This window comes from Streptomyces sp. NPDC051183, assembly GCF_040682455.1.
GTDB lineage: Bacteria > Actinomycetota > Actinomycetes > Streptomycetales > Streptomycetaceae > Streptomyces.
In genome coordinates this window covers 1-51,748 of the sequence record NZ_JBFBBA010000048.1, presented here as the reverse complement: position 1 = coordinate 51,748, position 51,748 = coordinate 1, and the positions used below count along the sequence as shown (strand labels likewise).

The 51,748-nt window shown below is 73.1% G+C and carries 40 protein-coding genes; 15 read left to right on the top strand and 25 right to left on the bottom strand.

Annotated elements, in window-relative coordinates:
- Positions 1-186: 186 nt before the first annotated feature.
- Both AB0M99_RS31840 and AB0M99_RS31835 read left to right on the top strand, forming a co-directional pair.
- Entirely contained in the window at positions 187-387 is a 201-nt protein-coding gene (locus AB0M99_RS31840; protein WP_365926622.1) for a hypothetical protein, read from the top strand.
- A gap of 319 nt (positions 388-706) precedes the next feature.
- On the top strand, positions 707-1,678 hold the full coding sequence (locus tag AB0M99_RS31835) for a glycosyltransferase (RefSeq protein ID WP_365926620.1): 972 nt from the start codon (positions 707-709) through the stop codon (positions 1,676-1,678).
- 16 nt (positions 1,679-1,694) lie between these two features.
- Here the strand turns inward: AB0M99_RS31835 and AB0M99_RS31830 are convergent, their stop codons facing one another.
- The 10 genes from AB0M99_RS31830 to AB0M99_RS31785 all read right to left on the bottom strand — a co-directional run bounded on the left by AB0M99_RS31830 (position 1,695) and on the right by AB0M99_RS31785 (position 10,975).
- The gene (locus tag AB0M99_RS31830) at positions 1,695-2,675 is read right to left on the bottom strand and encodes an NAD(P)-dependent oxidoreductase (protein WP_365926618.1); all 981 of its coding nucleotides are present in this window, start codon (positions 2,673-2,675) and stop codon (positions 1,695-1,697) included.
- Positions 2,676-2,689: 14 nt separating this feature from the next.
- Positions 2,690-3,913: a beta-ketoacyl-[acyl-carrier-protein] synthase family protein gene (locus AB0M99_RS31825; RefSeq protein WP_365926616.1), complete on the bottom strand. Its 1,224-nt coding sequence runs from the start codon at positions 3,911-3,913 to the stop codon at positions 2,690-2,692.
- Between the two features lie 43 nt (positions 3,914-3,956).
- Positions 3,957-5,180: a beta-ketoacyl-[acyl-carrier-protein] synthase family protein gene (locus AB0M99_RS31820; RefSeq protein ID WP_365926614.1), complete on the bottom strand. Its 1,224-nt coding sequence runs from the start codon at positions 5,178-5,180 to the stop codon at positions 3,957-3,959.
- Entirely contained in the window at positions 5,177-5,443 is a 267-nt protein-coding gene (locus AB0M99_RS31815; protein ID WP_365926612.1) for an acyl carrier protein, read from the bottom strand. Before AB0M99_RS31815 ends, AB0M99_RS31820 begins: the two co-directional genes overlap by 4 nt.
- Positions 5,444-5,476: 33 nt before the next feature.
- On the bottom strand, positions 5,477-6,619 hold the full coding sequence (locus AB0M99_RS31810) for a GNAT family N-acetyltransferase (protein WP_365926610.1): 1,143 nt from the start codon (positions 6,617-6,619) through the stop codon (positions 5,477-5,479).
- A gap of 59 nt (positions 6,620-6,678) precedes the next feature.
- Positions 6,679-7,959 carry a pyridoxal phosphate-dependent aminotransferase family protein gene (locus tag AB0M99_RS31805; RefSeq protein WP_365926608.1) on the bottom strand — a complete coding sequence of 427 codons (1,281 nt, stop codon included), beginning with the start codon at positions 7,957-7,959 and terminating at the stop codon, positions 6,679-6,681.
- Positions 7,960-8,128: 169 nt separating this feature from the next.
- Positions 8,129-8,365: a phosphopantetheine-binding protein gene (locus AB0M99_RS31800; protein WP_365926606.1), complete on the bottom strand. Its 237-nt coding sequence runs from the start codon at positions 8,363-8,365 to the stop codon at positions 8,129-8,131.
- A 68-nt stretch (positions 8,366-8,433) separates the two neighbouring features.
- Positions 8,434-9,387 (bottom strand): acyl-ACP desaturase, encoded by a 954-nt coding sequence (locus tag AB0M99_RS31795; protein ID WP_365926626.1) that lies wholly within the window; start codon positions 9,385-9,387, stop codon positions 8,434-8,436.
- Positions 9,384-10,061, bottom strand: coding sequence for a sterol desaturase family protein (locus AB0M99_RS31790; protein WP_365926624.1), 678 nt, complete (start codon positions 10,059-10,061; stop codon positions 9,384-9,386). Before AB0M99_RS31790 ends, AB0M99_RS31795 begins: the two co-directional genes overlap by 4 nt.
- A 197-nt stretch (positions 10,062-10,258) precedes the next feature.
- Entirely contained in the window at positions 10,259-10,975 is a 717-nt protein-coding gene (locus AB0M99_RS31785; protein ID WP_365926604.1) for an SDR family oxidoreductase, read from the bottom strand.
- Positions 10,976-11,197: 222 nt separating this feature from the next.
- Between AB0M99_RS31785 and AB0M99_RS31780 the strand changes: the two genes are divergently transcribed.
- The 5 genes from AB0M99_RS31780 to AB0M99_RS31760 all read left to right on the top strand — a co-directional run bounded on the left by AB0M99_RS31780 (position 11,198) and on the right by AB0M99_RS31760 (position 19,324).
- Entirely contained in the window at positions 11,198-11,458 is a 261-nt protein-coding gene (locus tag AB0M99_RS31780; RefSeq protein WP_365926602.1) for a helix-turn-helix transcriptional regulator, read from the top strand.
- Between the two features lie 285 nt (positions 11,459-11,743).
- Positions 11,744-13,210, top strand: a complete 1,467-nt coding sequence (locus tag AB0M99_RS31775; RefSeq protein WP_365926600.1) for an ATP-binding protein — start codon at positions 11,744-11,746, stop codon at positions 13,208-13,210.
- A gap of 129 nt (positions 13,211-13,339) precedes the next feature.
- On the top strand, positions 13,340-16,312 hold the full coding sequence (locus AB0M99_RS31770; RefSeq protein WP_365926598.1) for a DEAD/DEAH box helicase: 2,973 nt from the start codon (positions 13,340-13,342) through the stop codon (positions 16,310-16,312).
- A complete protein-coding gene (locus tag AB0M99_RS31765) occupies positions 16,309-17,550 on the top strand; it encodes an SWIM zinc finger family protein (RefSeq protein ID WP_365926596.1) in 1,242 nt (413 codons plus the stop codon). Before AB0M99_RS31770 ends, AB0M99_RS31765 begins: the two co-directional genes overlap by 4 nt.
- Positions 17,551-17,677: 127 nt before the next feature.
- Positions 17,678-19,324, top strand: coding sequence for a hypothetical protein (locus AB0M99_RS31760; protein WP_365926594.1), 1,647 nt, complete (start codon positions 17,678-17,680; stop codon positions 19,322-19,324).
- On the opposite strand, the gene AB0M99_RS31755 is transcribed toward AB0M99_RS31760, so the two are convergent.
- Together AB0M99_RS31755 and AB0M99_RS31750 are read right to left on the bottom strand one after the other, a co-directional pair.
- The gene (locus AB0M99_RS31755) at positions 19,292-21,769 is read right to left on the bottom strand and encodes a helicase-associated domain-containing protein (protein ID WP_365926592.1); all 2,478 of its coding nucleotides are present in this window, start codon (positions 21,767-21,769) and stop codon (positions 19,292-19,294) included. The two genes, AB0M99_RS31760 and AB0M99_RS31755, sit on opposite strands and share 33 nt — an antisense overlap.
- A gap of 127 nt (positions 21,770-21,896) precedes the next feature.
- Positions 21,897-23,330 carry an ATP-binding protein gene (locus AB0M99_RS31750; RefSeq protein ID WP_365926590.1) on the bottom strand — a complete coding sequence of 478 codons (1,434 nt, stop codon included), beginning with the start codon at positions 23,328-23,330 and terminating at the stop codon, positions 21,897-21,899.
- A gap of 121 nt (positions 23,331-23,451) precedes the next feature.
- On the opposite strand from AB0M99_RS31750, the gene AB0M99_RS31745 reads away from it, so the two are divergent.
- Positions 23,452-23,910, top strand: coding sequence for a hypothetical protein (locus AB0M99_RS31745; protein WP_365926588.1), 459 nt, complete (start codon positions 23,452-23,454; stop codon positions 23,908-23,910).
- Positions 23,911-23,958: 48 nt separating this feature from the next.
- On the opposite strand, the gene AB0M99_RS31740 is transcribed toward AB0M99_RS31745, so the two are convergent.
- The gene (locus AB0M99_RS31740; protein WP_365926586.1) at positions 23,959-28,434 is read right to left on the bottom strand and encodes a tetratricopeptide repeat protein; all 4,476 of its coding nucleotides are present in this window, start codon (positions 28,432-28,434) and stop codon (positions 23,959-23,961) included.
- Between the two features lie 5 nt (positions 28,435-28,439).
- A complete protein-coding gene (locus AB0M99_RS31735) occupies positions 28,440-28,769 on the bottom strand; it encodes a CU044_2847 family protein (protein ID WP_365926584.1) in 330 nt (109 codons plus the stop codon).
- A 111-nt stretch (positions 28,770-28,880) separates the two neighbouring features.
- Here AB0M99_RS31735 and AB0M99_RS31730 point away from each other — a divergent pair, with 111 nt between their 5' ends.
- Positions 28,881-29,867, top strand: coding sequence for a hypothetical protein (locus tag AB0M99_RS31730; RefSeq protein ID WP_365926582.1), 987 nt, complete (start codon positions 28,881-28,883; stop codon positions 29,865-29,867).
- On the opposite strand, the gene AB0M99_RS31725 is transcribed toward AB0M99_RS31730, so the two are convergent.
- Genes AB0M99_RS31725 through AB0M99_RS31690 form a run of 8 tightly spaced genes read right to left on the bottom strand, consistent with a single transcriptional unit; the run spans position 29,842 to position 43,114 of the window.
- Entirely contained in the window at positions 29,842-32,538 is a 2,697-nt protein-coding gene (locus AB0M99_RS31725; protein WP_365926580.1) for an AAA family ATPase, read from the bottom strand. The genes AB0M99_RS31730 and AB0M99_RS31725 overlap by 26 nt on opposite strands.
- Positions 32,535-33,932: a hypothetical protein gene (locus tag AB0M99_RS31720; protein ID WP_365926578.1), complete on the bottom strand. Its 1,398-nt coding sequence runs from the start codon at positions 33,930-33,932 to the stop codon at positions 32,535-32,537. The genes AB0M99_RS31725 and AB0M99_RS31720 overlap by 4 nt, the downstream gene beginning before the upstream one ends.
- Positions 33,922-34,581 carry a 4Fe-4S single cluster domain-containing protein gene (locus AB0M99_RS31715; protein WP_365926576.1) on the bottom strand — a complete coding sequence of 220 codons (660 nt, stop codon included), beginning with the start codon at positions 34,579-34,581 and terminating at the stop codon, positions 33,922-33,924. Before AB0M99_RS31715 ends, AB0M99_RS31720 begins: the two co-directional genes overlap by 11 nt.
- On the bottom strand, positions 34,578-36,155 hold the full coding sequence (locus tag AB0M99_RS31710) for a vWA domain-containing protein (RefSeq protein ID WP_365926574.1): 1,578 nt from the start codon (positions 36,153-36,155) through the stop codon (positions 34,578-34,580). Before AB0M99_RS31710 ends, AB0M99_RS31715 begins: the two co-directional genes overlap by 4 nt.
- Complete coding sequence (locus AB0M99_RS31705; protein ID WP_365926572.1) at positions 36,152-37,498, bottom strand: hypothetical protein; 1,347 nt, start codon at positions 37,496-37,498, stop codon at positions 36,152-36,154. The genes AB0M99_RS31710 and AB0M99_RS31705 overlap by 4 nt, the downstream gene beginning before the upstream one ends.
- Positions 37,495-40,038, bottom strand: coding sequence for a hypothetical protein (locus AB0M99_RS31700; RefSeq protein WP_365926570.1), 2,544 nt, complete (start codon positions 40,036-40,038; stop codon positions 37,495-37,497). Before AB0M99_RS31700 ends, AB0M99_RS31705 begins: the two co-directional genes overlap by 4 nt.
- The gene (locus tag AB0M99_RS31695) at positions 40,035-41,210 is read right to left on the bottom strand and encodes a hypothetical protein (protein ID WP_365926568.1); all 1,176 of its coding nucleotides are present in this window, start codon (positions 41,208-41,210) and stop codon (positions 40,035-40,037) included. The genes AB0M99_RS31700 and AB0M99_RS31695 overlap by 4 nt, the downstream gene beginning before the upstream one ends.
- Before the next feature lie 29 nt (positions 41,211-41,239).
- Positions 41,240-43,114, bottom strand: a complete 1,875-nt coding sequence (locus tag AB0M99_RS31690; RefSeq protein ID WP_365926566.1) for a hypothetical protein — start codon at positions 43,112-43,114, stop codon at positions 41,240-41,242.
- A gap of 422 nt (positions 43,115-43,536) precedes the next feature.
- Here AB0M99_RS31690 and AB0M99_RS31685 point away from each other — a divergent pair, with 422 nt between their 5' ends.
- The gene (locus AB0M99_RS31685; protein ID WP_365926564.1) at positions 43,537-44,520 is read left to right on the top strand and encodes an XdhC family protein; all 984 of its coding nucleotides are present in this window, start codon (positions 43,537-43,539) and stop codon (positions 44,518-44,520) included.
- Between the two features lie 70 nt (positions 44,521-44,590).
- Positions 44,591-44,965 carry a DUF6479 family protein gene (locus tag AB0M99_RS31680; protein ID WP_365926562.1) on the top strand — a complete coding sequence of 125 codons (375 nt, stop codon included), beginning with the start codon at positions 44,591-44,593 and terminating at the stop codon, positions 44,963-44,965.
- Between the two features lie 72 nt (positions 44,966-45,037).
- Here AB0M99_RS31680 and AB0M99_RS31675 read toward each other — a convergent pair whose 3' ends face one another.
- Complete coding sequence (locus AB0M99_RS31675; protein WP_365926560.1) at positions 45,038-45,937, bottom strand: ATP-dependent DNA ligase; 900 nt, start codon at positions 45,935-45,937, stop codon at positions 45,038-45,040.
- Positions 45,934-46,842 carry a non-homologous end-joining DNA ligase gene (ligD, locus tag AB0M99_RS31670; RefSeq protein WP_365926558.1) on the bottom strand — a complete coding sequence of 303 codons (909 nt, stop codon included), beginning with the start codon at positions 46,840-46,842 and terminating at the stop codon, positions 45,934-45,936. The genes AB0M99_RS31675 and ligD overlap by 4 nt, the downstream gene beginning before the upstream one ends.
- Before the next feature lie 31 nt (positions 46,843-46,873).
- Between ligD and AB0M99_RS31665 the strand changes: the two genes are divergently transcribed.
- Positions 46,874-47,938: a Ku protein gene (locus AB0M99_RS31665; RefSeq protein ID WP_365926556.1), complete on the top strand. Its 1,065-nt coding sequence runs from the start codon at positions 46,874-46,876 to the stop codon at positions 47,936-47,938.
- A 16-nt stretch (positions 47,939-47,954) separates the two neighbouring features.
- Here the strand turns inward: AB0M99_RS31665 and AB0M99_RS31660 are convergent, their stop codons facing one another.
- Positions 47,955-48,767: a nuclease-related domain-containing protein gene (locus AB0M99_RS31660; RefSeq protein WP_365926554.1), complete on the bottom strand. Its 813-nt coding sequence runs from the start codon at positions 48,765-48,767 to the stop codon at positions 47,955-47,957.
- 184 nt (positions 48,768-48,951) lie between these two features.
- Here AB0M99_RS31660 and AB0M99_RS31655 point away from each other — a divergent pair, with 184 nt between their 5' ends.
- From AB0M99_RS31655 to AB0M99_RS31645, 3 genes are all read left to right on the top strand, one after another.
- Positions 48,952-49,554 carry a hypothetical protein gene (locus AB0M99_RS31655; RefSeq protein ID WP_365926552.1) on the top strand — a complete coding sequence of 201 codons (603 nt, stop codon included), beginning with the start codon at positions 48,952-48,954 and terminating at the stop codon, positions 49,552-49,554.
- Positions 49,555-49,672: 118 nt separating this feature from the next.
- Positions 49,673-50,368 (top strand): hypothetical protein, encoded by a 696-nt coding sequence (locus AB0M99_RS31650; RefSeq protein ID WP_365926550.1) that lies wholly within the window; start codon positions 49,673-49,675, stop codon positions 50,366-50,368.
- Positions 50,365-51,600 (top strand): HAMP domain-containing sensor histidine kinase, encoded by a 1,236-nt coding sequence (locus tag AB0M99_RS31645; protein WP_365926548.1) that lies wholly within the window; start codon positions 50,365-50,367, stop codon positions 51,598-51,600. Before AB0M99_RS31650 ends, AB0M99_RS31645 begins: the two co-directional genes overlap by 4 nt.
- Positions 51,601-51,748: the final 148 nt, after the last annotated feature.

Below are 51,748 nucleotides of genomic sequence, written 5' to 3'. Positions count from 1 at the left end.
CTGGACCCTCGACAAGTCCTATCGTTGCAGGTCAGGAGCACTTCTCGCGTTTTCGATCACGCTTCGGACAGCCCACCTCGTGAAAGCCCGAGGCTAGGGGGACCCAGAAGATGGGAACTCGGGTCAGTGGTTGTCTGATGGGAGGCGCGGGCCTTCGTTACCTCCGGCGCATCCGCCTTGTTGCGCATGGAGGTACCGAAGCACTTCGAGGATCGCCGCGGCTTGTCGGCGCCCCAACTCCTCTCCCTCGGGGCCGTCTACCACGACGTACTTGCGTCTGACCGTCAGGTCGCCCTGCCGGCAGAGCTGGTGCGCAAGATGCGCGAGAAGACGCGTGCGGCCAAGGGCAGCACCGGGCAGACCGGCGAAGACACGGAACAGAGCTGACGCACCGGCGCCGCATTACGCCGGACAGGTGGCTGACCGGTTCGGACACCGGGCGAGCTGCTGCCGAGCCGGTAGAACTGGCGCCATGACAGCGCACGGCATCGCCGCTTCCGCACCCGGACACAGCGGGCGCCGACCCCGTGTCCTCGTACTCACCGCCGAGGTGGGGGCAGGTCACAACGGGGCCGCCGCAGAGTTGGCATGCCGACTGCGCCCGCACGGCGTGGACGCAGCGTGCCGCGACTACCTGGGCGCCCTGCCGGCCGCGAGCCGTTGGCAGCTGCAACGCTATGGGTTCACCGTGGCGTACTTTCCCTGGATGTACGACTGGTTGTGGCGGGCGTCCGATGCCGCTGCACCGGTCTTCTCGATCGCCCGGCGGCCCTGCCGGAAGGCGATGCCCGAAGTCGCCCGCTGGGCGGAGGGCTTCGACACGGTCGTCACGACGTACCCTCAGGCCTGCCAGACGGTGGGGATGCTCCGGGCGACAGGGCAGCTGGCGGTCCCGGCGGTCGGGTACCTGACGGATCCGTACGCCCACCGCATGTGGGTCCACGACGGCATGGACTTGCACCTGACGGTGACGGAGGCGACGGCAGCGCAGGGCCGTGCCCGGTTCGGGATTCCCATGCAGGTCGGCGGGCCGTTGGCCTCCCCCGACTTCGCGGCCCCGGTCGAGGCCGCGGCACGGGCCGCGGTGCGTGCGGAGCTGGGTGTCCGCACCGACCAGGTGATGGCGCTCGTGGTGTCGGGCTCGCTGGGGTTGGGCGACGTGGCGTCCACCGCTCGGGCGCTGAGCTCGGCCCGCGACGTGGTGCCCGTCGTGCTGTGCGGCCGCAGTCGCCGCCTGCACCGGCGGTGCTCCGCGCTTCCGGGTGTTGTGGCACTCGGCTGGCGCAGCGACATGGCGGTCTTGACCGCGGCAGCGGACGTACTCGTGCAGAACGCTGGTGGAATGGCCCTGACCGAGGCCCTGGCCGCCGGCCTGCCCGCCGTGACCTACGCTCCCATCGCTGGGCAGGGCCGGCCGAATGCCGCTGTCCTGGCCCGCAGCGGGTTGGTCCCGTGGCCGCGCAATCCGCAGGAGCTGGTCGCTGCCGTGCGGCAGCAGGCCGCACGTGGGCGGGTGGACCGGCTCGATCCGGACGGGCCACAGCACGTGGTGGCCGTGGTCGCCGAGTTGGCGTACCGGACGTGGGAAGCGCGGACCGCACCGAGCGCCGCGCCGTCGTCGCCCGCCTCCTGCGCATCCGGGGCATCCGGGGCTCAGGGCGGGTCAAACACCGACTGATCCGTCGGAGTCGGGCCTACTGGAACAGCGCACGCATGCCGTCCTCGAAGGACACGTGCGGGTGGAACTGCAAGTCGCGCCGCGCTCGCTCGGGCGAGGAAGTCCAACTCAGGCACGCTTCCCGGGCCTTGTCGCGGTTGAAGGTCGGAAGGTGCCCGAACGGCTGCGAGGCGCCTTCCGCCACCCATCCCGCCAGCTGTACGAGCGGACCAGGGACGGGCAGCACCTTCGGAGCCCTCCTGCCCATGGCCGCGGCGGCGCATCCGGTCAGCTCGGCAAGGGTGTAGTGCCGCCCCTCCGCCAGGTGGTACAGCCCGCTGTCGTTGCTCCGTGGCACCGCGGGCACCCCCCGAACGGCTGCGGCGAGGAGGCCGTCGCACAGGTCGTCGACGTGCAGCGGGGCGTACAGCCCGGTCCGGCCCGCCGGCTGGAGCGCCACTCCCGAACGCACTGCGGAGACCAGCCAGGGCACGAACGCGCGGTCGTTCGGCCCGTACACGATGGACGGCCGGACCAGGACCACGGGCACGCGCCCGCAGAAGTCCCGCGCGACACGCTCGGCGGCCAATTTGCTGTGCCCGTACCAGGAAACCGGAGCGGGCGGATGTTCTTCGGTGCGCGCGACGCCCGGCGCCGGGGCCGGCCCGCCGGCTGCCAACGACGAGCACACGACCAGCCGCGGGGGCGAGGGGGTGTCCGCGAGGACCTCGACGACAGCACGTGTCACGGCCACGTTCCCGTGATGGAACTCTGCCCGCGTGCGTGCCCGCAACGTGCCTGCCAGATGTACGACGATGTCGGCGCCGGCCACCACGGAGGTCAGGCGGGAGGCGTCGTGGGGCAAGTCCACGTCGACCCATCGCACGCCAACGCCCGTCCGGCCGTTGCGTGCCGGCCTCTTGCGCGCCAGAGCGATGGCGTCCCCGCCGAGTTCCACGATCCGGCGGCACAGGTGGCCGCCGATGAACCCGGCGGCCCCGGTCACCGCTACCGTCATGCCGCCGAGGTCCGTCAGCAACGGGCGAATGCCAGGACGGCGTTGTACCCGCCGAACCCGAAGGAGTTGCTGAGGGCGGCCTCGATCCGGGTGACACGCGGGCTGTGGGTGACGATGTCGATCTCTCGGCCGGGGTCCTGCAGGGTGAGGTTGGCCGTGGGCGGGATCAGCTGGTGCTCCAGGGTGAGAACGGTGAGTGCGGCTTCGATGGCGCCGGCGGCACCGAGGGAGTGGCCCAGGATGCTCTTGGGTGCGGTGACCGGGGGTGGGGCCTGTCCGAACACTCGCAGGATGGCATTGGCCTCGGCGGCGTCTCCGACCGGGGTGGAGGTGCCCTGGGCATTGATGTGGCCGATGTCGCCCGGGCGCATCCCGGCTGCGCTCAGGGCGCCGCGCAGGGCCTGTTCGGCCCCGTTGCCATCGGGATGCGGTGCGACGGGGTGGTGGGCGTCATTGCTCATGGCGTGTCCGCGCAGAACGGCCCGGGAGTGCGATCCGCGGCGCAGGGCGTTCCGGGGGCTTTCGAGCACGAGGACGGCGGCGCCCTCGCCGAGGACCAGGCCGTCGCGGTCGATGTCGAAGGGCCGTGAAGCGTGTTCGGGATCGTCGGTGCGTCGGGAGAGGGAGCGCATCTGGTGGAAGCAGGTGGCGGTCATGCGCGACAGGCCGGATTCGGCGCCTCCGGCCAGTGCGATGTCACAGGCGCCCGAGGTGACCAGGTCGGCGGCGACGGCGATGGCAGTCGCACCGGAGGCGCATGCGGAGGCGACCGTGAAGCTGGGGCCCCGAGCGCCGAGGAGGAGGGCGACCTCGCCGGCGGCTGCGCTCGGCACGCTTCGGGGCAGCGCGACCGGTGAGACGCTGCCCGGCCGGTCCCGGCCGAGCAAGGTGAACTCGCGCACATAGGTGTGCAGGCTGTTGCTGCCGACGCCCAGGATGACCGCGATCCGGGAGTTCGCCCATGTCGTGGGGTCGAGCTTCGCGTCGGTGACGGCCTGCTGTGCGGCCGCGAGGGCCAAGTGGGTGAAACGGTCCAGGCGCCGGGCCAGCCGTCGGCCGTAAAGGGTGTCGGCGTCGAAGTCCTCGACGCCGCACGAGATGTCGACGGGCAGCCCGGCCAGGGCGCGGTCGGTGCGGGCCAGGCTCCGTCCGCGGCATACGGAATCCCAGGTGGCGTCGGTCGTGGACCCACCCGGCGTGATCATCCCGATGCCGGTGACGGCGACTTCGCAAGGCATGCTGGTGCTTTCCGATCGTGGGCAGCGGCGCCTGCGCTCCGGCTCATGGCGTCTGGAAGATCAGGGCGGTATTGGCGCCTCCGAAGCCGGCGGCGTTGCACAGGACCGTGCGCAATGCGGCAGAGCGGGGAGCCTTGGTCACGATGTCCAGGTCGATCTCGGGGTCGGGGTTGTCGAGGTTCGCGGTGGGCGGGACGGCTTGGTGGCACAGGCTGAGCACGGCGCACGCGGCCTGGATCGCGGCCGCCGCGCCCAGGGCGTGGCCGATGGTGCTCTTCAAGGCGGTGACCGGCGGGGGTGCGGAGGCGAACACGTGCCGCAGGACCAGGGCCTCGACCGGATCGCCGAGCGGGGTGGCGGTACCGTGGGCGCTGACGTGGTCGATGTCGGCGGGGTCGAGGCGGGCGTCGGCGAGGGCCGCGGTGATGGCTTGGCGCAGTCCACGCCCGTCGGGGTGCGGGTCGGTCGGATGGTGGGCGTCGGCGGCAGCGCCGTAGCCCACGAGCATGGCCCTACTGGCAGCCTTACGGGCGCGGGCGTGTTCGGTGCGTTCAAGAACGAGGACCGCCGCCCCTTCGCCGAGAACGAACCCGTCGCGGTCCCGGTCGAACGGACGCGACGCCCCCGCCGGATCGTGCAGGCGGGTGGAGAGGGCACCGGTGCGGGCGAAGGCGACGGCGGCGAGCAGCGAACGGCCGCTCTCGGCTCCCCCGGCGAGCACGATGTCGCACGTTCCCGACCGGATCAGGTCCCGGGCCACGCCGATCGCGTTGCCGCCGGACGCGCAGGCGCTGGACACGGTGAAGTTCGGGCCCCGGAAGTCGAGGTACGTGGCGACTTCACCGGCGGCCATGCTCGGGACGCTGCGGGAGACCGTCAACGGCGATACGTGCGCGAACTTGCCTGCGGCCATGCGGCTGTGCTGGGCGCCGTAGGTGAGGAGGCTGTTGCCGCCGACGCCGAGGACCACCCCGATCCGTGAGGGATCGGCTGTTCCGGGTACCAGGTGCGCGTCGGTGACGGCCTGCTCGGCTGCCGCGACGGCCATGTGGATGAACGGGTCCGTGCGGCGCGCGAGCCGGTGCTCGATGTACTCGGTCGCCGTGAAACCGGGAAGGGCGCAGGAGATGTCGACGGGCAGCCCTGCCAGGAGCGGGTCGGTGGCCGCGAAGGAGCGGCCTGAGGTCAGGCCGTCCCAAGTGGCATCGACGCCGAGGCCGGCCGGCGTCAGCAGGCCGATGCCGGTGACCGCGATCTGGCCCGTCACGCGGCACCGGAGCCGACGGTGCTCTGCCCGGCGGAGTCGCGCTGGAACGACGTCAGGAGTTCCCTGACGGTGGTCGTGTCGGTGATGTCGAGGTCGTCGGACACCGCGACGTCGTGGTCGTCGGCGAGGATGGTGACGAACTCGGCGATGAGGAGCGAGTCCATCTCCAAGGATGAAATCAAGGTGTCCGGGGTGACTCCCTCCGCACTCGTGCCGGTCAAGTCGGCGAGTACGGCGGCGATCTGATCGTGGGTCAGCTTCATGGTCGGCTTCCTTCAGGACGAGCCCGCGGTGCTTCATGCCTCGCGGTCAGGGGCGAGGCAGGCGCAATCCCCGTTGTGTACTAGGCACCTGCCGTAGAGGCGGTGGCGTTTGTGGACCACGCCGCCGGCGGTGGCGATGCCGCGGTTGGCGGGTTCGTTGTCCGCGAGGATCCACGACACGTCGAGGTCGTCCCATCCGCTCTGACGCGCCTGGGCCAGGGCATCGGCGACGAGGACAGATCCCGCGCCGCGGCGGCGGAGGGCATCGGGGACCCCCAGGGCCATGAGTCGCCCTCGATTGACGGCACGCTGGGCGCGCCAGACACGCCAGGCGCCGCTCGGCCAGCCTGCCCGCGTCAGCCGCCCCCGGGCCGGGGCGAGAGCCTGGTTGAGGTCGGGAAGCAGGACGCTGAATCCCGCCGCCCGCCCGTCCGCTTCGAGGATGCGGACACCGTCCGGTGCGACCTTGCGCACGGTGCGGGCCAGTTGGACGAACTCGGCTTCGGTCATGGGTGCGAAGCCCCAGTTCTCTCGCCAGCATTCGTTGTACAGGTCGCGGACGAGAGCGGATTCGGCCGCGAAGCGCCGGAAGTCCGCCGGCCGTACCCTCAGCCCGTTTCGGCCGCTCACGGCGTCGGCGTATCGGATGACCTGCGTGGCGCGGGTGCTGCCGGTGGGCACTCGCCAGGACAGCAGGTCCTTGACGGGCACGAAATGGTTGCTGGTGAACAACTCCTCGTAGTACGGGGGGTTGTAGGGGATCCCGATGAGGGGGGCGTCGTCGAACCCTTCGACGAGCAGGCCGCATTCGTGGTGCGCGTTGGGGCTCATCGGTCCGATGACCGTGCGCACCGCCTGGGTGCGCAGCCAGTCGGTTCCGCTGTCGAACAGAGCCTGGGCCGCCGAGGGGTCGTCGGCGCACTCGAAGAAGCCGAGATGGCCCTCCCGCCGGTCCTCGGGACCGTCCGGGTCGACGAGCGCCACGACGCGGCCGACGGTCTCACTGCCGCGCTGGGCGAGGAAGTATGCGGCGTTACCGCGCCGAAGGTAGGGATTGCTTCGTGGGTCCAGGAACCGGCGGCGCTCCGCTTCCAGGGGAGCGACCCACCGCGGGTACTCCCGGTAGACGGCATAGGGCTGCCTCAGGAACGCGGTCAGGTGCGCTCGCGATCGCACACGCACGATGACGCACGGCGCGGCCCGCACGCCCGCGCCTCCCCCGGACGGAGCGCGCGTCAGGGAGTGGGACACGGCGCCTCCTCCTGCGCCATGCCGCTGTCCGACCCGTGCCAGCCGTTTCGGGCACCTGGCAGTGTCTCGTGGGCAGCGTCGACGTCGGTGTCGGTGGGGAGCGGAAGATGACGTGCGATCACGTCGAGGATGCGGTCGACCTGGTCGGCGGTGTGTGACGCGGTCACCGAGACGCGCACGACCGCCTGGTCTCCCGGCACGGCCGGTGGCCGGAAGACGGCGGCGAACACGCCCGCGTCCAGCAGCGCCCGCCACGTTGCGGATCCCCGGTCCGGTTCTCCGGCTGGGAGGGCGACGACCGGCCCCGCCCATGCGGGCACACCGTGCCCGAGCTCGGCAAGACCACGGTGCAGGTGATCGGCGGCGCGACGCAGTGCCGCACGGCGTTTGGGGTCGGCGCGCACGATCCGTACGGCTGCCAGCGCCGCCGCCGCAGCGGGCGGCGGCATCGACGCCGAGTACACCGCCGCACGTCCGAAGTGCCGCAACTCCCGCACGGCCACGTCCGGACCGGCGACGAATCCCCCGACGGAGCCGAACGCCTTGGAGAACGTTCCGGTGACGATGTCCACTGCGGCCTCGACACCGAAGTGCTCGGCCGCTCCTCGGCCGTTCGCGCCGAGCACTCCGATGTCGTGCGCGCCGTCCACGATGAGGCCCGCACCGTAGCGCCCGGCCAGCTCCGCGAGTTGTGGCAGCGCGCACAGGTCCCCGCCGAGGGAGAACGCTCCCTCGGTCAGGATGACCGGGGCTCTTCCCTTGTCGACGGCAGTGCGCAGCAGTCGTTCCGCGTGCGCCGTGTCGTTGTGGCCGAACCTGCGGTGCTCCGCCCGGCTCAAGCTGGCCGCGTCCACCAGCGAGGCGTGGTTGTGCTGGTCGGCGACTACGGTGTGGTCGACACCGAGCAGGTGCGCCAGAGCGAGGTTGGCCTGGAAGCCGGTCGGAGCCAGCATGACTGCCGGGCGCTGGAGGAAGTCGGCCAGTTCCTCCTCCAGTTCGCGGTGCAGTGCGATCGTTCCGTTGGTGATCGCGGAGCCCGAGCATGACGTTCCCAGATCGCCGGCGGCCAGTGCCGCTGCGGCACGGACCTGCGGATCGAAGGCGAGTCCGAGGTAATCGGTCGACGCGGCATTGACGGCTCGGACACCGTCGACGACGATCTCTCCCGGCGCCGGCCGCCCCTCGATCACCCGGTAGTAGGGGTAGGCGTCGCCCTGGGCGATAAGGGCGTCGAGCGCCGGGGATGAGGCAATCCAGCTGGACATCGTCTTCCCGTCGAGATCGAAATGGCTGCACACGGAAATCTGGGATCCCGGCCCGCCCGCCGATGCGTGTACGGCGTGATGATTCGCAACCCTACGCACGGTCCACGGGGCGGTTCCATTTCTCACGGACAAACCACCCGAACGGTTCAATGACGTGGTCTGCCGGGAATCACGAACGCAGACGGAAGACCTCGGGAAGGAAGCAGCGGGCCACGCTCTCCAAGGTGCTGTCGTAGGTGACCGACGCTTCGTCGAACCACAGCCCCGTCCGGTCGGTGATCATGGTCGAGATCTCCAACAAAGCCAGGGAATCCAGTTGGATGTCCCGGACCCTGGCCTGTGGATGAACCGCCTCCGGCGCGATTCCGAACTCGCGGACCAATAGGTCGGCCAGCAATGCGTACATGCAACACATCCCGCGTGCAGGGTCGTTCTCACGGACAGATAAGAGGATGACTGGCCCCGGCGCCGCTATCACTGATGTGCGGTCGCCCGCTCGGTGGATCGATTCATGCGCGCGTAAAGGCGTTGGGCGCGGGCGCTCGCTGCCTGCAATTCCTCCACGTGACGCCCGATGCGGTCTTGTGCTTCCTCTCCGACGGACCCCACTGCGGTTCGTTCCATGACGGACAGAGTACGAAGGAGCGGCATGAGCACGTGTTCGCGATGCACGTCCAGGTCGTAGATGCCCGCGGCGGCGATGCGCAGGGCCCGCCGCTGGAATCCCGGAATGGTGGTGCCGGGCATCTGGAATCCGCACACGACATCGGCCAACGCGGCCAGCGCCGGCGCCGGCGCGGCATCGAGGGCCGCGGCGTACAGGTCGCGGTAGAACAGCATGTGCAGGTTCTCGTCGGCGGCGATCCGGGCCATCAGCCGCTCGCCCAGGGGATCACCGCACGCCTGCCCGGCGTTGCGGTGGGCTTCGCGTGTCGCCAACTCCTGGACCGCGACGTATGCCAGGGCGTGCAGGATCGTAGGCTGCCCGCTGGTGAACCCGGTTGTGACCGCGCGCATGCGCTGGCCCTCCAGAGCCACCGGGTCCACCGCCCTGCGCGCATGCAGGTACATCCGCAGAGCGTCGCCGTGGCGGCCCTCCTCGGCTGTCCAGCGGTGCACCCAGGTCCCCCATGCGCCGTCGCGGCCGAGTCGGCTCGCCAGCTCGAAATGGTAGCTCGGCAGGTTGTCCTCCGTCAGGAGGTTGACGACCAAGGCGTCTTGGACCGCATCGGGGATCGGCGACTGGTCCGCCGACCAGGGCAGGCCACCCAGCGGCCCGTCGAAGTCATGGGCGTCCGACCACGGGACGTATGTATGGGGCAGCCAATCCCGCACCGTCTCCAAGTGCCGGTCCAGCAAGCGAGCCATCGTCGGCTCCAACTGCACCAACAAGTCGGCCCATCGGGCGGCTTCCGTTACACCGGTCATCTCTCGGTCTCTCTCGGTGAAGCTGGCCTGGTCCTCGGCGGCCATCCCTGACGGCCGACGACCAGAGGACGAATGTGCTGAACGCCGCGGCCGCGGCCCGTGGTGCCGAACACGTAGTCCCAGTAGGGACAGGTGACCCCGAACCAGGTACGTTCATCCCGGAAGTGATGTCGCATGTGGCATCGGCGCAGATACCGTCCCAGCCGCGTGGTGGGTCTGCGGCGGTGCAGGTGGTGGTGCACGAGCTCATGCGAGAGGTATCCGAGCGTGAAGCCACCTGCGACCGCAGGCCCGGTCCCGCTTCCCAAGGTGGAGCAGAGGAGCCAAATCACGGCAACGAGAGGCGGAAGGGACACCAGCGGCGGCGTCATCGGCCGGCCTTCGTCGCTTGGGTGGTCGTGATGGACGCCATGGATCATCCACTGCACACGCGGCCCGAAACGGATCGGGGCAACGCAGTGGTACGCAATGCGGTGGATCCAATATTCGGCAAGCGTCCATGCCACGTATCCGGCAACGACCAGGGCCGCGGCCCTCCCCCAGCCGAGGGCGCCGCCGCCGACGACGGCAAGTCCGAGTCCGAGCGGACCGAACAGCAGCGTGGGAGTCGCCGCATGGGTCCGCGTGAAACGGTCCAATGAGGGCCACGGCAATACGGACGGCGACGCCCCCATGGCTCGCCTGCGCCCGCTGACCTCTCCCGCATGCAGAGCTTCAGGCACGGAGCTGCAACCCTTCGCGTGACGACGGTCTTGGATCGGCGGGTATCAGAAGCCCTGCCTCAGTGCGCTACCATCCGGAACGATACAACTACACACCGCAACAATCGATTTTCCTCACCCGCATGGCCGCACGTGAGCGCTCGCCCATGTCACACCAGCGCCGCGCCGCCGTCTATCGCGAGCGTGGTGCCGGTGACATAGGCGTTGGACAGGGCGAAGAGATAGGCCGCCGCGGCTTCCTCGGCAGTGCCGACGCGCCGCGTGAGGAGCTCGGACCCGGCGTCCTGGAGGAAAGCCTCCGGGTCCGGGACACTGCCGTCCCACAGCTCGGTGCGGACCACACCGGGCTGGATCACGTTGACGCGCAGGGGGGCGAGTTCGACGGCGAGCGCCCGGGACAAGGCCTCGATGCCGCCGGTGATGCCTGCCGTGAGCGCGGTTCCGGCCAGGGGGCGGATCGCGAGGACGCCGGAGCTGAAAGTGATCGAGCCGCCGTCGCGCAGTCGCGGTGCGGCGTACTTGGCGGAGAGGAACGCGCCCCAGAACCGGCGCTCGAAGACGGCCCTGGCCTCCTGCGGGGTGGTGTCGACCAACGGCTTGATCAGCAGGGATTCGCCCGCGGTGTAGACGAGGTGGTCGAACTCCCCGACCTGCTCGAAGAACGCGGCGATGGCGTTGCCGTCGGCGACGTCCAGGCGGCGGCCTTCGGCCGGCGCGCCCAACCGCTTAGCCGCGGCGTCCACGCGGTCCTGATTGCTGGAGGCGACCACGACGTCCGCGCCGGCCGCCGCGGCCTGTTGGGCCACCGCGAAGCCGATGCCGGAGGTTCCACCGATGATCACGATCTTCTTGCCGGCCAGAGACATGGAATCCATTCCTTTGTAGATGCAGTGCCGGGGTTCGGCAACCGCCACGGCAAGAACGTACGCCTCCGAATCGAGACGGTTAATAGCCGTAGATCTTGATTCCCTGTCATATCGTCTCGCCAAGCAGGCACTAGCCTCGCCGTTTCACTTGGTGCGGGCCGGTTTCTGTGTGGTAACGCAAAAGTGCCTTCTGAGCTGGGACGATGAACCTAACTGAGCGGGGTGCACCGCCTGCGGTTCGCGGAGCCCGCGGAGGAAACGGGCGTCGTCCGGCTCACTCCCCGCGAGTCCGAGGTGCTGGCCCTGTGGCAGTCCGGACTCACCGGGCACGCCATCGCCCGCCGCCTCGGCATCACCCCTCGGACCGTCGACAAGCACGCCGAGAACCTGCGCCACAAGCTCGGCACTCCGGACCGCACCAGCACAGTCCTGCGCGCCCAGGCCCTCGGCCTGCTCACCGCCGGCGTAAGCCCGGGGCTGTGAGCCCCCGGGACCGATCCCGGCGATCCGCTGCCACAGTCCAGCCGCCTGCGCGAGGATCACCCTCTGCTGACATCAGCCGCAAGGTCAGCGCACGGGTCGGCTACACCAGAATCTCCCCCTCCTCGGCGGTGAGCTCGGCCATGTACGCCAGCCGCAGACCGCCGCGGTGACGCCCGTCACGGACGGGCAGCACTGGTTCACGCGACCGGGTGATTCTCACCGCCACACACCAGCAGAATGAATAACCCGAGTTATAATAGTTCTCCTTATATAAAGGGGGCGCTCATGGACAAGCCCGCCGAGATGTTCGACCGCCACTTCGAGTGGGCCGAGCTGACCCGGTTCGCCGGCCTGCCCGGGCCGCGGGCCATGCTCGGGGTGGTCTCGGGGCGCCGGCGCCAGGGCAAGACATTCCTGCTCGACGCGGTCACCCGCGCCGGCGGGGGCTTCATGTTCACCGCGACCGAGACGACCGAGGCCGACGCGCTGCGCCAGTTCGGCGAGGCCCTGGCCCGCTACCGCGGCCAGGCCACGCCGTTCCGCTTCGCACACTGGGACGAGGCCGTCACCGAACTCCTGCGGCTCGCCGACCGCGGCCCGACCACCGTGGTGATCGACGAGTTTCCCTTCCTGGCCAAGGCGTCACCCGCCCTGCCCTCGGTCATCCAGCGGGCTCTCGACCCGGCCGCCCAGCACACCAACACGCCCGTACGGCTCCTGCTCTGCGGATCCGCCCTGTCGTTCATGGGAAAGCTGCTGTCCGGCAACGCCCCGCTACGGGGCCGCGCCGGCCTCGAACTCGTCGTCCCCACCCTCGACTTCCGGCTCGCCGCCGAGTTCTGGGAGATCTCCGACCCCCGCACCGCCCTCATGACCAACGCCATCGTGGGCGGCACCCCCGCCTACCGCCGCGAATTCACACAGGGCGACACCCCTGAAGGACCGGACGACTTCGACGACTGGGTTGCCCGCGCCGTCCTCAACCCCGCCCGCCCCCTCTTCCGCGAAGCCCGCTACCTCCTGGCGGAAGAACCCGAACTCCACGACGTCGCGCTCTACCACTCCGTGCTCGCCGCGATCGCGAACGGCAATGCCTCGCGCGGCGGCATCGCCGACTACCTCGGCCGCAAATCCACCGACCTCGCCCACCCGCTCAGCGTCCTCCAGGACGTCGGGATGATCACCCACGAAACCGACGCCTTCCGCCGCAACCGCTCCGCATACCGCATCGCCGAACCGCTGGTGACCTTCTACCACTCGGTCATGCGCCCGGTCTGGGGAGATCTGGAACGTCCGGGACGCGCCCCCGCCGTATGGCGCCGCGCCCAGTCCACGTTCCGCAGCAAGGTCATCGGCCCCCACTTCGAACAGGTCTGCCGCGAATGGGCCCGCTGGCACGCGGCCCCCGAAACCCACGGCGGCCAGGTCTCCCGCGTCGCCAGCGGCACCGTCAACGACCCCGCGGCCCGTACCAGCCACGAAGTTGACGCCGCTGTCTACGGCGACACCGGGTCCGGCCGCGAAACACTCCTCGCCATCGGCGAAGCCAAGTGGAACGACATCATGGGAATGAGCCACCTGGAGCGACTTCAGCACATCCGTAGTCTCCTCACCGCACGCGGCACCGCCACCGACGACACCCGACTGCAGTGCTTCAGCGGCGCAGGCTTCACCGACGAAATGCGCCACCTCGCCGAGAACGACCCCACGATCCAGCTGATCGACATCGACCGCCTCTATCACGGCGCATGAACACTCCTCGTGGACGGCGTGTCCCAGCTCTGGGCAGAGTTTGTCCGCCATCCGCGTGCTGTGCTGCAATCGTTTCGTAGTGTCGGTGACGGTCGGCGGCGGCCGTCGGTAGGGGGACGGAACCTTCGTATGGCTCGCATCGTCGTTCCGGTCGGGCCCTCTCATGCCCCCGCGTCCGAGCCACTGGTGTCCGCGGAATGCGCGGCCTGGGTGCGGGGGCTGCTCAGCGCGGGCTGGGCCGCGGTGTTCGTGGCGGGGGAGCCGGACCGGCTCGGGCGGCTGCATCTGTGGCATCCCGCCGGCTCGCCGGAGGCGTGGACGCCGCATCCCGTCGGCGTCGAGGTGGAGCAGGTCGAACTGGTCCTGCCGCACGGCCGCTCCGTACGCCGCCGCACGGTCGGCTCGTACGCCGTGCCGCCCGCGACGGCCGCGATCGCGCTGCTGGACGCCGTCCCGCCGTCGCACCCCGGGGAACCCTCGAGCGCCGCCGCAATCCCGCACCAGGGCGCCGCCGACGCGCCCCCACACCCGCGGCTGCCGCCGTACGCCACCGCGCTCCACCCCTCAGCCGCCGCCTGGGCGGCGGCCGCCCGTCTCGCGCTGCGCATGCTCGCCGAGGGGCGGCTGTATCCGGCGCTCACCGCGCAGGGGTACGACGCCTGGCGCATCGGCCCGTACGACACCGCGGCCCGGCAGGCCGTCGATGAACTTGCGGCCGCCTTTCCGCCGTACGCCCACTGCCTCCCGCTACCGGGTACCTCCCCGGTACGTATCGTCGAACCCGCCCCGCTCGTCCGGGACTTCGCCGACGCTGTCACCGACGCGCTGGCCCGCACCCCCGCCGCCGCGCTCGCCCTGGGTCGGCTCCCCTACGCGTGGCTCGACGTACGCCCGGTGCCGGCCCTCCGCGAGTGGGCCGAGGAGACCGACGCGGGACTGTCCGCGAAGGTCACGGTCAGCCTGCGCGCCGAGCCGCCCACCGCACGACGCATGCAGTTCCGCGCGGTCGTACAGCTGCACACCGCCGACGACCCGGCCCTGGTCGTTGAGGCCGACCGGCTGTGGGCCGATCCCACCGCCGTGCAGCGGCAGTTGGGGCCGCGGGCGGAGACCGAGACGCTGCTCGCGCTGCGCCGCGGCGCCCGCGTCTGGCCACCGCTGGGCCGGCTGCTCCGGGAGACCGCCCCCGACCAGCTGCACCTGAGCGACGACGAGGCTCTCGACCTGCTCGGAGACGCCACCGACACCCTGCGCGGCGCGGGCATCGACGTGCACTGGCCCCGCGAACTGGTCAAGGCGCTCACCGCGCAGGCCGAGGTGGGGCAGCCCGGAGCCCCCGGCTCCGCCGCACCCTCGCTGCTGGGCGCCGATGCCTTGCTCGATTTCCGCTGGCAGATCTCACTCGGCGGCCAGGCGCTCACCGAGGCCGAGATGGACGCGCTCGCCGAAGCCCGCCGCCCGCTGATCCGGCTGCGCGACCGGTGGGTGGTCGCGGATCCGAAGCTGGTGGCCCGCGCCAAGCGCCGCCGCGGGAAACCCCTCTCCCCCATGGAGGCGCTGAGCGTGGCGCTGACCGGCGAGGTGAAGGCGGACGGCGAGACCGTACCCGTCGCCGCGACCGGAGCGTTCGCCGCGCTCGTCGACCGTATCCGCGACCCTCAGGCCCGCGAGCCCGTCCCGCAGCCCGCCGCACTGAAGGCGTCCCTGCGCGAGTACCAGATGCGCGCTCTGGCCTGGCTCGCCGACATGTGCGAACTCGGCCTGGGCGGCTGCCTCGCCGACGACATGGGCCTGGGCAAGACCATCACCCTGCTCGCCCTGCATCTGCACCGCATGCAGGACCCGGCGACCGCGGGGCCCACCTTGGTGGTCTGCCCGACCTCGCTGCTGGGCAACTGGCAGCGCGAGGCCGAGAAGTTCGCGCCCGGCGTCCCGGTGCGCCGCTTCCACGGCGGCGACCGGCACCTGGACGACCTGGCCGCCGGCGAGATCGTCCTGGTGACGTACGGAGTGCTGCGGCGCGACCGCGAGCGGCTCGCCGAAGTGACGTGGGGACTGGTCGCCGCCGATGAGGCCCAGCACGCCAAGAACCCGTACAGCACCACCGCCCGCGAACTGCGCGCCCTGCCCGGCAAGGCGCGAGTGGCGCTGACCGGCACCCCCGTCGAGAACAACCTCTCCGAACTGTGGGCCTTGCTGGACTGGACCACGCCCGGCCTGCTCGGCACGCTTCCCGCCTTCCGGGAGCGGTACTCCCGCGCCATCGAAGCCGGTGAGGACCCCGAGGCGGCCGAGCACCTGGGCCGCCTGGTCCGGCCCTTCCTGCTGCGCCGCAAGAAGTCCGATCCCGGGATCGCGCCCGAACTGCCGCCGAAGACCGAGACCGACCGGATCGTGCCGCTGTCGACGGAGCAGACCAGCCTGTACGAGGCGGTGGTCCGCGAGACCATGGACCGTATCCGCGGGAGCGAGGGCATCGCCCGTCGCGGCCTTGTCCTGGGGCTCCTCACCGCGCTCAAGCAGATCTGTAACCATCCCGCCCAGTACCTGCGCCAGTCCGGGCCGCTGGACGGGCGCTCCGGCAAGCTCGAACTCCTCGACGAGCTGCTGGAGACCATCAACGCGGAGGGCGAGTCGGTGCTGGTCTTCACCCAATACACGGGCATGGCGAAGCTCCTCGAAAAGCACCTGGCTGAGCGGGGGCCCGCGCCGCTCTTCCTGCACGGCGGCACCCCGGTGGCCCGTCGCGAGGAGATGGTCGCGGAGTTCCAGGCCGGGAAGGCGCCCGTCTTCCTGCTGTCACTCAAGGCCGCGGGCACCGGACTGAATCTGACCCGCGCCACCCATGTCGTGCACTACGACCGCTGGTGGAACCCCGCCGTCGAGGACCAGGCCACCGACCGTGCCTACCGTATCGGCCAGGACCGGCCCGTGCAGGTGCACCGGATCGTCACCGAGGGGACCGTGGAGGACAAGGTCGCCAGGCTCCTGGAAGCCAAGCGGGCGCTGGCCGAGTCGGTGATCGGCTCCGGCGAGGGGGCGCTCACCGAGCTCGGTGACGCCGAACTCGCCGAACTCGTCGCCCTGAGCAGGCAGTCATGAGCCCGGCGGCGCGGCGCGCGCCCGCCCGCGGCAGGCGCGCCTTCGCCGACACCTGGTGGGGGCGGGCCTGGGTCGCCGCCCTGGAGGACTCCACCCTGGACGCGGGGCGCCTCTCGCGCGGCCGTACGTACGCCCGCCAGGGCAAGGTCGGCGAGGTCACCGTCTCCTCTGGCGTGGTCAAGGCACCCGTGCAGGGCAGCGACTACTACCCGTACCGCACCTCCGTACGCGTCCCCGCCCTGACCGACGATCAGTGGGACACGCTGCTGAACACGATCGCTACCAGGGCCGGGCACACCGCCGCGCTGCTGGACGGGGAGATGCCCGAGGACCTCGTCGAGGACGCCCGCGCCGCGGGGGTACCGCTGCTGCCGCTTCCCACCGAACTCGACCCCGGCTGCTCCTGCCCCGACTGGGGCTACCCCTGCAAGCACGCCGCCGCCCTGTGCTACGCGATCGCCTCCGGCATCGACGCGGACCCCTTCGTCCTGTTCGCGCTGCGCGGCCGCACGAAGGAGAGGGTCTTCGCCGAGCTGCGCCGCCGCCGCATCCCCGCGCCCACATCCGCGCCCGCCGCCCCGGCCGGTGTCCCAGCGGCGGCGGCCTACGCCCGCTGGGCCGCCGAGCAACCCGTGCTGCCCGAGCCGCCCGCCCCCGCCCCATACCGGGCACCCGCCCTGGCCACGGACCCGCCCCCGGACTCCGGCTTGACCGCCGACGGACTGCGGGACCTCGCCGCGGACACCGCCGCCCGCGCCGCCCGCATCCTGGCCGGCGACACCGCTTCCGCGCACCTCACCCGGCGCGCCGACGCCCTGCGGCTGGCCGCCGACCATCGGAGCCCGGAGTGGTTCCACGCTCTACAGGCCGGTACGGGACTGCGCCCGCTGGAGTTCGCCCGCCTGGTGCGCGCGTGGCGGTACGGCGGCGACACCGGTGTGACGACCGCCCTGGAGCCCCTGACGCCCGAGCCCGCGCTCATGGCGGCGGCCCGGGGCGCGCTCGACCGGGCCTTGGCCGAGATGGACGACGCGGCCGCCCCGCCCCGCCTGCGGGCCTGGCGGAACCGTCTCACCCTCGACGATGACGGGCTCCAGCTCCGCCTCGGCCCGGACGCCCACTGGTACCCGTACGCACGCGAGGACGGCGAGTGGTGGCCGTGCGCGGCTTCTGCCCCTGACCCGGTCACCGCGCTCACGGCCGCATGGGACAGGCGCCGGCCACCCGGCGTCTCGTAGGCCTCCCACCGGCGCCCCTCGATACGGTGGCGCCACAACCGCCCGTGCCGTGCTCAACTCGGCGGAACGGCAGAACTGCATCAGGACCCGGTCCAGCGCTGGGTTGGTTCGACCGCGAAGGACAGGTATGACGCAGACGGGCGACACGGGCGACGTGCGAGACCAACTGCTCGGCTGGCTACTGCCGGACGGCGGTCCGGTCAGCTCACTCGCCCAAGAGAACGTGGAGCGATTCTGCTGGTACGAGCTTCCGGTCAAGTGGATGGCCGAGCCCGCCGAGTACCCGCGCATCCTCGCCACTCTGGCCGGGCTCCTCGACGACGCCGGTCGGCCCCGGGCCGCGGCGGTCTGCATGTCTGAGGCCACCCACGAGGCCCTTTCCGCGTGGCAGCGCGCACCCGAGCAGGGGCGGGCCGCCCTTCAGCGGGCGGTGGACGCCTCCCCGGTTACCCCGCCGGACACCGCGATGCTCAGATGGGGGCCGGTGATGGGCATCGACGAGGCCGTCGCCCGCGGCAACGCATCCCGGCTGCTGGAGCAGGCGCTCGACGACGGTGTGCTGGTGCCAGGCTCACGGGGATACGCCGCCGCACGCGTCACGCACCTCGAACGCTGGCTCACCACCCCGCACCCCGCGTACGACGGCCGTACCCCACTGGACGCGATCCACGTCGAGCGCCGCCACACCTGGGCCGAGGCCCCGCCCGCCGCCCGGCGCCGCGTGCGGGGCCCTCTGGCAGACCTGCTGGCCGTGGCGCCCGAGGTGCCCGACGACACGGCCGAACCCCTGCGCTGGCTGCTGGAGTCGGTCGGAGACGGCGTGACGCTGACCCAGGCCGGCTACCTGCCACGCGCCCTCGTCATCGAGGCCGCAGAACGCTACGACTGGTACCTGCCCGGCATGGTGCCGCGCACCGAACACGATGTCTTCCGCCTCGCCGAGCTGCACGAACTGGCCCGCGAAGCCCGGCTGCTCACCAAACGGCACCGCAAGCTCACCCTCACCGCCCGCGGTCGGCAGCACCTCGCCGACCCGGCGCTGCTACAGACCACCGCAGCCCAAGCGTGGTTCGGCGACGGCGTCGCCGCTGATCTCGCCGAAGCCGCCGCTGCTGCCCTGCTCGGCGGGGAACGCACCCTCGACGAGCTCACCACCGCCGCGCACACCCTGGCCGCCGAGGCGTTCACCCTCGCAGACGCAGCGCCCCCAGGCCGGATGACATCCGCCACTTTCTGTGGAAGTGGCTGCGCCCCGGCGAGGCCCTCGGCTTCCTGGCGTACCGCGACCGCCGCCGCTCCACCATCACCCTCACCGCCCCGGGCCGCGCCGCCGCCCTCACCGCGCTGCGGCTGCGCGCCCACGCCCCCAGGAGCACACCCTGGGCATGAACCCCATGCGGCCGCCGCCCTTTCACTCGAGCCGGACGACCTCGCAGATCACCAACTCACCTCCGCTGACCAGCGGCTCTCGCCGTTCCCATGTTCCGAGTGCCCCGCCGGGGGCACTTCGCAGGAAGTGCCCAAGACCCCGCCATCAGCGAGAACGCTGAGACGGGGTCTTCGCGTATGCGCAGCCAACTGCCGTGCTGTGCAGGCGTATGACCGCCTCTGCGGCCTATTCGTGGACGTCTTCCGGGGGCCGGTTCTTCAGCCCGCGGTCGTTATGGCTCTCTCCGGAATCGGTCCACTGCTTGCCGACGCTCGGCCTGCCGGTGTACGCGGCGCCGTCGTCGAGGCGTCGCTAGCCGCCCGAGGTGAGGGTGGCGGCCAGTAGGCGGGCGCTCGCGGGGACGCCTCGGGTCCGTGCAGCATGGCCGGCGTGGGCCCGGTCCAGGGTGGGCATGAGGTTCGGGGCGCGGTCGGTGGGGGCGCGGTCGAGGAGTGTGGTGCCGGTCTCGGCTTCCTGGGTGGGGGCGTAGCCGGCGGCGCGCAGGGCGGTGAGGGTCTCCTCCGGGGGCGCTGTGGAGATCAGGACGGTGGGGGCGATCCGGCGCAGGCGGAGTCTGGTCAGGCCGCGGGCCTGGGCCACCTCGGCGATCAGTCCGGTGTCGTCCGAGCGGATGCAGCAGGCGGAGCGGACGACCTTGAGCTGTCCGTGGGTGCGGGCCGTGTCCTTGATCGTGTAGGTGAGCGGTTGCGGCAATGGGGTGCCGCGCTCGCTCGCGGCGGCGAGGCGGTCGAGCAGTTCGTCCGCACTCCAGCCGGCGTCCAGGGCCCGGCGTAGGGAGGTCGCGGTGATGCGCCAGACCACGGCGTGCCCTTCGGACTCGATGTCGCCGACCGCGGAGAGCAGGTCCGCGAGGACGGGTGCGGGGGCACCGGTGACGGTGGCGGTCAGGTCGCTCTGGAACCGGGCCGTGTCGCTCGGCTCGGGCAGCGCCGCGTACAGCTCTTCGCGGAGGGTGGTCACCGCCTGAGTCAGGGCGGGGCGCGGGGACAGGTCTTCGCCGAGGCCGTCGGAGCCGCGCCCGGCCGGGTCGGCGCCCGCGCCGGGCACTGCCGGGTAGTGGTGTGCGGCTCCCGCCTCCAGCAGCCTGCACAGAGCCCGTCCGACTGGGGTGAGCGCGCCGTGGGCGACCACGCCGAGCAGGGCCGCCTCGGTCAGGGTGGCCGCCAGGCGGTCCAGCACTTCGTCCAGGCCGGTCAGCTCCCCCGTGGCGTCTGCGGCCAGGTGAGCGCGCAAGGCGGGCTGGAACCACGAGGCCAGGGCGAGGAGTTCGGTGAGGCCCCGCGCGTCCCCGGTCAGCCCGTGCCCGTCGGGGAGGACGGCGAGCGCTCGCAGGACGCCGGTGCGCAGGGTCACGGCGTCCTCGTCCTGCGGGCTGATGAGCGCGACCGGGGTCTCGTCCGGGTCGGGCCAGTGGCTGAGAACTGCGGGGACCACAGCCCATGCGGCCAGCAGCGGCAGCAGTTTGCCCGCGGCGGGTGCGGCCGCCCAGGCGTCATAGCGGTCGCTCGGCAGCAGCCGGGCGGCGGGCTTGGGGGCCTTGGAGTTGCGGCGGCCGCGGGGGGCGGGGGCCGGTTCGTCGTCCTGGGGTGCGGCCAGGCCGGCGTTCACCGCGAGGTCCAGCCACAGCCGGGTATCGGCCTCGTCGGCCCCGGCGGCCTTGGCCAGCCGCCGCGTGTCCCGTACGGCGATCCCGCCCGCCTTGCGGATCGCGACCGGCTCGGCGGCCAGCGCCCGCAGTACCAGTTCGGCCCGCCAGGCGGCCGCCGCCGCGGCCGTGCCGCCCTCGCCCTCCCAGCCGGACGGCAGCGGCGCGGTGGCGGTGAACGACTCCGGTTCCAGCCGGGGGCGGGGGACCGCGCCCCCGTCGCGGAGCGCGCGGGCGACCTCGTAGGGAAGCTCCACCAGGTCGAGGCCGACGGGGACCAGCAGCCCCCGCGCGGCCAGCCAGTCGGTGCCCTCGTCGCCGCTGCCGCCCTCCCGGAAGACGTACTTGGAGTCCGGGCCCGCGTACTGCGCCCCGTACCGGCCGACGAAGCAGTGGGTCCGCAGGAGCGGCGGGCCGGGCACCAGGTGGTCCAGCAGCTCCCGCGCCCGGACCGGGGCGTCCGCCACCAGTGCCCGCACCCGGGCGGGATCGGCGAGCAGAGCGGTGATCAGCTCCTGGGCCTGGTCGCGGGTACGGGCCGGGCCCTCGCCGAAGAGGTTCGCGGCGATCCGCTTGACCTCCGGGGCGTTGTAGGCGCAGGTCAGCAGCCGGGTGGCGGTGCGCCCGTAGCCGTCGAACCCGGCGGCCCGGACGTGCAGCAGCGGCGGCAGGGCCAGCTTCCCCTTCGCCGAGGGGAGCAACAGCGCGCGCTCCCGCAGTCGGACGAGCGCCTGCTCCGCCCGCCGCCGCTCCTCCCCCGGCTCGAACCAGGCCAGTACGTCCCGCTCGGGCACGAGGCGGTCCGCGGGCTCCACCGCGGCGACGGGCCTGCGCTGCTGCCAGGGATACCGGGGGCCGTCCTCGGCCTCGCCACCGGCTACGGGGCCGTGCCGCTCCAGGGCGAGGGCGGCGATGGAAGCGAGCAGCTCCAGTTCTCCGGTGGTGCCCGCCATCAGGCCCTGGCCCACCGACTCGTCGGTGAGCAGGTGCTCGGCGAGCTCGCGGAGGGTGGTGATCCGTTTGTACTCGGCGGCGAGCGGCAGATCCCGCTCCTCCAGCAATGCTGTCAACCGCTCGGCATCCAGGGTGCCCAGCCATTTCACGAGGGCGGTACGCGCGTTCACCCAGCCAGGCTAGCGCCGTCGGGTCACCCCTCGGGGGTGAACCGGGCCCGTCACCTCGCCGCCGGGCAATGGGGCTTCGATGTCCGGGAGAGGTACATCACCATGACCACCCTCGCGGTTTCCCTGACTACCGCCAGGCTCGGACGAGGTCTTCCGGACCCCAGTGCGCCGCAAGGGGCATATCGTCCTCGACACCACAACGGGACACCGCCACCAGCGCCGTGCCCGGCCCGGTGCCGGGCACGGCGAGCATGTCCCGCACCAGGGCGTCGTACTCGCGTCGGCCGAACGGCTGCGACTCCAACCACTTCACCGAGCCGATGAAGTGAACCTGCCCTGCTACGGGTTCGCGGTCGGCTCCGATCAGGTCGATCTCCGGGTTGTTCTGCCGGTTCCACCAGCCCCCGACCGCCTCCGTCTGCGGCCACCTCTCATCGGGCAGCATCCGCAGCAGCGACTCGCGGATGACCGGCTCGACGGCCCGGCTCCGCCAGGTCGTCCACGACCGCTCGATGCGCTCCAGCGCCAGATCACCGCGACCGCGCTCGATGAGCGGGATCCCGCGCTGCAGGAAGGCCAGCCAGAACCGGAGGTACGGATCGGCGATGCGATAGCGCTTGTTCTTGCTGTCCACCTTGACCGAGAGCGGCAGGTCAGCGGCCAGGACGCGCTTGGCCAGCAGCGTGTTCAGCAGCGGAGACAGCGTGCCCGAGGGCAGCGCGCCGGCGCCACCGGCTCGTGCGGCAATGTTGGAGAACGTCCGCTCGCCACTGCCGACCGCTTCCAGGACCGCGCGCGAGTGGGACGCCTCGGGAAACTCCCCCAGCAGCGACAGCTCGCCCGCCACCAACAGCGGGGCGAGCGGGTTGGCCACGGTCTCGCGCAGGAAATCTCTGCGGCCCATCCCCGGCCGCCAGGACTGAACGATCTCCGGGAACCCGCCGGTGATCAGCAGCGCGTCCACCGCTTCCGCCGCGTCGAGACCCGTCATCGCCTGCACATCGGCCAGATGCAGCGGCTGTACGGTCATCTTGGCCGCCCGGCCGAAGAAGGGGCGGCCATAGGACGGCAGCGCCTCCATCACCGACATGTCACTGCCGACCAGGATCAACAGGACGGGCTTGGCCGACAGGTGCCGGTCCCAGACCGTCTGCAGCGCCCCCTCGAACTCCCCGTCCTGCTCCACCAGCCAAGGCACCTCGTCGAGCACCGCGATGCTCGGGGTGTCATCCGGAATCGCGACTGCCAGGGAACGCAGTGCCTGGTTCCAGTCGGCGGCCTGCAACCCGGCCACGAGCTCAGCTCCGGATAGAGCGGAATGCCCCAGCGTCGCGGCGAAGTCCGCCCGCTCGGCCACCGCGTTGCGCCCCCGGGTCGCCTGGAAGACCACGTACGGAAGCCCGGAACGGTCGCAGAACTCCTGGACCAGACGAGACTTGCCCACCCGGCGCCGACCCGTCACGGTCACGGCCTGACCACGCGTGGCGCCCGTACCACCGGCCACCAGGCTCAGCTGCCGAGCCAGCTGGTCCAGGTCAGAAGTCCTGCCCTTGAACTCCATCAGCACCCCATTCCCAGCACCTGAAACATAGATTCGATATTACGTAGATTGAATCTTACTTAGATGGTAGCTCGCTTCCGATGCTCAGCGGCGATAGTTGGGGGGAGGAGTGAGGTGGCTGGTGACGGTTTTCGGGTGTCGTGGGTGTGGGCGGGTCGTTACGGCGGAGGTTGCCGAGCGGGGGCTGCCGGATCCGGATGCGGATGCGGAGTGGTACCGGCCCGTTGCCGGGGCTGCGGATGAGAAGGGGCATACCGACGCGCCCATCGTGCGGATGGCGCCGGGGGCGTTCGCGGTGGATACCGAGCCGTCCGGACCGCCGTACGTACTGGACGACTCGTCCGGGCTGCTGGTGGAGTCCGGGCCGAGGCGGACCGTCGTGCTCCACCCCGGCGACGGCATCGGGCTGGAGGGACACCCGGACCTTGCGATGCGCCGCGGCTACTGCTGCGGGATGGACGGTGAGTGGGGGCCCAACCTGGTGTGCGCGTGCGGCGCGGTCGTCGCCACACTGTATTCGGACTGCTATCAGGTGCAGGAGCTGCGGTTGCAGCCCGACGCCGTCGAGCGCCGCGATTGATCCCCTGCTGATCCCCTGCTGATCCATCGGCCGCTACGGGCCCGGGCGTCAGCGGGCGCGGGCGCGGGTGTACCAGTAGCGGGCTTCCTCCGGGTCTCCCTCGGCCGAGGCCACGTCGCCCAGGAGTTTGAGCACTTCCGGCGGCAGACCGTGCGAGGGCGGGGGTGGGAGTGCGGGTGGTGGGGACTGGGGCTCGGGGGGTGGTGGGGCGTCCTGGGGGGCGAGTACGGCGCCGGCCTGTTCCAGGAGGCCCGCGCTCACCAGCAGTTCGCAGTACAGGCGCCGGGCCTGGGATTCCGTGTCCGGGTCGCCGCAGGCGATGGCCTCCTCGAACCACGGGTACGCCTCCACCGGCCGCTCGCCCACCGCCAGGACCTGCGCGAGCAGCAGCAGCGCCTGCGGCCGGTGCTGGGCGTCGTCGGACCGGGCCAGGGGGAGCAGGGTCCGTTCCGCGTCGGCGTACAGCCCCAGGCGGAACTGGGTGCTGCCGAGGTAGCGCCGGGCCAGGGGTTCGACCGTCGGGTCGTCGGCCGCGGAGGCCAGGGCGGCGGTCAGCAGGCTCCGGGCCTGCTCCAGGAGCCCCCGCGCCTCCGCCGAGCCGCCGTCGGCCATGGAGCGCCGTACGACCCCGAGCAGGGCTCCGGCGCGCGGGGCCGTCTCGGGGTCGCCGATGCCCAGTGCGGTTTCGAGCAGGTCGCCGGCGGCGCTGACCTCCCCCACGTCCAGCAGGAACTCGCCCATGCCGAGGTAGGCCAGGGCGATGGCCCCGGGGTCGCCCGAGTCCTCCACGCCCATCAGGAGTTCCTCGGCCGCCTCGCGGTCGTCCTGGCGCAGCAGCAGTACGCACAGCGAGGCCCTGGCGGCCTCGGTGACGTCCGAGGGTTCGTCCTGGAGCACCGCCCGCAGGAGTTCGGCGGCGCCGTCGTCGTCGCCGTCCTCGATCAGGCACTTGGCGAGCTGGAAACGGGCCATCGGCGAGGCGGGGTGCACGCCCGCGTCACCCGCGGCGCGCAGGTGCGCGATGCCCTCGGACCGGCGTCCGCTGCCGATGATCACCATGCCGAGCAGGGCCCTGCCCCAGGTCGCCGCGGTCACGTCGTCGTCGTCGGCCAGCTCCCGCAGCAGGTTCTCGGCGCGTTCGTAGTCCTCCCGGTCGGCGAGCATGACGGCCAGGTCGTACCGGGCGATCAGGGACCAGTGCGGGTGCCGGGAGTCGATCGCGATGCGGTACGCGTCCTCGGCCTCCTCCAGGAGGCCCTCCCGTACGAGCAGGTCCCCGAGGAGGTCCGCGGCGCGCGGCCCCTGGTGCGGGTGCCCTGAGTCGATCACCCCGGTCAGCAGCTCGCGCGCCCGCGCCGCGCCGCCCTCCTGGCCGGACAGCAGCACGCCGAGGGCGATGCGGGCCGGCGGCGACCAGTGCCAGTGCCCGGAGTCGATCGCGATGCGGTACGCGTCCTCGGCCTCCGCCGGGAGTTCCTCCCGTACGAGCAGGTCCCCGAGCACGGCGGCGGCGCGCGGGCCCTGGTGCGGGTGCCCGGAACCGATCACGTCCACCAGCAGCTCACGGGCCCGCGCCACCCCGTCGGCCGCCCCCTCCTGCCCTCCGTCCGACTCGTCCGACTCGTCCGACTCATCCGACTCGTCCGGCTCCTGGCGGGCCAGCAGCACCGCGAGGGCGATGCGGGCCGGCGGCGACCAGTCGGGGTGGTCGGTGGTGGTCACCAGCTCCAGCCACTCCTCGGCGAGGTCGGGGTCGCCCAGTTCCGTGTGCCATTCACCGAGGGCGCAGGCCGCCCGGAGCCCCTGGCTGGGGTGTCCGGCGGCGACCGCCTCCTCCAGTACGGCCAGGCCCTGCTCCTCGTCTCCCAGGCCCAGCAGCACGATGGCCAGGGTGACCTGGGCGGTCGGGAAGACCAGCGGGTGTCCGGAGTCGATCGCGGCTTCGAGCAGCTCCCGGGCCTCCTCGTACCTCTCCTGCTCGCTCAGCAGTGCGCCGAGGTCCGACTGGGCCCACGGCACGATGTGGGTCATGCCGCTGTCGATGACCGAGCGCAGCAGGGCCTCGGCGCGCTCCAGCTTGCCCTGGTGGACCAGCACCCCGCCGAGGTTCGCGCGGGCCAGGGAGGTGATCTGGGCGGCGACGTCCTCGCCCACCATGCGGGTCAGCGCCCACGGCCGCTCCACGGGCGGCGCGGAGCCGAGCCCCCGGGAGATGCCCATGCCGGCGCCGGGCTTGCCGAGCTCGGTGCCGGGCTCGCGGCCGGTCCGTACGCCGGCCCGGTCGCCCTCGGTCAGCGACCTGACCAGCTGGGCGGTGGCCAGGGGCTCGGCTTCCATGTCCCCGGACGCGATGACGGCTTCGAGCAGCTGTTCGGCCTGTTCGGTGTCGCCCTCCATGACGAGTACGCGCGCGAGGCCCACCTGCGCGAGCTGTGAGACCTGCGGATCGGCGGAGCCGAGGGCGCGCTCCAGGAGTCCCCTGGCGCGGCTCCGGTCGCCGGTCATCACCAGCGCGCTGGCCAGTTCGACCTGGGCCAGCGGGGCCACATCCTCCGACCCGGAGGAGGCTGCGGCGTCCAGCAGCTCCACCGCCGCGTCGAAGTCGCCCAGTACCAGGCTGATCTGACCGAGCATCAGCGACGCCCACGCCGAGCCGTCCCGGTCCTCCGGCGACCCGGCGATCCGCCGCAGCAGCAGCTCGGCGACGTCGGCCTCCTCGCGGACCAGCGCCGTGTACGCGATCGGCAGGAGCTCGGTGGCCGTCCGGCAGTCGGCGAGGTAGTCCCAGGCGAAGCGGGGCACGGGAGCGGACGGATCGTCGGCGCGGGTGTCCAGGTACTCCGAGGTGTAGGGGAAGCCGGTGTACGCGGGCACGTCGTCCGGCCCCGGCACCTGGTAGACCAGGGCGACCGCTCCGACCACCGGCTCCCTGGCCCAGGCCAGGCCGGTCCGGTACAGCGCCTCGTCGGGGACGAACTGCGGGTGGTGCTCGGACATGTAGGCGCGGAAGAGGTCCAGCAGGACGGGCTCGGGGACCGGGCCGGTCATGCCCATCCGGTGCCAGTCGGTCACCGCCTTCACCAGCGCCCACCCCTCGGGGCAGCTGTCGGCTCCGTCCTCGTAGCGCTGTTCCACTCCGGGGGCGGCGACCATGTGCTCCCCGATGCCCCGCCCGGCGAAGTCCTCGCGGGGATACAGCTCCCGGGCGACGGCGGCGTCCTCCGGCCCGAGGAGCGGCGGCAGCTCGACGGTGTACGCCTTGCCGAGCACGGTGCGGGCGACGCGGCCGAGGTCGTTCTCCATGGCGGTCAGGGCGGCGCGCTGTTTGGCCGGGATGGTGGCGACGACCGTGACGGCGGGGTGCCTGCGGGCCAGCCGGTCGAGGGTCTGGAGGTCCAGTCCGCCGGGGCGCAGGTAGCGGTGCAGGTCGTCCAGCCAGAGCACGACCCGGTCCTGGCCTGACGGCAGGCCGAGCCGGCTGAGGTCGTCGAGGATCCGGCGGTCCGTGCCGTCGGGGCGCGGCACGACCAGCCGGGCGCCGGGCATCGTGCGCAGCAGCGCCTCGTACAGGGTGCGGGACTTGCCGGCCTTGGAGCGTCCGGCCAGCAGCACGAAGCGCGATTCCGCCAGGGCGGCGTCGAGCAGGCCGTCCTGCGGGCGGCGGGGTACGTAGGGAGAGTGCTCGGGGTGGTCGCTGTACTTGGAGCGGGAGACTCCGATGTCGTGCGGGTCGACCTGGTCGACGCGCGGGATCTCCCCGTCCTCGGTGAGCGGGAGCCACAGCAGGCTCTCCAGCCGCTCCCGCAGCTCCCGCGTCGTGGCTCCGCGTACGTACGCTCCGAGCTCGGGCCAGTAGCGGACCAGGGTCTCGACCCTGATCGCGTACGCCGTGCGCCGGTCGATCTTGGCGACGGAATCGCGGGCGACCAGCATGCCGACGACGCCCCCGCTGTTCACGTCCCAGACCGGGGAGCCGGAGAAGCCCTGTTCGAGCGACCAGCCGCTGTGGGGGCTCGCCTCGACCTGGAGCCACTCGCTGCCGGCGTGGCCGATGATCTCGCCCCGCACCGGGACCCCTTGGCGCGGGTGCTCCCGGGGGTAGCCGTACGCGCGGAACTGGTGGCCCCAGGTGCCGGAGTCGGTGGTCCGCAGCGGGGCGGGTACCGCTTCGGGGGGCGCGGGCGCGCCGAGTTCGAGGACCGCGACGTCGCCCGTCTCGGCGCCGGCGGCGGGGTGCCAGCCGCCGGGGACGACCGTGGCGGGCAGCGGGTCGTGCGCCTCGGCGTACTGGAACTCGACGAACACCGGTTCCTCCGGCACGCCGAGCGCCGTGCCCGCCCGTACGACGTGGGCGCAGGTCAGGACGTGCCGCGGGGTGACCAGCAGCCCGGCCCCGACGGGGAGTTCGCTGCGGGAGCGGCGGATGCTCACCAGCCAGGGCGGGCGCTCGCGCGCCGCGGCCGCGGACGCGGGGCCGGAGGGGGCGGGAGCCGGGGGCGGGGCTGCCGAGGAGTCTTCGGACAAGGGGGTCAGCCCGTTGTGTCCGCGGCGGTCCGGCTCCAGTGGATCTTGACGTTGAAGTGTCCCTCGATCGCCGTCTTGGCGATCACGACTCCGGACTCCGCGTTGAGCTTCATCCCGAATTCGACCTCGTACTCGTCCGGGCCCAGGGACCTGACCGAGTCGATCACCGACCGGATGGCGGGCCGGACCTCGTTCAGCGCGTCCTGGAGCCGGCGGCCGGCCTGCACCACGCCGTCGTCGTCGCGGGAGATCCGCTGGAGCCCCGGCGCGTCGTCCTCGGCCTCGATCAGCAGTGAGGTCCCGTCAGGACCCTCGAAACGTACCAACTCGGCCATGGATCCCCCGGATTCATCGCTGCGGCCGCTTTCGAGGGCGGCCGGGTCTCCATGAAGAGTAGTGGCGCAACCACCGGATGCGGGCGGCTTCGCGACGATACGGTGACCGCTGTGGACGATGCCAGACGAGAGATGGCCGCGACGCTGGGTGCCACCGACCTGAACGACGCGGAAGCCGCCCTGCGCGCACTGGGCTGCGCCTTCCGGTGGGCCGCGGCCGCGGTGCGCCGGATGGACGGCGACGGTGACAGCGCCCGGGCCCTCGGCGCCCTGTACGACCTCGACGACGCACTGGAGGAGGGCCGCGAACTGGTGGGCGCGGTACCGGCGTTGCTGGCCGCCGCGATGCCCGGGGAGAGCGTGGGCGGCGGTACGGACGAACTGGTGCGGCAACTCGCCGAGGCGGCCGAGCGCGTCGCGGCCGAGCGGGTGGAGCTGAAGAAGCGCGCGGCGGCCGAGGAGGAGCTGCGCACCCGGCTGGAGCAGCACGAGGAGCTGCGCAGACAGGTGGACGAGCTGCGCCGGCTGGAGCGGCTGGTCGACGCGCTGGACGCGCTGCGGGAGCAGCAGCGGGTCATCGCGGACCGGCTCGCCGCGCTGCGCGGCAAGGACGCCGGGGTGGATGTCACCCTGCGGACGAGCAGCGACGCCCTGATCCGGCTCTCGGACGACCGGCTCGCCGCGCTGGGGCCGCAGACCCGGCAGGTGCTGGAGCGGGCCGCGGCCGTGCAGAGCGAACTGGCCGCCGAGGAGCGCACCTACGACGAGGGCGCCGCCGCGCTCCATGCCGACAGGCAGCGGCTGGAGCAGATCCAGACCGAACGGGCCGGGCAGCTGGCCTCGTTGCGGCTGTACGCCCTGGCCGACCGCGACCTCGCGCGGGCGCTCACCGCCCCGGCGGGCCCCGGGGCGGCGGGGGCCGCCCCGGCAGGTGCCGCGGCGGCCGAGTCGGTGTCGCTGGAGCAGGTGGAGGCGGCCACCGCGGACATCGAGCGGCGGCTGCGCGATGCGGACGCGGCGCTGGGCCGCGTCCTGGAGGCGCGCGACTCCCGCGACGTCGAGGGGCGGACCGTCATCCGGCGGACGGGCGGCGGCTGACCGGCACCTCCGGGACGTCGGCGGGCAGAAACTCCAGTGGGGCGGCGGTTCCTCGGCCGTCCGGCCAGCCCTCCCGGGCGAGCCGGGCGGCCATCCTGCCCTCCATCTCCCCCAGCAGCCCGCGCACCGTCCGGGCGTTGCCGAAGCCCACCGGATCCATCGCGCGTCTCCACTCCAGCCAGCGCACGGCCCGGTCGGCCGTGCCCGCGCCCAGGGTGTAGCCCTCGTCGGCGGCCATCCGGCGCAGGATCTCCGCCAGGTCGGCGCCGGAGTAGGGCGGGAACACCACCGGGTCCGCGAACCGTGACGCCATCCCGGAGTTGGCTTCCAGGAACTGCGCCATCTCCCTCGGGTAGCCCGCGACGATCACGACGAGGCGGCCCCGCCGGTGCTCCATCTCCCGGATCAGCGTGTCGACGGCCTCCTGGCCGAAGTCCCTGCCGGACGAGGTGTCGCGGGTCAGGCTGTAGGCCTCGTCGATGAACAGGACGCCGTCCAGCGCGTCCCGTACGGCCTTCTGCACCCTCGTCGCGGTCTGCCCGATGAAGTTGGCCACCAGCTCGGCGCGGGTGACCTCGACGACGTGCCCCTTGCGCAGCAGGCCGAGATCCCGGAACATCCGCCCGACCACCCGGGCCACGGTGGTCTTGCCCGTCCCCGGCGGCCCGGTGAACACCAGGTGCGGCGCGACGAATCCGCCCTTCCCCGCGGCCTGGCGCAACCGGAGCCGGTTGCCCAGGGTCGTGAAGTGCGCCCGGACCTCGTCGAGCCCGACGTAGCGGTCGAGTTCCGCCAGCTGGGCGACCGGGTCGGGGATCGGCCGGCCCAGCCGGGGCCGGTGGGCCTCGGGGATGTCCTCGGGCGTGATCGGCAGGTCGGCCCGGCCCCGGACCCGGGCGGCCCACAGCCGCAGGATGTCGTCGGCCAGGGTCCGCATGTCCCGCGCGTTGCCGAACGACTCGTCCCTGGTCCGGTACATCTCGGCGACGACCTCCCCCAACTGCTCCTCGGTGGCGGCGTCCAGGGTCTCGCCCCGCTGGGTGAGCCGTCCCAGCAGGATCGCGAGGAGGGTCTCGACCGGATAGTCGGGGAAGTCCAGAACGGTCGGGAACCGGCTGCTCAGGCCGACGTCGGAAGCCAGGAACTCCCGCATCTTGCCCGGATATCCGGCCGCCACGACGACCAGTCGGCCGCGGTCGTTCTCCATGCGGCTGAGCAGCGCCTGGATCGCCTGGCCCCCGTACCCCTCGCGCTGGTCGCTGAGTGCGTACGCCTCGTCGACGAAGAGCACCCCGTCCAGGGCCCGGTCGACCGCGTCGTCCGTCCGCTCTGCCGTCTGGCCGACGTATCCCGAGACGAGGTCCCGCACCTTCGCCTCGACGACGTGTCCCCGGCGCAGCAGGCCCAGGTCCCGGTAGATCTCCCCGACCAGCCGGGCCACGGTGGTCTTGCCGGTGCCCGGGTTGCCGGTGAACACCAGGTGGAGGGAGGGGGGATCGTACGTCCCGGTGTGGCCGGCCCCCTCCAGCGCCCTGGCCGTCTCCACCATGCCCGTCAGTTCCTCGAAGTGCCGTTTGACCATCTCCAGCCCCGGCATGGCCCTCAGCCGCTCCAGGGCCGTGCGGGGGTCGGTGTCGGCTGCTTCGACCCAGCCCCGTACGGCGTTCGCGTTCAGCGTGCCGTTGCCCTTGGCCAGTTGCTGGAGCCGGGCCCGCCAGGTCCGGGTCTTGACGGGCTGGCCCGCCATCGCCCGCACGATCGGGGCCAGCTCCCGCCAGTCCGCGATCCGCAGCCCGGCCCGCAGGCGCGTGGCGTGGATCAGCCGCTCCACCTCCGGCGCCTGCGGATAGCCGATCTCCCCGGTGCCCGGACGCCCCGGGGTGTCCCGCTGCTGGCGTACGAAGGTCTCCAGCAGCGGGAAGCCGCCCTGGTCCGCGACGAACTCGGCCACGCGCTCCAGGCTCGCCCGGCGGAAGACCAGCACCCACAGGTTGCGGCCGTCGCACTGCTGGGCCCAGTCGGCCATGGCGTGGGCCAGCTGCCGTCCGGCGTGGTTGTAGTGCAGGATCTCCTCGGCGTACGGGAACACCACGGCCGTCCGGTGCTCGCGCCGGCGGAGGTATCCGGTCAGCGTCATCACCCCGAACGGGTCGGAGACGCCCGTCGTCGAAGGCGCGGGCACGGTGCCGACCGTGCCGCCGCCTCCCCCGCCGGTACCGGCCCCGCCGCCCGTACCGGGCTCCCCGGCGGCGCCGCGGTCGCCGAAGCCGGGTACGAGCATGCTGCCGAGCGGCCCCCTGAGCCGGTCGTGGTGCATGGTGCGCGGTCCCCGGCGCGGAGCCGCGGCGGCGCCGCCCGCGCGGGACAGGTCCCTGGAGGCGTTGTCCCGGAAGTAGACGGGCTCCGCCAGGGAGCTGAAGACGACGCGCTCGTAGCCCTCCGCCCGCAGGACCCGCCACAGGGTCTCCTCCAGGGAGCACACCTGGTGGCCGTGGTCGACGAAGACGTCGTCCGCGCCGGGTCCGTAGAGGACGGCGAACGGTTCACCGCTGTGCAGGGCCGCGACGGGGAACCGCTCCACCGCCGGCCCGGGGCCGGAGCCGGCCCCGGCCCCTCCCCCGTCCCCGGACGCGTCACCGTTCTCCGGCGCGCCCTTCGTCATGTTCGTCATGCGGTGCCCGGACGGGACTCCGACGCCGACTCCGACGCCGACTCCGGCCCCCCGGCGCGGGGCTGTCCGACCCGGCGGCGCAGGTCCTCGTCGGGAACGCCCTTCTCGCTCACCGGCGCCGACACCTGGTGGCCCTGCGTCTCCAGCCCCTCGCCGATCGCCCGGGCCCGGGCCGCGAGGTCGGCCTCGGAGGTGGTGTCGTAATCGTAGGAGTGGACCCGGATCACGCACTCCCCCGAGTCCCGCTGGGCCTGCGAGATGTCCAGGACGATCTCGTTGCCGTTGTCGTGGCGGAGTTTGGCGTAGTAGGCGCCCCGGGGATCGGCGTCCTGGTACTCGCCGTCGACGAGGTCGTAGTACGCGTAGTCGCCGAGGGTGTGGGCCACCGCGTCGGCGAGGTTCACGCGGATCTGCGAGGCGAGCTGGCGCATGCCGGCCCGCTCCACGACGTCTTCCAGCGCGCTTTCGAGCCCGGTGGCCTGCTCCCGCAGGCCGCGCAGCTCATCGGCGTCGGACCGGTCGTCGCGTGCGCGCGACAGCGCCTGGGCCGTGGTCTCGCGCAGTTCGTCGAGTTCCCCGTCGGCCCAGTAGACGACGTCGAGCTTGTACCCCGGCAGGGCCGCTCCGTCCGGCCCGATGACGGGGCGCTCCTTGTTGCCCTCGATCAGCTTCTCGATGCGCACCAGCGCCTCGACGGCCGCGGTCTGGGCCGAGCAGCGCTCCAGCTCCCGCTGTTCGATGTCCACCCGCAGCTCGCTCAGCGAGTGGTACGCCTCCTGCGCCACGGCGAGCCCGGCGTCGAACCTGCCCGCCGCCGCGTTGTTCTCGGCGGTGGTCAGCCGGCTCGTCAGCGGGTCCAGTTCCCCGGGGGCGTAGCGCTCGTGCGGCAGGGTTTCCGCGATCAGCGCGGCCATGGTCCGGCCGTCGGCGAGCCAGGACCGTACGGTCTGCTCGGCCTGCGCCCGGTCCTCCTCCTGCTTCTCGATCCCCTCGGACAGCCGGGCCATCTCGGCGCGGCGCTCGGTGCGCTCGGCGGAGATCTCCCGCAGTACGGCCTCCTGGTGCTCGGCCAGCCGCTGCCGGGTCTCCGCCCGGATCCGGCCCGCGGTCTCGTCCAGGGCCCCGCGCAGTTCGCGGGCCTGCTCCTGGAGCCTTCGCGAGGTGTCGGCCTCCAACTGCCGGGTCTGGGCGCTGAGGTTCTGGATCACCTGGTCCTGCCGGCGCCGGCGCTCCTCGACCGCTGCGAAGGTACGGTCGATGTCCGCGCGGGTCTGCGCACGCACGTCGTCGATGAGCCCCGGCAGGGTGCTCAGCACCTCCTTCAGTTTCTGTGCCTTGCGCTGCATGCGGTACCACTCGGACTCGTCGACCTGGATGCGCTTCCTACCGCTCACGGGGCGGCTCCTTTGCGATGGTCGTGCCGGTGCGGACGGTGTCGACCGCGTTGTCGAAGGCGGCGAGCAGCCCGGGCGGGGGGACGCCGATGAGCATGGCCTCCGGGCCGCTGACGGCGATCTCGGCGGTACGGGGGCGGTGGGCGAAGTCGTACCCGCACTCCGTGAGCCGCCGGGTGAGGTGGTGGACGCGCTGGTTGGAGCTGCCGCGCAGGCCGCGGCCGTCGTCGAGGGCCGCCACGTACCTGCCGTCGATCAACACGTCCACGGCGGCGAGCAGTTCGGCGACTCCGGGGTTGGGCGGCCTGCGGCGCAGCTGTTCGAGGCGGTACCCGGTGAAGCAGATCACGGAGACGTCGCGGGCCAGCCGGGCCAGCCGCGCCACCTCGGCGAGCCCGGCCGCCTGCCGCATCGGCTCGCCCCCGGAGAAGGTCAGTCCGCCCACCCGGGGGTCGCCCAGCAGCTCCGCGGCCAGTTCCCCGGGTTCGGCCTGCCGGGCCGGGCGGTCCGGGATCCAGTCGGGCGACATGCAGCCGGCGCAGTCGAAGGGGCACCCCTGCACCCACAGCGCCGACCGCACGCCCGGTCCCAGGGCCTCGGTGCCGACCCGGGTCGCGGCGACGTTGAGCGTGCCGGGGGCGGTGCTCATCGTGGCCGGCCCGCGTCGGACGTGCGGTCGGCGCGCTGCCCGGGCAGGTAGGTGAACTTCACCCCGTTGACGACGACGCTGCCTCCCGGGGCGCAGGTCGCGTCGGTCTCCCGGCTGGTGGATCCGTCGGGCGTGTAGCGGATCAGCAGGTCGACCCGCGAGCCGGTGTCGGCCTTCCGGCGCAGGCCCCGGGCCCTACCGCGGCCGCCGACCGAGTGCGGGCGCAGCGTCACCCCGCGGCCGGTCAGGGCGATGCGGTCGGTGAACCCCTCGCCGAACACGGTGGTCACCAGCAGCTCGCCCCGCAGCGGGGGCCGTCGGGTGTGGCGCCACCACAGCCAGCCGGCGAGCAGGACCAGCAGGGCGCCGCCCAGCACCGACGGCAGGAAGGCGGTGGAGCCCACCGTGGCCCGCAGCGGTACCGCGGCTGCGGTGACGCGCACCTCCTGGGGGGTGTCGAGCCGTACGTCCGGGGCGAACGCCTGCTCCCACGGAGTGCTCACCCGGCCGGACACCTTCAGCGTGGCGTCGTCCTCCTTGGCCCGGTGGTACGGCAGCGGGCCCCCCGACAGGCTTCCGCGCAGGCCGACTTCGAAGGTCCGGGACTGGCCGGGCTCCAGCGTCAGCTCCGCCGGCAGCCCGCTGAGCCCGACCGACGGGTCGGCGGTCGAGGCGCTCAGCCCGGTGATGACCAGCGGCGTACGGCGGGTGGTCGAGCGCAGGGTGAGCTGCCCGGTGGCGGTGCCGTCCGTGACGTCGGTCCGCCCGGAGCCCGACCATTCGGCGGTCACGCCCTTGCCGACGTCCTCGGCGAGCAGCCGCTGGGCCTTGCGGACCTGGGTACGCTCCCCCGCGCGGGCCAGGTACGAGCCGAGGTCCTGGATGCTGTCGGGCCGCAGCGGCGTGGTGTTCGGCACGACGTCGCCCAGCCGGTCGGCGCCCGTCGCGCCGGTGCCCAGCGGAAGCGCGTACCCGGCCAGTTCGATCCGCCCGGCGAGGGCCTGCGCCCGCTCGCGCAGCGCGGTCCAGGGGGCCCCGGTCGCCTCGGGATAGCGGGAGCCGGCGGCCGGACGGTGCTCGCCGTCCGTGATCAGCACGACGGACGCGACCTCGGAGGCCTGGTCGCGGCCGAGTTCGGTCAGCGCGGCGTCGAGTGCGGAGCCGATGTCCGTGTCGCCGTCGGGTTCGGGGGCGCCGGGCAGCTTGGACACGATCGCGGCGGTGTCACCGGCCGAGCCGATGTAGCGGGGCACGGGGCGGGAGTCGAAGGTGAAGAGCGCGACGTGGTCCTTGGGCGACATGCCGCCGAGGAAGCTGCCCAGGGTCGAGCGGACGGTGTCGTAGCGGCCGTCCTGGTTCATCGACCCCGAGGTGTCGACGAGGATGACGTAGTCGGCGGGCTGGTCGTTGAGGCCGAGGGCCTTGTAGACGTCCGCGCGGGAGGGTGCCGGGTCGGCGGGGGCCGCCTGTGCGGCCACCGGCGGGGCGGCCAGGAGCGCGGCGGCCGCCACGGCGGCCAGCTTCCGCGCGGCCCGCACGGATCGAGGCGCCCGTGCCGGGGCGTGGTGCTTCACGGACGTACTCCCTTGAGGTCGGTCGGCAGGGTGCCGAGCGGGAATTCACCGGGCGCGGCGGAGCCGAGCGGGTGCAGTACGAGATGGGCCGTCCCGTCGACGGCGATCCGTACTCCGATGTGGAAGCGGTCGCCCTCCGCGCCGCCGGGGACGGTCAGGGTGCCCACGGCCGCGGTGTGCCCGCCCTCCGCGTCGCGCACCCGCACCCGCACCGGCCGCGCGGGACCCGCCGGAGCCGGGCCGGCCGCCACGCGGACGCGGTGGCCGCCGGATTCCGCGAAGACGGTGGCGCCGCCGGGCTCCAGGGCGCCGGCCTCGCTGATCACCAGCTCCTCCGTCCGGGGCGTACCGGCGAAGACGCGGTGGGTGGCCACGCAGACGGCGTACGGGTAGCGGTCGCCGGGGTCGACGCGTCCGGCGGCGACCAGCGCGGCGCCGGACACGGCCGCGAGGGCGGGGTCGGTGCCGCCGGGCAGCGCGACGAGCGGCCCCTGGCGTTCGGCGAGGTACCGGGTCAGCGGGCCGAACCGGGCCGCGCCTCCCACGGCGACGGCCTGCCCGGCCGGTGCACCGCCCCGGGCCCGGTCCAGCGCGTGGTCGAGCCCGGCCGTGAGCCGCCCGAGGGCGTCGTGCACCGTGGCCGCGGTGATCGGCCGCCCGTCCACCCGGTGGACCACGGTTTCGCGGTACCTCCCCTGGTGGCTGTCCGCGCGGCGCAGTGCGACGTCGAGCCGCGCGGCGGAGCCGCCCTGGGCGCGGACTGCGGCGAGGGCCCGCAGCTCCGCTTCGTCGTCCGGCAGCCCCGCGGCCGCCAGCAACTCCCGGTCGAAGGCGGCTCCGTAGCCCTCGGCGGGCGCGTGGCGTGCCGTACCGGCCACGGCCACCGACCCGCCGGCGGGCACGCACACCGAGACCTCCACGGCGCTCGCGCCGAGTTCGCACACCGCGTACCGCTCAGCCGTCGCCTCGCCCGCGTGCCGCAGCAGCGCCAGTACCGCGTGCGGGGTGCCCAGCACCCGGATCCGCGGTGCGCGGCCCGTACCGTGCGCGGAGGCCAGCGCGTCCACCGCGCGGGCGGCCTGCTGGGCCCGGTCCTGCTCCCGTACGACGAGCACGATCCGGTCGGGTGTGCCGCCGCCCGCGCGGTACGCCTCGTACGCGGCCCGCAGGGCAGCGCCGGGCCGCGCCCCCGCGGGTACGGGCAGGCCCTCGCCCGGGACCGAGCCGGGCAGCGGGACCAGTTCCGGGACGCCGTCGGCGCCGAGCCGGGCGATGCGCGTGAAGCGGGTGCCCGCGTCGATGGCGACGGCGTGGTCGTGGCGGGCGTGGGCGCTCGACGTCACGGCCTCCTCCAGGGGGACCAGCTGCGCAGCCTTCCCTTCTGCGGTGCCGGCTGCACAACGGGCTGGTAGGGCGGGAACTCCTGCCGGAGAACGGGTGCGGGGGTGCGGGCGGGCGGGGGCGGGGGCGGCGCGGAGCCTCCGGAGGCGGCGCCCATCGCCAGGAGGATCTGGCGGTGATACTCCATCTGCGCGTAGCTGTAGCGCTTCAGTTCCTCGCACAGGTCCCTGGCCTGGTCGGAGCCCCGTAGCGCCTGGTACAGGGCGAGGCCCAGTCCGGGCGACCGGGCGTCGAGCTCGGCCGCGAGGTCGTAGGCAGCTCCGGCCCCCCACGTGTACAGGCAGGCGACCAGCTCGTGCTGGAACTGCACGGACAGGGACAGGTCCACACGCGTCTCGGCGAGGACTTCGGCCATTTCCGGGAGCGCCTGCGGCGAGCGGATGGCGTTGCGCAGCTGCCAGACCCGGCGCAGCCAGCTCAGTTGCTGCCTGCGGCTGAGGATCGAGACCTGATCCTCGGACAGTACGTCGATCCACGCGCCGGCTCCGTGGGCGCGGCACAGCCGCCGTTCCAGGCCGACGAGGACGTACTCCTCGGCACTGGGCAGCCGCTTCACCACCCGCTGCACCACGGCCCACGAGGCGTCGTCGGGCTCTTCGCCCAGCAGGGCCCCGATCGCCGGTGCCTTCAGGTCGGGGTCGGTGTCGATCCGGCGGGCCAGGGCGGACGCGTAGGCCTCCTGGTCGCCGGGGTCGGTGAACCGGGCGAGCCGGGGCATCGCCAGGGCGGTCTGGTGCCCCTGCGCGGTGGCCAGGGCCAGTGCGCCCAGGAGGTCCGCGTCGGCGGCCGCCTCCGGCGTGAGACCGGCCCGGGCGGGCGAGGCCACCGCCTCCAGCGCCGTGAGCAGTCGCTGCGGGCTGCGCGAGGCCCTCGCGCGCAGGGAGGGCCACATGAGGCTGACGACGGCCTGGATGCCGTTGCGCCCCGCGATGTCCAGGGCGATCGACCAGGCGTCGTCGCCGGCGTCGGTGAACTCGGCGACGTCCGAGGGCTCCACGTCGCTCGCGTCGAGGTAGCCGGTGAGCACTCCGGCAAACCTCAGCCATCCGGGCGGGCCCACGGTCGCGCGCTCGCGCAGCGCCGGCGGAACGAGCCGCGTGAGCGGCGGCAGCGGGTCGCGCAGGCGGTCCATCACCAGTTTGCGGAGCCAGCTGCGCCCCACCTCGCGCGAGCCGATCACCACCCGGTCGACGGCGTCCGCGGTGTACCGGAACTCGTTGGCGGTCATGTGGATGAGCGCGGCCACCCAGTCGGGCTTCTGGGCCGGTGCCTCGACCATGGTCGTGAACAACTCCTCGAACGCGCCGGGACGGTCCGCCTCCAGGTCGTTCAGCACGCTCAGGTAGCTCCTGGCCAGGGCGAAGGACTCCTTCGTCGCCGGTCGCTCCAGGACGTCCGCGGCCAGCAGGGCCGGCGTCAGGGGGCTCCACCACCGCAGCAGCGCGTCGCGCGCGCCGTGGCCGGCGAGGAAGGGCACGATCAGGGCCGGCCGGTGGTCGCCCAGGGTGCTCATCGGGTGCATGTCCAGCATCCGCAGCACCTCGTGGAGGTTGCCGCGCCCCTGCGCGACGTCCGCGAGTACGGAGTCCACCAGGTCGACCTCCCGCAGCGCCCGTACCGCGGCGCCCGGATCCTGGCCCGCGACGACCTCGGTGGCGCGCAGGAGGTGCGCGACCAGGTCGTCGGTGGATCCGCGCTTGGCCCGGATCCTCAGGAGCTCGTTGAGGTAGTCGCGGGCCGCGGCGGTGTGCGGCTCCGGGGGGCTGCCGGCGCCCAGCCACGTCGCGGTCTGCTCCGTCCGCGCGGTCGGCGCGAAGACCAGCAGCAGCTTGTGCTCGGACTGGCCGGTCCAGGTGGCGGCGCTCAGCCAGGCGCGGCACCCGTACGGCAGGAGCGAGCAGACGGCGTCGAGGATCCGGACCCGCTCGCCCGTGTCCGGGAGCCGGGCTCCGGGCGGCGGCACGATCGCCACCTGCCGGCCCTCCAGCAGCAGGGCCGCGACCCCGGCCGCCCAGGTGAAGCCCAACCGGTCCACGGTGTCGGCGAGTTCGGCGGCGGCCGTCGGCGATGCCTCGATGCTCAGGGCGCCGCCGCCCGAGTCGGGCCGCTCCCGGGGGGCGGCCCGGTCCAGGGCGCTCCAGGTCAGCCGGGCGGTGCTCGCGGAGTTCCAGTCCAGCACGAGCATCCGCCAGGTGTAGCTGGGGGCTCCGGTGCCGTCGTAGCTGCCGTCCCAGGTGGTCTCGACGAGCACGCCGGCGCTCTGGAGCTCCCCCTGAGCGCTCCCGAGGAACACCCGCCAGGGCAGGCCCTCCGCGGGCTCCAGGTCGTCGGGGGTTCCGGTGGCCGCTCCCCAGTAGTACCGCTCGGCGCGTTCGGGCGGCAGGCTGCCGGCCAGCACCTTGTACCCCATCGTCCGGCCCGGGTGCTTGCCCACGACCGCCCAGTCGGCGGGCAGCCGGACGGTGGCGGGGAGCTCGTTCACTGACCGCCCCGCTTGAGTCCGAAGCGGCCCTGCTTGGCGTGGATCCTGCGCTCCAGGTCGATGACGGGTTCGAGGACGTTGATGGGTTCGGGGGAGGTGCAGATCCGGGGGCGCCCTTCGACCATCTCCACGTTGGCGTAGTTGTTGTAGTCGAAGATGTGCTGCGGGTTGAGCCGGAACCCGATGGCCGAGGTCGCGTAGTAGGAGATGCGGTCGGGGTGGAAGAAGGCGCCCAGCCCGTCGCGCACCAGCCGGGCGTTGGAGCCCCGGAACTCCTCGCACATCCACTGGAAGAAGCGGGCGCTCTGGTGCCCGGGCACCCGGGGGAGCCGGGAGCCCACCGAGTCCTGGGTGACCCAGCCGGCCTTCACGGCGGGCTCGAAGATGGCGGGGTGGTCGAACTTGGCCACGCAGACGGAGACGTGGTGCGGAAGCCGGTTGCCCTGGTGACCGCCCCGGTCCCGGACGCGGGAGTTCAGCTCGTTGAGCGTCGCGAAGAAGAAGCTGAAGCTCTCCGTCTCCGCCTCGGCGTCGCCCAGCGGGTCGAAGAGGTAGATCAGGCCGTGGGCCCGGGAGAGCTGGTCCGTGATCTCCTCGTGCAGCGGGTTGTTCGCCTCGAACACCTCGCCCGCCGCGTCGTTGATGTCCAGTACGAAGCTGGTCGTGCGGGTGCGGTTCCACTTGCGGCCCGTCGGCTCCTCTCCCTGGACGGACCAGCTCATGCCGCGCAGGCCCACGCTCGCCTGCGGGAAGACGCGCCGGGTCGACAGGCGCGTCACGCTGTCGTTGAGGAAGCCGTTGGCCTCTCTCGTCATGCCGCTGATCCGCCAGCTGCCCTGCCCCTGCCGGTGGGACTGCATCGCCGCGATGGGCAGTGCGCCGAGGAAGCTCGTCTTGCCGGAGCGGGGTGCGCCCCACAGCCCTATGCGGACGCGGTCCGTCGCGTCCGCCCCCGCCGGCGGCACGGGGATCACGCCCGGCGGCCGGTTGCCGTCCATGACGGGGGCCGGCGGGATCACGTACTCGTACGCCATGGGGTTCTCGGCCGGCCGGGCCGGCGGGATGGGCGCGGGGCCGGACCGCTGGCGCACCGGGGGCTTGGGCGGGTCGGCGGGGGCGGCCGGCGTGGGGTCGGAAGCCCTCGCGTTCGGGTCGTAGTACTCCTCGGACACAGCGTTTCTCCTCGCGCCGGAGCTGTCGGTCAGTGCAGGGGGGTGGCGAAGGCCAACGGGCAGGGCGGGCCGTCCGATGGGCGGGGCGGGCCCATGGCCCTGGCCACGTCGGCGGCCGAGTCGGTGCCCGGCCGGAAGGAGCCGTCGCGGGACAGTGCGGCCCAGGCCGCGTCCTCGTAGCGTCTGACGGCGGCCCGTGCGTGTTCGCCGGGCGGCGACCCGGTGGCCGGGTCCGCTCGCGTCATCACCTGTACGTCGGCGCCCCGCAGGCGGTCGAGTTCGATCCGCCAGTCGGCGCCCAGCGGGCAGGGCGGCACCATTCCGTGCTGCCGCGGAGGTGCGGGCGGTCTGCGCGCGACGATCAGGACGATCCTGCGTACGGCCTCGTCGCCGCGGGCCGGTGCCGCGGCGAGGGGGACCAGCCCCTGGAGCGCGTCCTCCAGCGAGGACACCGTGTCCTGTCTGCGCCGTGCGGGCCGCCAGGTCTTCAGGACGGCGAGTGCCTGCTCGGCGGGGCCGGCCGGGACCGGCGGCATCAGGAGGACGCCCCGGGGGGCGTATCCGTTCTCGTGGATCGAGTGGTCGTAGTGGCCGATGACTCCGGTGCGCAGGCCCTTGCCGGTTCCGTGGTTGCGGGCGAGCGCGGTGATGAGGTCGCGTACGAAGGCCAGCCGCTCCTCGGTCTCGGCGTCGTTCGCGCCGCTCAACTCGACGGTGCAGAAGACCTCCAGCAGCGGAGGCCGGACGATCCTGCGGGGCAGGCCCCTGAGCAGTGCGGGCAGGTCCGGCACGGTCCGCTCCTCCTGCTGCGGGCTGCCGCCGGGGCCGACGAGGCCGACCTCACCGGGCCCTTGCAGGACGAAGGTCAGCCGGGCCGGCTCCAGCGCCCCGAGGGCGGTGCGCCGCACGCTCAGGACGGCGCCGCCGGGGCCGCCGCTCCCGGGATGCCCGACGGCGGGGGCGCCGGCCAGCACCGGCAGGAGTACGGAGGCGTTGTCGGTGGTCCCGCCGTGCACGGTGACGGTGGCGGTCGCGCTCCCCCCGGGCCGGAGCCGGGCGCCCGCGGGGAAGAGCACGTGGCTCTGCACGTCCACCGCGCCGGTCCGGCGGTCGGCCCGGGCCAGCAGCAGGGTGTGGTCCACGAGCAGTGGCGCGGTGCGCAGCAACTCCCGTACGGCCTGCACCGTCGTGGTCCCGGCGGCGGCCCCGCTCCCCCGGCCCAGTTCGGCCTGCGGGGCGCAGGTGGCGCGGGCGGTGGCCGCGGCCCGGTCCAGCAGGGTCCACCCGCTGTGGCGGGTCAGCAGGACCACGGGCCGGCCGGGGGACGCCGGTGCGGACGCCGTCAGCCAGTGCAGCACGGCCGCGTCGAATTCCCCGCGGCTGACCGGGGATAACTCGCCGATGCCGCCTGCGAGCTGGAATCGGCGAATGTCCGGGCGCCGGTCCAGCGCGGGGACGACGGAACGCCATTCCGTGCATCCGGCATCCATGTGCCGGGGTATTCCGTTCTCGTCCGCGTGCACCTTGATCACATTCATGTGATCGGGAGTGAGTTCGAGGAACCGCAATTCCTTGACGCGTCCGAAGATCAAATCATCGAGGATCTCGTCCGGGAGCGTCGGCGGTAAGTCCGCCGGACCGGCCGGCGCCCGCCGCGCGTCCTCGCCGGGCCCCGGGGGCCCGCCGCGGACCACCGTCGAGATCCCGCCGCCCGCCTCCGGTCCGCCGCCACCGTCACCGCAGAGCGCGGCGGCCCGTAGGTCCCAGGCGCGTCCGGCGGCTTGCAGGGCCGCGGCGGCCCGGCTCTTGTCCTTTTCGGTCAACTCCCCCAGGACCAGGTCCCCGTACATCTGCCAGCGGCAGCCGGAGCACCAGCCCTCCTCCCCTTCGGGAGCTGCGCACACAGGGCATGGCTGATCAATACGGGTCCCCCGCATCCGACGACTCCCGCCCCCCGGAGCAAATCGCCAATAACGGCCATTCGCGCGCTATTTCGAACCCTCGACGTCGCGCGACGGACATCTCTTGTCGCCCGGCTTCGGGGAATCATCGTGGCACAAGCGAGGCCGAATGTGACGCGTTTTGCGCACCCGCCCGCAACCCGATCACCCCTTCGGTTTCGGAACGTTCGCCCGGTTCGAACAGAGCCGGACGCAAGCGGTCACCCGGGAGTTCCGGTGGTCTGTACGAGGGGGGTCGGGCGGGTCTGTGGGATCTGGGGGGTGGGTAGGGCAAGGGCGTGTGCCTAGGGTGGTTCTTGAGGCCGCATCGCGCCGCTGACCAGGTGCTTTGCGGGAGAGAAGCGCAGAGGGATGGAGCGACGCGGATGCGTGAGCTGGCGGAGACGGCGCGGCAGTGGGTGGCCGAAGGGCGGGTCGCATACCTGGCCCGGCCCGTGACCGAGCAGGGGTTCGGGCCGCGGGACCCCGCCGGGGCCATGCTCGTGGACGCGCGGGGCCAGTGCGTCGGGTCGCTCTACCGCGGGGTCTTCGACGCCGAGCTCGCCGCCGAGGCCGCGGCGATGGGGCCGGGGCGTAGCGCCCGGGTGTGCGAGGTGTCGGTCGGCGCCGGCGAGGCCACCGAGGCCCGCCTGACCTGTGGCGGGCAGGCGGAGATCCTGCTCCAGTCGCTGGACTCGGTCCCCGCGCCGTGGTGGGAACTGCTCGGGCAGGGCGCCGGGGTGGCGCTGGTGACCCGGCTCGGCGCGGCCGCCGACGAGGCCGCGAGCGAGGTCGTACGGGCCGTGGACGCCCCGGGCAACGACGCCGAGCGGCGCGCCGGCGAACTGCTGGCCACGCGCCGGCCCGGGCGGGACGCGCTGTACGAGGGGTCCGGTCTGGTGCTCGTCGAGGCGTACCCGTCCGCGCCCCACCTGGTCATCGGCGGTGGCGGCGAGCTCGCCGGGATCATCGCCCGGCAGGCCGCCCTCCTGGAGTGGGGCGCGGAGATCGTGGAGTCGGCCGCGGACGCCGAGAAGCTGCTCACCGATCACCGGGACGCGGCCTGCCTGGTGCTGCTCAGCCACGAGCCGGACTTCGACGTGCCCACCCTGAGGACGGCGCTCGCGCTCGGGATCCCGTACGTCGGGGCGCTCGGCTCGCGCCGGACGACGGCCAGGCGCCGCGAGGGGCTGCTCGCCGCCGGGGTGGGCGAGGAGGCGCTGCGGGCCGTGCACGGGCCCATCGGGCTCGATCTCGGCGCGCGGACCCCGGCCGAGACGGCGCTGGCCATCTGTGCGGAGATCCTCGGGGTGCTCGGCGGGCGGGACGCGGGCGGGTTGCGGGACTCGGACGGTCCTCTTCGCGGGTAGAGCACCGGGCACCACCGGCCACCGGCCCCGGATAGGGCATATCGCACCGAAGTGCGGGAAAATAGTACGTATGGACACGACCCTGACCGATATCGCGTGGTTCCTGGTCGTCGGGCTTGCTGTGGTCGGCTTCCTGCTCGGCGGCTTCTGGCTGGGCAAGCGAGTCCGGGCGCAGGAACCCGCACCACCCACTGCCGAGAGCCAGCCCCACCTGCCCGACGGCGGTGCGGTCTACGAGGTCCGCGAGGAGCGGGAAGCCGTGGAGATCCCCAAGAGCGGCCTGCGCCCGCACGAGATGCAGGGCTACGGCAACTTCGGCTCCACCACCGCCAGCCACCAGGAGGACGTCCGGGCCGAGCGCGAGTCCGGGTACGAGCATCCGAACCCGCAGAAGCGGCCGCCCCTGGGCGGGCCGCCGACCATGGGCGGCGTGAAGCCCGCCTGACCCGATCCGCCCGAACCCGCCCGCCCGAACCCTGACCCGCGAACTCTGACTCGCGCCACCCCGTGGCGCGGGTCAGAGTTCCGTCCGCAGCCGCAGCACCTCGGGCGGCGGGTGGCGTGCCGACGCGTGCCTGACCTCCGCCGTCAGCGGCGGGTCGAGCGGGTGGAAGGGCACCTCGCCGAGGCCGATGGCGGTGACGGTCGCGCCCGGTCCGCCCGGCCCGGCCGCCCGCGCGCGGGTGGCGACGGCCGCCGCGACATCCGTGCGCAGCGCCGCCGTCAGGGGGCTGGACACCAGCGGCCTCTCGTCCCCGACGGGCAGTACGAGCACCAGGGCCAGGGGGCGCCGCGGGGTGCCGGTGTAGCCCACCACCGCCGCGTCGCGGACGTCGGTGTGGCGGAGCTTCTGCCAGGCCCGGCGCCCGGCCGGGTAGGCCTGGTCCAGCCGCTTGACGACCAGCCCCTCGATACCGCTGGCGGGCAGGGTCTCGTACCAGGTGGCGGCGAGCTCCGGGTCGGTGGTCATCGGCACCGGCTGCAGCGGCGGCCCGAGCGGGAGCAGCAGGTCGACCAGGAGCGCGCGCCGGCGTTCGTACGAGCGCGCACGCAGGTCGAGCCCTGCCAGCTCCAGCACGTCGAAGGCGGCGTACGAGGCCGGCAGGGTCTGCGCGAGTACGGCGGCCCGCGCGGCCGTCGCGGCGGCCGCGCGGCGCTGCACCAGGGCGAAGTCCGTGCGGCCGGCGTGCCAGACGACCACCTCGCCGTCGAGCACGGTCCCGGCGGGCAACTGCCGGGCGGCCGCGGCGAGGTCGGGGAAGGCGCTGGTGACGATGCGTCCGGAGCGGGCCTGGAGCGCCACGCCCTCGGCCGTGCGCAGCACCACCAGCCGGTGGCCGTCGAACTTCGGCTCGTACGCGAGGCCCGGCGCGCGCGGCAGGCTGCGTACGGGGGCGGCGAGCGCGACGGTGATCATGGCGTACGGGCCGGCCGGACCGGGGGCAGCCGCCCCGCCCGGCCGGGGTCGGTCAGCGGGCCGAAGAGGTCGCCGTCGCGCTCCAGCCGGGGCGGGATGTCGCCGGCGAGGAAGACCAGGCCGGCGGGGTCCCGGCAGGCCTCGACCTCCGCCCAGGAGACGGGCGCGGAGACGCTCGGCAGCTCCCGGGCGCGCAGCGTGTAGGGGGCGGCGGTGGTCTTGGCGGCGGCGTTCTGGCTGTGGTCCACGAAGATCTTGCCGGTGCGCAGGGCCTTGGCCATGCGGTGCACCACCAGGCCGGGCAGCTCGCGCTCGGCCTCCTGGGCGAGGGCCTTCGCGTACGCCGACACGCGGTCGGACGGGGTCGGCTCCAGGGGCACGGCCAGGTGCATGCCCTTCGACCCGGAGGTCTTGGCGTAGGCGGGCAGCCCGTCGGCCGCGAGCCGGTCGCGCAGCCAGAGCGCGGCCCGGCAGCACTCGACGACGGTGGCGGGCGGTCCGGGGTCGAGGTCGAGGACCATCCGGTCGGCGACGGCCGGGGTGTCGGCCGGCCACTGGGGGGTGTGGAACTCGACGACCAGGTTCGCGGCCCACATGAGGGTGGCCAGGTCGGCGACGACCACCTGTTCGGCGGAGAGGTCCTCGGAGCGGGGAACCGGGGTGGTCTTCACCCATGCGGGGGTTCCGGGCGGCGGATTCTTCGTGAAGAAGAGCTGGCCGTCCGGGCCGTCGGGATACCGCAGGAAGGACACCGGCCGGTTGTGGATGTGGGCCAGCAGCGAACCCGCGACGGTGGCGTAGTAGTGCAGCACCTCGCCCTTGGTGAAGCCGGTCCGGGGATAGAGGACCTTGTCGAGATTGCTGAGCGCGATGCGACGCCCCTCCACCATTGTGATCGGCGTCATACGATGAGACTGTCATGAAACAGGAGGAACCGTGCGATCCATTTGGAACGGGGCGATCTCCTTCGGCTTGGTCAGCATCCCGATCAAGCTGGTGAACGCCACTGAGAGCCACTCGATCTCCTTCCGCCAGATCCACCTGAGCGACGGCGGACGGGTCCGCTACCGCAAGGTGTGCGAACTGGACGGCGAGGAGGTGTCGGCCTCCGAGATCGGCAAGGGGTACGAGGAGGCGGACGGGTCCATCATCCCGATCACGGACGAGGACCTGGCGCAGCTGCCGATCGCGACCGCCAAGACGATCGAGATCGTGTCGTTCGTGCCGGCCGACGAGATCGACCCCTTGCAGATGGACGCCGCGTACTACCTCGCGGCGAACGGGGCCACGGCGGCCAAGCCGTACACGCTGCTGCGGGAGGCGCTGAAGCGGAGCCGGAAGGTCGCCATCGCCAAGTACGCGCTGCGGGGGCGGGAGCGGCTGGGCATGCTGCGGGTCGTCGACGACGTGATCGCCATGCACGGGCTGTTGTGGCCGGACGAGATCCGGGCGCCGGAAGGGGTGGCTCCGGAGGCGACGGTGTCGGTGCGGGAGGCCGAACTGGACCTGGCGGACGCACTGATGGCCACTTTGGGGGAGGTGGAGATGGAGTCGCTGCACGACGACTACCGGGAAGCCGTGGAGGCGATGATCGCCGCGAAGGCGGGGGGCGCGTTCGAGCCGACGGAGGCGGTGGTGGAGCCGGCCGGCGGGCAGGTGATCGACCTGATGGCGGCGCTGGAGAAGAGCGTACGGGAGGCCAAGGCCTCGCGCGGCGAGGGCGGTTCGGAGGCGGAGACGGAGACCGGGGCGCGGGCCGGGGCGGAGGTCACGCCGATCCGGCGGAAGGCCGCGGCGGCCGCGCCGAAGGCGGTGGGCGGCAAGAAGTCGACCGCGACGGCGGCCGGATCCGGCAAGAAGGCGGCCCCGGCCGCCAAGTCCACCGCCAAGTCCACCGCGGCCAAGTCGGCTTCGGCGAAGAAGTCGGCCACGGCCGCGGCGAATAAGGCCACCGCGGCCGCGAAGAAGACCGCCGCGCCCCGCAAACGCTCCTCGGCCTGAGGCGCGGGCCGACGGGCTACCGGGCTGCCGGCCGCCGCCAGGTGCGGTGGTCGCGGGCCAGCACGTAGAGGGCCTCGACGTCCGGGGGTTTGAGCGTGGTGGCGGCCGTCGTGAAGTACGGGGCCGCCGTGGGGGGCTGCAGGACGCGGATGTCGCGGACGCTCGGGGCCACCTCGACGCGGGTGGCGTCGACCAGCGCCAGCACCGGGGTGACCGGGGCCGTCAGCACGCGGGCGGCGTACCGCGCCGCGAGCCGGGCCCGGCGCGGGTCGGGGCGTGGTTCGGCGCGGCCCACCGTGAGGAGGAGGTCGCCGACCTGGGCGCGCTGACGGCGGCCCGGAACGCTGAGGACGCAGAAGACCCCGGGCGGGCCCAGGACCAGGTGGTCGATGCTGCCGACGCCCGGGACGGCGAGCGCGTGCAGGGCTCTCCAGCCCTGCGACTCCGGGAGTGCGTCGAGGACCTCGCCCATCCGCTGCTGGGCCGTGAGGTCCTGGCGCAGCCGGTGGCGTGCGCGGGTGCCCGCCGAACCGTGTTCCAGTTCGCCCAGCAGGCCCTCCCCCGGGCGGTTCGGGGCCAGGTCCTCGTCCGGCGGCAGGGCGAGACGGCGCAGGTCCGCGGCCGTGGGGACGGGGGGCGGGCCGATGGAGACCGTCCCGCTCAGGTAGGGACGCAACACCCTCAGGATCTCCTCGCGGCGGTCGTCCGCCAGGACGCTGATCCGGTTGGTCTGCCGGTCGTACCAGGCCACCGCCCGCCCGTCGGGCAGATTGACATACAGCCGGCCGCGGCCCGGCCGGCCGCTCGGCAGTACCTTGAGTCCCCGCATCGCCCTCACCCCCGCCGTCCATGGGAGCAGCCCGGGCGCCGCGCGGCAATCCCCCGGTTGTGTAACGACTCCGCCGGAACCCTGCTGCCCCGCTGTTACAAAACCAGCGCCCCACTGCAACGGCCGGTGCCTAGGTTGGTCCCACCTGGACACCCCAGGACCTGACCAGCACCGAAGGACTCTCGTGAGCACCGTCAGCCGCCGCACCCTCGTTCGCGCCGCCGCCGTGACCGCATGCGCCGCCGGCCTGCTGGCGCTCCCGGCCGCCACCGCGCTCGCCGAGGGGGTGCCGGCCGCCTCGGCCACGCAGCGGACCCTGGTCAAGACCCTCGCCCTCGCCGACGGCGTCTCCAGGGCCAACGTCTACCGCACGGCCAAGGACGCCTACCAGGCCGAGGTGCTGACCGCGGACGGCGCCACGGCCGCCACGCTGACCAGCCGGGACGGCGCGACCGGCTTCGGCGAGGCCGGGAACCTCCACCTCGCGCTGCGGCCCGACGGGCAGCTCAGCTCCTGGGCGGGCGACACCGTGCCCGCCGGCAGCCACGTCGTCACGCACAAGACCGGCACCCGCGAGGGCCGGGTCGTGCCCGCCTCCGCGTCCGGCTCCTCCGTCTCCGCCGCCGCCCCCGTGGCCACCGGGCCCGTCGAGGCGCTGCGTCTGAACACCCTGGCCGACGGGCCGGGCGACGGCGTCATGCTGCTCGCCGCGGGCGGCGGGATCACCGCCGTCGGAGCCGCCGGGCTCGGCTTCGCGATGCTGCGCCGCGGCCGTACGGACGGCTGAGGCGCCGCCGGGCCCGCCGCCGCGGTCACCGGGCGGGCCTCGTGGGCGAAGACCGCGCATCTCTGCTTACTGTTGACGCGACGCAGAGTCATGCCGCGGAGAGGAGGACGTACGGGTGGTGAGCATCCCCTCGCGCGCCCGCGCGGCCCTGGCGGCCCTGCCACTCCTCCTCCTGCTCCTGCCGGTGACCGGCTGCGGCGACACCGGGGGCCTGGCCAACGCCGGCCCCACCCCGACCGCGAGCGGACCCGTACACCTGTGGCCCGGGCGCAAGGGTGCGTCCGTTCCGCCCGCCGATCCCGGGGGCGCGCCCCCGGAGTACGTGCCGGGCATCGCTCCCGTGCGGGACCAGAACGTGCACTCCATCGACCCCGTCGCCCTCGTGCAGGCCGAGCTGCGGGCGCACCCGGACGCCCGGAGCGGCCCCGACGGGCTGTTCAAGGAGACCGCCGACGCGATCGAGGACTGCGGGGAGGACGGGTCCGCGCCCCAGGACTGCCCGGTGCTGACCCCGTACTACCGGGACCTCACCGGGAACGGCAAGGACGAGCTGATCATCGGCATCCGGCTGCCCGAGGACCAGATGTCCGTACGGGTGTACACCGCCGATGCCGACGGACGGCTCAACCGGATCATGGCGACCACCCAGACCCTGATCAGCGTGGAGCTGGCCGGCCGGGACGTGATCCTGCACATGCCGAGCGGCCTCGGCGGCTACGAGCTGATCAACGCCTGGTCCTGGGACGAGAAGCAGCGCAGCATGCTGCCGACGCGCGAGCAGATCGTACGGGTCCCCGCCCCGAGTTCGCCGTGAGGTTCCGGCTGCCTGCCTGGACGGCCACGCTGACCTGGAAGTCGGCGTGCTTCATCGTGGTGATGTGCTGCACGCTGGCGGCCGTACTGGGTGCGCTGGTGCATGTCGAGGTGACCCGCCAGACGGTCGCGACGGCGCGGGACAAGGCGCTGGGCAAGCTGCAGGACGCCTCGCGCGCGTACGAGGCGGGCGAGGCACTGCCACCGGAGTCGGGCCTGGACCCGGCCGGTCTGCCGGACTCGCTGCGGGCGCTGGCCCTGTCCGGGCACCGCGGGACGATCGTGGCCGACCACCAGGGCCGGCCGATGATGTGGGCGGCGGCTCCGGCCGACGGGAAGGCTCTGGCCACCGCGGTCGACTACGGCCAGAGCGCGCGGACGATCAGCGGGCTGGACAACGCGATCATCGGGTCCTCGGTACTGGCGATCGGCGGGACCCTGCTGGTCGGCGCCTTCGCCGTGACGCGGGTGACGCGCCGGCTGCACCAGACGGCGACCGTCGCCCGGCGGATCACGCAGGGCGACCTGGACGCCCGCGTCGGGGACCCCCGTACGAAGGGCCCCTCGCGGCACCAGGACGAGGTGGCGACGGTCGCGGGCGCGCTGGACACGATGGCGGGGAGCCTGCAGGCGAAGCTGCTGAGCGAGCAGCGGTTCACGGCGGACGTGGCGCACGAGCTGCGCACGCCGCTGACCGGTTTGCAGGCGGCCTCCGAACTGCTGCCGGAGAGCCGGGCCACGCAGTTGGTGCAGGAGCGGGTACGGACGATGCGCGGGCTGACCGAGGACCTGCTGGAGATCTCGCGGCTGGACTCGGGCAGCGAGGTGGTGGAGACGGACCTGCACCAGCTGGGGCGGCTCGCGCGGCGGGTGGTGCGGGCGTCGGGGACGGAGACGGAGGTCGTGGTCGTCCGCGACGCGCACGTGGAGACGGACCGGCGGCGGCTGGAGCGGGTGCTGGGGAACCTGGTGGCCAACGCGCACAAGCACGGCCGGGCGCCGGTGGTGGTGACGGTGGACGGGCCGGTGGTGACCGTACGGGACCACGGCGACGGGTTCCCGGAGTACCTGGTGGCGCACGGCCCGCAGCGCTTCCGCAGCGGGAGCCGGGGGCACGGGCTCGGCCTGACGATCGCGCTGGGCCAGGCCGAGGTCATCGGCGCGCGGCTGGAGTTCCGCGCGGCCGACGCCGGCGGCGCCCTGGCCGTCCTCACCCTCCCGGACCCCCCGTAGCCCCCCGCGCCTCAAGCGCCGGCGCGGCTGGATGTGCGTCTGCGGCGCCGCTGCCGGGGGCCGGCCCCCGGACCCCCGCGCCTCAAACGCCGGCGGGGCTGGATTTTGGCTGATGCCGCCCGCACCATCTCAGCCCCGCCGGCGTTTG

Coding starts and splice junctions, on each gene's coding strand:
- AB0M99_RS31840 (WP_365926622.1), top strand. CDS start 187: ATGGAGGTACCGAAGCACTTCGAGGATCGCCGCGGCTTGTCGGCGCCC.
- AB0M99_RS31835 (WP_365926620.1), top strand. CDS start 707: ATGTACGACTGGTTGTGGCGGGCGTCCGATGCCGCTGCACCGGTCTTC.
- AB0M99_RS31830 (WP_365926618.1), bottom strand. CDS start 2,675: ATGACGGTAGCGGTGACCGGGGCCGCCGGGTTCATCGGCGGCCACCTG.
- AB0M99_RS31825 (WP_365926616.1), bottom strand. CDS start 3,913: ATGCCTTGCGAAGTCGCCGTCACCGGCATCGGGATGATCACGCCGGGT.
- AB0M99_RS31815 (WP_365926612.1), bottom strand. CDS start 5,443: ATGAAGCTGACCCACGATCAGATCGCCGCCGTACTCGCCGACTTGACC.
- AB0M99_RS31805 (WP_365926608.1), bottom strand. CDS start 7,959: ATGTCCAGCTGGATTGCCTCATCCCCGGCGCTCGACGCCCTTATCGCC.
- AB0M99_RS31800 (WP_365926606.1), bottom strand. CDS start 8,365: ATGTACGCATTGCTGGCCGACCTATTGGTCCGCGAGTTCGGAATCGCG.
- AB0M99_RS31795 (WP_365926626.1), bottom strand. CDS start 9,387: ATGACCGGTGTAACGGAAGCCGCCCGATGGGCCGACTTGTTGGTGCAG.
- AB0M99_RS31790 (WP_365926624.1), bottom strand. CDS start 10,061: ATGGGGGCGTCGCCGTCCGTATTGCCGTGGCCCTCATTGGACCGTTTC.
- AB0M99_RS31785 (WP_365926604.1), bottom strand. CDS start 10,975: ATGTCTCTGGCCGGCAAGAAGATCGTGATCATCGGTGGAACCTCCGGC.
- AB0M99_RS31775 (WP_365926600.1), top strand. CDS start 11,744: ATGGACAAGCCCGCCGAGATGTTCGACCGCCACTTCGAGTGGGCCGAG.
- AB0M99_RS31770 (WP_365926598.1), top strand. CDS start 13,340: ATGGCTCGCATCGTCGTTCCGGTCGGGCCCTCTCATGCCCCCGCGTCC.
- AB0M99_RS31765 (WP_365926596.1), top strand. CDS start 16,309: ATGAGCCCGGCGGCGCGGCGCGCGCCCGCCCGCGGCAGGCGCGCCTTC.
- AB0M99_RS31760 (WP_365926594.1), top strand. CDS start 17,678: ATGACGCAGACGGGCGACACGGGCGACGTGCGAGACCAACTGCTCGGC.
- AB0M99_RS31750 (WP_365926590.1), bottom strand. CDS start 23,330: ATGGAGTTCAAGGGCAGGACTTCTGACCTGGACCAGCTGGCTCGGCAG.
- AB0M99_RS31735 (WP_365926584.1), bottom strand. CDS start 28,769: ATGGCCGAGTTGGTACGTTTCGAGGGTCCTGACGGGACCTCACTGCTG.
- AB0M99_RS31725 (WP_365926580.1), bottom strand. CDS start 32,538: ATGACGAACATGACGAAGGGCGCGCCGGAGAACGGTGACGCGTCCGGG.
- AB0M99_RS31715 (WP_365926576.1), bottom strand. CDS start 34,581: ATGAGCACCGCCCCCGGCACGCTCAACGTCGCCGCGACCCGGGTCGGC.
- AB0M99_RS31685 (WP_365926564.1), top strand. CDS start 43,537: ATGCGTGAGCTGGCGGAGACGGCGCGGCAGTGGGTGGCCGAAGGGCGG.
- AB0M99_RS31680 (WP_365926562.1), top strand. CDS start 44,591: ATGGACACGACCCTGACCGATATCGCGTGGTTCCTGGTCGTCGGGCTT.
- AB0M99_RS31675 (WP_365926560.1), bottom strand. CDS start 45,937: ATGATCACCGTCGCGCTCGCCGCCCCCGTACGCAGCCTGCCGCGCGCG.
- ligD (WP_365926558.1), bottom strand. CDS start 46,842: ATGACGCCGATCACAATGGTGGAGGGGCGTCGCATCGCGCTCAGCAAT.
- AB0M99_RS31660 (WP_365926554.1), bottom strand. CDS start 48,767: ATGCGGGGACTCAAGGTACTGCCGAGCGGCCGGCCGGGCCGCGGCCGG.